Source organism: Achromobacter sp. B7 (assembly GCF_003600685.1).
GTDB lineage: Bacteria > Pseudomonadota > Gammaproteobacteria > Burkholderiales > Burkholderiaceae_B > Achromobacter > Achromobacter spanius_B.
The window spans coordinates 4847500-4903798 of record NZ_CP032084.1 but is presented as its reverse complement, the minus strand read 5'-3'; the positions used below and the strand labels follow the sequence as shown (position 1 = coordinate 4903798).

Sequence of the window (56299 nt, the reverse complement as noted above, 5' to 3'; positions counted from 1 at the left end):
GGCCTCGAGGGTGAGTTTCCCGAGCATTGTTAGTTAATTCCTGCGATCAGATTGTTCGACGTGGACGTGCACGTGGCGGAGTCCACACCGGCCATCTTGGACATCGTGCTGCCCAAGACGAAATCAAACATGGCGGGAGGCGCCGACGAATACTTGACCACCGGGTTGCGTTCGCTGCGCTTGGTCAGCTCTGCGTAGACCTCGGGGGTCAGGGCCGTGGGCGAAGCCTTGGCTTCCTTGACCCAGTTGTCGAACCCTTCTTGCGACGTGGCGATGGCCTTGAAGCGCATGCCGGAGAAACCGGCGCCGCTGTAGTTGGCCGAGATGCCGGCGTACGTACCGGCTTCGCGCGCATTCAGGTGCAACTTCGTTTCCATGCCGGCCATCGAGTAGATCTGGCTACCCAGTTGGGGAATGAAGAACGAATTCATCACCGAGGCCGACGTGATGCGGAAGTTAACCGGAACGTCCACGGGGAACGCGATCTCGTTGACCGTGGCGATGTCGTAGTCGGGGTAGATGAACAGCCACTTCCAATCCAGCGACACCACCTCGATGGTGACGGGCTTGTGTTCGGATACGAGCGGCTTGTAAGGGTCCAGCGCGTGCGTGGAGCGCCAGGTGATCACGGCAAGAATCGCCACGATGATACAAGGAACGGTCCAGACTACGACTTCAATCGCCGTGGAATGGGCCCACTTGGGCTGGTAGTCGGCTTTGGTATTGGATGCGCGGTATTTCCAGGCAAAAGCCACAATCATGAACAGTACTGGAATCACAACGATGAGCATGAGCCCGGTCGCCGTGAACAGCAAAGTCTTTTCTTGGGCGCCAATATCTCCCTTGGGGGAGAGGATTTCCATGTTGCAGCCGCCAAGCAGCATGACCGCGCCGACGCCAAAAATGCGCGTAAGGGTCGCAAGGAGGGGGTGTTTCACGTACAGCCTTGGATGGAAGGTGGGAAATGCTGCAAAGCAGCAGACTGGAATGCTGCCAAGCAGCAACGTCCATCCTATCGGCTTGATATCCATCAAGCATGCGACACATGGTCGCATTGCCTGGGAGGAATCTGTCCCGAAGGGGCCAGATTCAGGGTTTTCCTAGGGGCGCAGTCGTCCCGGAGGAGATGCAGGGGGTGCGACGATATGTCGCACCCGCACATGAGGTGTTGTAAAGATGTGTCGCACCCGCACAAATCAGTCGACGAGGACTTTGCGTTCCGGCCCCGGTTTTTTTGCCAGCTTGCGCTGGAGCGACCGGCGGTGCATGCCCAAGAGGCGCGCCGCCGCCGAAACATTACCGCCGGTTTCGTGCAGGGCCTGATGGATGTGCTCCCATTCTAGGCGGTGCAACGGTGTCATGGTCGTTTCGATCGTAACGGATTCTGGCTTCACCAAACCCAGCGTGCGCAGGATCATCGGCGCGGTGGCGGGCTTGGGCAGGTAGTCGTCCGCGCCGCGCTTGATGGCCTCGACGGCGGTGGCCACGCTGGCGTAACCGGTGACCAGCAGGATGCGCATGTCGGGCCGCAGCGCGCGCAAGGGGCGGATCAGCGTCAGGCCGGAGTCCTCGCCCAGGCGCAGGTCCACCAGCGCGAAGGCCGGGCGGATTTCCTCGGCCACGCGCAGGGCCTCGGCGATGCCGGTGGCGGTTCGGGTTTCCAGGCCGCGACGCGACAGGCTGCGCTGCAAGGTGCGCACGTACAACTCGTCGTCGTCGATCAGAAGGCCAAGGTCGGTAGGGTTCATCACTTCAAGTTCCGGGGTTGCCCAGGGGCAGGTAAAAGCGGATGCGGGTGCCTCCCCCAACGGCGGCGGTCATGGTCATTTCGCCACCCAGCTGTTCCACGGTGGCATGCGACAGGGCCAGGCCGACGCCCAACCCTCCCGGCTTGCCGCTGTTGAACAGGCTGGTTGCGGGCAGCAGGGTCTGGTCGGGGTCGAAGCCCCGGCCGTAATCCCGCACTTCGCCACGCAGGGCGCCATAGCCATATTCCAGATGCAAATCCACGCGCGGCGTGTCGGCCGCCTCGCCGGCGTCCGCCGCGTTGTTCAACAGCGCCTGCAACAGGTGCGCAATCGCCGGGTCCACCCGCAGGCTGGGGGGCAACGAGCCCGAACGGTTCAGGTCGATCGTCGGGCGGATCAGCCGCCATTGACCCACCACGCGCACCAGGTCCACGGCGGTTGGGACAGCCAGATTGCGGATGCGTTCCCGGCAAAGGGCCAGTAATTGACTCAGGGTGGACACGTCTTCGCGCAGGTCGTCGTCTTTGACCTCGGCGGCGATTTCGTCGGCCAGCAGGGTCATGGTGGCCAGCGGGGTGTTCAGTTCGTGGGCCATGGCGGCGGCGTGGGTGGCCAGGGCCACGATGCCTTCGTTGCGCGTGAAGCGTTCGCGCAGGCGGGCCAGCTCGCGCTCGCGGGCGCGCAGGTCGGAAGCCAGGCGGGTGGAAAACACCAGCACGACCACCACCGAAATCAGGAAGTTGGCGCCCAGGCCCCACAGCAGCAGGGTGTGCGTATCGACGTCGCCGCGCAGGGGCTGGCCGAAGATGGCCGCCGCCGCATAGCCTGAAATACCCGCCAGCGCCGCGGCCAATGCCCAGTTGCGCGGCAGCGCCAGGGCGGCCAGCGCGGTCAGGATCAGGAACATCATGCCGAACGGATTGCTGATGCCGCCGCTCCAGCCGATCATCCAGGACAGCGCGGCCATGTCCACCAGCAAATGGCCGAACGCCGTGGCGTGGGACAGGTCGCGGGGATGGCGCAGCCGCAGGCTGGCGTAGGCGTTAAAGCCGATCAGGACACCGACGCCGATCCACAGGGGCTCCAGCGGCAGGGCAAGGCCCAGCACGCTGCTGGCCAGCAGGATGGTGGCGGCTTGGCCGGCGATGGCGAGCCAGCGCAGGCTGCAAAGGGTACGCAGGAATGAAAAGGCGGAACTACCGGGCATATCCAGACACAGAGTTGCCGGCGGGCCCGCCGGCGGGTCAAGCGCCCGGCGGCGCGGAACGCAGGCATCCGGCGCGCGGCGTAGAAAGCCGGCTGCCGCCGGCCCTGGAGACAGGCGCCGACGGTGGATGTGCTGGCATTGTATGGCGATTCAGCGGCCGACGCTGACGGCGGGGTGACATGTGCGTCCCCAATAAAGCCGGGCGTCGTCCGTACCGCTATATATAGAGCGTCAATCGCCGTGCATCGCGCCTCAGTGGCCGTGCTTGGCGGGCGCCTCGCCGGCCTTCGCGTTCAGCGCGCGGGCTTCAACCGACACCGGCACGCGGTGTTGTTGCTGCTTGGCGTCTTCCACGATCAGGGTCACGTCGATGTGGTCGCCGGGGGTGATCTGGCGGGCCAGGTCGATGAGCATGACGTGATAGCCGCCGGGCTTCAGGTCCACCGGCTGGCCGGCGGGCAAGGCGATGGCGGGGACCTGGCGCATTTTCATGACGTCGTCCTGCATTGCCATTTCGTGCACTTCCACGTGCTTGGCGGCGTCCGACTCCACGGCGATCAGGCGGCCGGCCTCGGGCGAGGTCAGGCGCATGAAGACGCCCGTGGCGTGCTGGTTGGGCACGGTGGCGCGCACCCAGGCGTCTTCGACTTTCACGGTGGCGTTGCTTGTCGCGTTGGTGGCGTTGCTTGTCGCGTTGGTGGCATTGGTGGCGCCGGTCGCCTTGCTGGCGTCGGCGGCATGGGCGGTGGCGGCAACGCCGGCCAGCACGGACAGGGACAGGGCGGTGGCAAACGTGCGAAGCGAAAAGTTCTTCATGATGGGGTCTCTTCTTTTAAGAATTTATATAGATTTCCCGGCCTTCCAACCGGGGTCGTCTTGCAAAGCGCGGCCTTACAACACCGTGCGCAGGTCTTGCACGCATTCGGCGGCGGACTGCGCATGGCGCAGGGCGATACGCAGCTTGCCCTTGGCGTCAATCACATAGGTCAGCGCGGTGTGGTCCATGGTGTAGGACGAGCCGGTCGGCACCTTCTGATAGAACACCTTGAAGGACTGGGCGGCGGCGCGCGTCTGTTCGGCGGTGCCGCGCAGGCCCACAAAGCCGGGGTCGAAGGCGCTGGTGTATGCGCCCAGGATTTCTGGCGTGTCGCGTTCCGGGTCCACGGTGATGAACAGCACGCGCAGCTTGTCGGCGTCGGCGCCCAGCAGATCCTTGATCTCCAGGGCGCGGGTCAGCGCCGTGGGGCAGATGTCGGGGCATTGGGTAAAGCCGAAGAACAGCAGGATGGGGTGGCCGCGGTAGTCGGCCAGGGTGCGCGATTGGCCGTTGACGTCCTGCAATTGGAAGTCGCCCGTGGGCATGCCGGACAGGTCCATGCCCAGCAGCTTGGGGGCGTCCGGCCCGCAGCCGGCCAAGGTCAAGGCCGCAAGGGGCAGGCAAGACAGCAGCAGGCGACGGCGGGAGTCGGGGGCCAGGCCGAGGTGGCGAGAGGACGCGTCGGCGGCCGCGAGGCCGGATGTGCCGGGAGATGCAACGGAGAGCGCAACAGAAGGCGCCGCGCCATGGGGCGCGCGCGAGAAGGGGAAACGCATGTAAACCTCGAAGATGGTCGTGTCGGCGGGGCGCGCGGCAATTAGCCGCGCGAACCAGGCGGGATCAGACCAGCGAGGGTGGGGCGCGCGACCCTAGCGGCGGGCCGTGCGCGGCCAGCGGGGGCAGCGCCCGGTACGCAATCGCGGGCGGGGCCGGGCGGCCCGTGGGCACGACGATTGGGGATACGGTGGGCGTGGGCGCGGGCGCCACGTGCGCCAGCAGGCCGAAGGGACATTGCGCGCCGGTCTCAGTGGCGTCGTGCCGCGCCGAGCCGTCGTTGCGGGGCGATTCCAGTTTGAGGTCCAGCGTGGACAGCTCGCCTGCTGCGGAGCAGAACGTGACTTCGAAGCGGCCTTCGTGCAAGGCGCGCGTGTCCGGCATGTACCCGGTGGGCACCAACGCGCGCAGCGTCAGCGCCAAAAGCGCCAGCCACAACACAACCCGGGCGCGCGTGGCGCCCGAGAAGCGTAAGAGGCGGGACATTTCGGACATAGCGGGCATTCTAGTCGATGGCTGCGCGGACCATCGGGCGTGGCGGGGGCGTGGCCGAGCGCGCCAGGGCATGGGCATGTGCCCGCTTGCGACCACGGCGCGCCCCTGCACCATCGCGCCGCCACCGGCCGTTTAAAAATCTTGGTACCCTTGAACGCAGTTGCGCCATCCCGACCCTCAAACCCTGTTGAACCCCTACCTCAGTGCCCCAGGTTTCAGTGCTTTCCTTGTCCGCCCCGACTCTGTCCGTGCCCGTTCTTGCGACCGCCTCGCCGCCTTCTGCGCGCGCCCCGCGAACGTGGTCGCGCAATCGTATATGGATGGGCCTGTGTGTTGTGCTGCTGGCTGCGCTGTTGTCGGCCTGCGGCACCACCAAAGTCCAGCCGGGCTACTACCGCGTGCAATCGGGCGACACGCTGACGCAGATCGCGCGCAAGCAGGGCACCTCGGTCAGCAATCTGGTGCGCTGGAACAGCCTGTCCAATTCCAACAACATCGAAGTCGGACAAGTGCTGCGCGTCGAGCCTCCGGCCGGGCAGGCGCGCACGTCCACGCCCAGCAAGTCGGCATCGAAGCCGGCGTCCACGTCGCGGTCTTCCCCATCGGGCGGCAAACGCCGCACGGCGCCACCGGGGGCAATTTCGCTGGTGTGGCCGGCGCAGGGCAAGGTCACGCGCGGCTATGACGGCGGCGGCTCGAACGGCATCGTGATTTCAAATTCCTCGGGTACGCCGGTGGTGGCGGCGGCGGGTGGCACCGTTGCGTATTCGGGCAGCGGCTTGCGGGGCTACGGGCATCTGGTGATCGTCAAGCACAACGCCAGCTTCCTGAGTATCTACGCGCACAACAGCAAGCTGCTGGTCAAGGAAGGGCAAAGCGTGAAGCAGGGGCAGAAGATTGCCGAAATGGGCAATAGCGACAGCAAGCAGGTCGGGCTGTACTTTGAACTGCGCTACGACGGCCAGGCGGTGGACCCGGCGGGGAATCTGCCTCCGCGATAGTGGATCAGGGCGACGGCGAAGGGCGCGAACCGCCCGTATTTCGGGCGGCCTTGCGTCTGATCGCCGCAACTCTGCCAGCCGTGCACCTGCTAGCCGTCCGCCGCTAGCCGCGCGCCGCTGGCCGCGCATCGCTAGCCGCGCGCCGCTGGCCGCGCATCGCTAGCCGCGCGCCGCTAGCCGCGCGCCGCCTTCTACGCGCCGGCGTCCTGTGTCAGCGTGGAAATGAACGTGGCGGTGCGCGGGTCTTCGGGGCGCGAGAAGATCGTGCGGGATTCGCCTGCTTCAACCACCACGCCATCCAGCAGAAACACCACCTCGCGCGATACGCTGGCCGCCAGGCGCAGGTCGTGCGTGGCCATCAACATCGTCATGCCCTCGGCAGCCAGCTGCCGCAACACGTCCACGACTTCGGCCGCCAGGCCCGGGTCCAGCGCGGATGTGGGCTCGTCGCACAGCAACACGCGCGGCGCGGGCGCCAGGGCGCGTGCAATCGCCACGCGCTGCTGTTGCCCACCCGATAAATTGGCCGGCCACGCGTCGGCCTTTTCGGCCATGCCCACTTTTTTCAGCAATTCTTCGGCGCGGGCGCGGGCCTTGTCCAGCGGCCACTTCTGTACTGTCAGCAGACCTTCCATCACATTGCCGATCACCGTCTGGTGCGGAAACAGCTGAAAGTTCTGGAACACCATGCCGGTCTGCTTGCGCACGCGTTGCACCTGGTCGCGCGCCAGCTTCACGCCCGGCTCGAACTGCACCGTTTCCGGCCCCAGGGTGAGCGTGCCCCGGTCCGGCACTTCCAGCAGATTCACGCAGCGCAGCAGCGTGCTCTTGCCGCTGCCGGACGGGCCGATCAGCGCGGTCACGCTGCCTTCGGCGATGGACACGTCCACCGCTTTGAGCACCGGATTGCCGCCAAATGCTTTTTCGATCTTTTGCAGCCGTATCATCGCGTCTTCTCGGAAAACACCGCATGCTGGCCGAAGCGCCGCTCCAGCCGAACCTGCGCGGCAGACAACACGGAACTGAACACCAGGTAGATCAGCGCGGCTTCGGTGTACAGGATCAACGGTTCATAGGTGACCGCCGCGATGCGCTGCGCTGCCTGAAAAATCTCGGGCACGGTCAGCACCGCCGCCAGCGACGTGTCCTTGACCAGCGCAATGAACGAGTTCGACAGCGGCGGCACCGCCACGCGCGCGGCCTGTGGCAGGATCGTGCGGCGCAGCGCCTGGCCGCGCGTCATGCTTAGCGAATACGCGGCTTCCCATTGGCCCTTGGTGATGGATTCAATGGCGCCGCGTATCACTTCGGAGTTGTACGCGCCCACGTTCAGCGTGAAGCCGATCAGCGCGGCGGGCAAGGGGTCCAGCACGATGCCCACGCTGGGCAGGCCGTAGAAGATGACGAACAACTGCACCAACAGCGGCGTGCCCCGGATCAGCCAGACATAAAAGCGCACCAGCGCCACCAGCGGCGCGGGCCCGAACAGGCGGATCAACGCCACCACGAAGGCCAGCGCCAGGCCCAGCGCGAACGACATCAAGGTCAGCGGAACGGTGAACACCAGCCCGGCATGCAGCAACGGCCAGAACGAATCGGCCATCAGCTGCACCCAGGCGGGCACGGTCCAGGATCCGATCTGCGCCAGCAGCCAATCCGGCATCACCGCCTGTAGCCAGGTAGGTAGCGTCATGAGCGTGCGCGCGGCTTACTGCGCCGACAGGTCCGTGCCGAAGTATTTGACCGAAATGGTCTTGTAGGTGCCGTCGGCCTTGATGTCCGCCAGCGCCTTGTTGATGGCGGCTTGCAGCTCGGGGTTGCCCTTGCGGATCAGCACGCCTGAATTGCTGAATTCGGCGGTCTTGTCGGTGGCCGCGATCTTGACCTTGGCGTTCGGCTTTTGCTTCTTGAAGTCCAGGAACGACAGGTTGTCGTTAACGGTGGCTTCCACGCGGCCCGAGGTCAACAGGTCGATGGCTTCGTTAAAGCCTTGCACCGCCACCACTTGCGCGCCATGGCTTTGCGCCAGTTTGCCGAAATTGCTGGTCAGCGTGTTGGCGGACTTCTTGCCCTTCAGGTCGTCGAACGACTTGATGGTGGTGTTGTCGTCGCGCACGATCAGCACGGCGGCCGACGAGATGTACGGATCGGAAAAGTCGTATTTTGCTTTGCGCGCATCGGTGATGCCCACCTGGTTGATCACCGCGTCATAGCGCTTGGCGTCCAGGCCCGCGATCAGGCCGTCCCATTTGCCTTCCACAAACTGCGCCTTCACGCCCAGGCGTTCGGCGATGGCGCGCCCAATGTCCACGTCAAAACCGGTAAGCTGCCCCGATGCATCGTGGAAGGTGAACGGGGCGTAGGTGCCTTCGGTGCCAATCTTGAAGGTGCCCGCGGACTTGATCTGGTCCAGGCCGGATTGGGCGTGGGCGGGGGCCAAGGCGGCGGCCTGGATAAGGCCGGCGATGAACAGTGAGCGGAAGAGTTTCATGGCAATGCTCCGGAAGATCGGTGTCATTGGGGAGGGCACCGCAAGTTGTATGCCCTCCGTCGTAGCCGCACTCTAGCAACGCGTCTATTTTTCCACAAAGCATAAGGAATAGTAAAAATATAGCCACGAGTCATTAACAGGTGTCCGATCGCCCGTCAGCGGTCGGCATTTTTCCAGCTATCGGTATCTGAACGGAGATCGGCGTGCAACAGCGATGGAACAGGCGGGCATTCATGGCGGCGGCCGCGGGCGCGGCGGCATTTGCCGGGGGCGTGCAGGCGCAGGGCGCGAAGACTTCGGCGCGGATGCCCGGGTCGGGCAGCATCACCGACGTCACGGGCCTGCGCGTGGGTCACTACACCGACACGCGCCGCCCCACCGGCTGCACGGTCATCATTGCCGAGGCGGGCGCCACGGGCGGAGTCGATGTGCGGGGCGCCGCGCCGGGTACTCGCGAAACCGACCTGCTCAATCCCGTCAACATGGTGGAAAAAGTACATGCCATCGTGCTGTCCGGCGGCAGCGCCTTCGGCCTGGATGCGGCCTCCGGCGTGATGCGCTATCTGGAAGAAAAGAAGATCGGCTTCGACGTGGGCGTGGCCCATGTGCCGATTGTGCCGTCGGCCATTCTGTTTGACCTGGGCGTGGGCGACGCCTCGATACGGCCGGATGCGGCGGCGGGCTACCAGGCGTGCAAATCGGCGTCCACCGAGGCGACCGAAGAAGGCAATGTCGGCGCGGGCGCGGGCGCCACCGTCGGCAAGTTGTACGGGCCGCAGCGCGCCATGAAGGGCGGGCTGGGCAGCGCGTCGCTGACAGTAGCGGGCGTGACCGTGGGCGCCATCGTGGCGGTCAATGCGGTGGGCGACGTGCTGGACCCGGCCACCGGCCGCATCCTGGCGGGTGCGCGCACGGCCGACGGCAAACAGCTGCTGGATACGCGGGCGGCCATCCTGGCCGGCGAATTGCCGCGATCCATGCGCCCCGGCACGGCCACCACCATCGGCGTGGTGGCCACCGACGCCACGCTGACCAAGGCGCAGGCGCAGAAAATCGCGGGCATGGCGCACGACGGCCTGGCCCGCAGCATCAACCCGATCCACACCATGCTGGATGGCGACACGATCTTCGCACTGGGCACCGGCACGTCCGGCAAGCACGGCAACGTGATGCTGCTGGGCGTCATGGCTGCCGAGGCCATGGCCATCGCCGTGCAGCGCGCCATCCTGGCGGCGCGTGCCGTTGAAGGGTTTCCCGCCGCCGTGGACTTCGTCGCTTGATGGTTGCCCGCATGGCGCGGGCCGGCGTGGCCGGCCCGGCCGCTGTCCGCTGTTCGCTGTCCGTGGCCTGCTGCTTGCTGTCCCCTGCCCGACCCCGGTGACGTCAATCTGTCACATCGCGGGCCGATCATGGCGGGGCGCCGATGCGGCTTCGGCGTTGCGAGAGGACACCCATGTACAAAGGCGAACGATTCAATGGCGCCACGCATCTGGCGGGCCTGGCGCTGGCGGTGGCGGCATCCGGCGCGCTGATTTCGCGCGCCACCGAATTGAAGGTGGACGCGCGGCAGGTCATCAGCAGCGCGGTATTCGCGGCGTCGATGATCGCGGTCTATGCGTCGTCGGTGCTGTATCACTGCACGCGCGGCCGCTACAAGGCGCGCTGGGCCAAGGCCGATCATTGCGCCATCTATCTGTTGATTGCCGGCACTTACACGCCGCTGGCGTTCGGGCCGGTGCAGCATGCCTGGGGCGCGGCCATGGGCGTGGCGATCTGGCTGCTGGCCGCCGTGGGCATCAGCCGCGAGCTATGGTGGGCGCGCGCGGCGGCGCCGGCCTTGCCGCTATACCTGGCCATGGGCTGGCTGGGCGTGATGTTTGCCGCGCCCATCGCGGGCGCCTTGTCGTCAGCGGGCCTCGCCTGGCTGCTCGCGGGGGCGGCTGCTTACACCGTCGGTACGCTGTTCTACGTCAATGACAAGCGCTGGCGCCATGCCCACGGCATCTGGCACTTGTTCGTCATGGGCGGCTCGGCCTGCCATTTCGTTACGGTATTCGGCTTTCTGAAGTTTGGTGCGGCCTAGCGCCACGCCGCCAGCGGCAGCATGCCGCCCCGGTCTTTGACCTTGCGCATGACGATATGCGAACACAGGTCGCGCACCCCCGCGATCTTGCTCAGCTTGTCTTCCACAAACTGCGAAAACGCCGCCAGATTGCGCGTGCGCACCAACAAGATGTAGTTGGACGCGCCTGTCACGATGCTGGCTTCCGTGATCTCGTCATGCGCCGCGATGCCGGCCAGAAAGGCCTCGTGCCACCCGGGGCGCGACTGGTCCAGCGACACATGGACAATGGCTTCAAGCTCGAACCCCAGCTTGTCGGCATCCAGCACCGCGCGGTAGTTGCGGATGAAACCGCCTTCTTCTAGCGCGCGCACGCGGCGCAGGCAGGCCGACGGCGACAGCGCCACCTGCTCGGCCAGGTCCTGGTTGCTGAGCTGGCCGTTCTCTTGCAAACGGTACAGGATGCGCTGGTCAATCGCGTCTAGGTGCATGGTGCAATCCAATTCTAAAAACGGGCTATGCGTGCAATTTAATGCGGAATTCTAGGGTAAGCCACGCCCGGGTTTGCAATTTTTCGGCACCACCGCGCTGCTATCCTGTTCCCAGCATATTGCCCGAAGGAGCATCGCATGACGACTCGCGAAGACTGCGTCGCCGCAGACCGGAAAGACCCCCTGGCCCCCCTGAAAGACCGCTTCGAGCTGCCGCCCGGTGTGCTCTATATGGACGGCAACTCGCTGGGCGTCATGCCCAAGGGCGCTGCCGCCCGCGCCGCCGGCGTCATCACCCAGGAATGGGGCAAAGACCTGATCCGCAGCTGGAACACCGCCGGCTGGTTTGAACTGCCCGTGCGCCTGGGCGACAAGCTGGGCAGCCTGCTGGGCGCGCGCGAAGGCGAACTGGTCGTTACCGACACCACCTCGCTGAACATCTTCAAGGCGCTGGCCGCCGCGCTGCGCATCCAGCAGCAAAAGCAGCCGTCGCGCCGCGTCATCCTGTCCGAGCGCGACAATTTCCCCACCGACCTGTACATGATCCAGGGCATGATCGACCTGCTTGAGCAGGGCTATGAAATGCGCCTGATCGACGCCGACCTGCCGCTGGACAAGGCGCTGGACGACTCGGTTGCCGTGATGCTGCTGTCGCACGTGAACTACCGCAGCGGCCAGATGCACGACATGGCCAGCGTGACCGCGCTGGCGCACCAGCGCGGCGCGCTGACCATCTGGGACCTGGCCCATGCCGCGGGCGCGGTGCCGGTGGACCTGAACGGCGCCAATGCCGACTTTGCCGTTGGCTGCACCTATAAGTACCTGAACGGCGGCCCGGGTTCTCCGGCCTTCATCTGGGTGGCGCCGCGCCACACCCAGGACTTCTGGCAGCCGCTGTCCGGCTGGTGGGGCCACACGCGCCCGTTCGACATGGCCGTGGCCTACGAACCGGCCGGCGGCATCCGCCGCTACCTGTGCGGCACGCAGCCCATCGTGTCGCTGTCCCTGGTGGAATGCGGCCTGGACGTGGCCAAGGCGGCCGACATGGCGCAGGTGCGCGAAAAGTCGCTGGCATTGGGCGACCTGTTCATCAAGCTGGTCGAAGAACGCTGCGCCGCCCATCCGCTCAAGCTCGTCACCCCGCGCGATCACGCGCTGCGCGGCAGCCACGTCAGCTTCCTGCATCCCAATGGCTACGAAGTCATGCAGGCGCTGATCGCGCGCGGCCTGATCGGCGATTACCGCGAACCCGAGGTCCTGCGTTTCGGCCTGACGCCGCTGTACTTCGGCTATGCCGACGTGTGGGACGCGGTGGACATCCTGAAAGACGTGCTCGACACCCGCGCCTGGGACAAGCCGGAATACCAGCAACGTTCGACCGTGACCTGAACGCCATAGAGCGTGCCCGACCTTGCGGGGCCGGCCCAACGCCGGCCCCGCCGATAAAGCAAGGCGGCAACGGACAAGACAACAAGGCAGGAGACAATGAAAAAACCACAAGGATTCGGCCAGATCGCCGAACGCGAACAAGGCCTCAAGCGGCGCTTGACCTCGGGCCAGATGAGCATGATCGCCATCGGTGGGGCCGTGGGCACGGGCCTGTTTCTGGGCAGTAAATTCGCCATTGGTTTCGCCGGGCCCAGCGTCATCATCAGCTACGCCATCGGCGGGCTGATCACGTTGCTGCTGATGGGTTGCCTGGCCGAAATGACGGTGGCGCATTCCACCTCGGGGTCGTTCGGCGCCTACGCCGAGCACTACATCGGCCCGTTGGCCGGCTTCCTGGTGCGCTACGCGTACTGGTCCTGCGTCGTGCTGGCGGTGGGCACCGAGGTCACGGCGGTGGCCGAATACATGCACTTCTGGTTTCCCGATGTGCCCGGGTGGCTGTGGGTGTGCGTGTTTTCCGGGGCGCTGATCCTGGTCAACGCCATGAGCGTCAAGGCGTTCGGCACCATTGAATATTGGTTTTCCACCATCAAGATCACGGCCATCGTGGCCTTCATCATCCTGGGCGCGTACGTGGTGTGGGGCAACCCGCAGTACGGCGTGGCGCAATACACGGCGCACGGCGGCTTCTTTCCCAACGGGCTGTGGGGCATGTGGGTCGCGGTGGTGATTTCGATCTTCAGCTACCTGAGCGTCGAAATGATCGCCGTGGCGGCCGGCGAGGCCGAAGACCCCGAGCGCGCCGTGAAGAAGGCGTTTCGCGCCACTATCGTGCGGCTGGTGGTGTTCTACCTGCTGACGCTGGCGCTGATCCTGGCCATCGTGCCCTGGAACGAAGCCGGCAAGGCAGGCAGCCCGTTTGTGAAGGTGATGCTGGCGCTGGACATCCCCGGCGCCGCGGGCGTCATCAACTTCATCGTGCTGGTGGCGGCGTTATCGGCCATGAACAGCCAGCTGTACATCACCACGCGCATGATGTTCAGCCTGTCGCGCGCCGGTCACGCGCCGTCGTTGTTCGGCCGGCTTACGCGTAGCGGCACGCCGCTGAACGCGCTGCTGCTGTCCACCAGCGGCATCGCCATTGCCGTGGTGCTCAAGGTCATGGTGCCCGACACGGCCTTTACCTTGATGATGGCCATTTCGATGTTCGGCGCGCTGTTCACCTGGATGATGATCTTCATCACGCACTACTTCTTTCGCCGCCGCTGGGCAAGGGAAGGGGGTGGCGCGCTGTCGTTCCGCATGCCCGGCTTTCCAGTGCTGACGTTGTTGGGCGCGGTGGCGATGCTGGCCATCCTGGTCACCACCTACTACACCAACGTCTTCAAGATGACGCTGGTGTTCGGCGTGCCGTTCCTGGTGATCCTGGCGGTGTTGTACGGGGTGCTGTTCAAGAAGCGCGCCGAATCGGTCGCGCTTCAAGCTGGCGAGCAGCGCGGCTGAACCCGGGCCGGCCCGGCAGCCGGCCTTGCGGGTTCAGCCGCCGGTGGGGGCCTCGGCCACCTGCGCGGCTTCCGCCGGGGCCGCCGTTTGCGCCAAGGGTGAAAACACGCGCAGGCGGTGGCCGTCGGGGTCCAGCGCCACGAAGGTGCGGCCAAAATCCATGTCGGTGGGCGCTTGCAGAATGGGCAGGCCGCGCAGGCTCCATTCACGATGGCGCTGGTTAAGCGCGTCGGCGTCGGCCACGCAAAAAGCCAGTTCAGACGCGCCGCCGCGTCCGGCGGCGGCGGGCTCGACGGTGTAGCGCGACCACAGGCCCAGCTTCAAGCCGGAGTCCAGCACGAACAGGGCAAAGGTGGGCGAATTTTCGACGGGCTGGCGTTGCAGCAGCGCGCTGTAGAACGCGGCGCTGGCCTGGGGTTTTTCGACGTAGAAAAGGACGTAGTTGCTGTCGGTCATGAGGCGCTCCTTGGGGTTGATGCGCTCATGGTAGGCAGGGGTACTGTCAGATTTTGGCAGTAGTGTGCATCAGCAGTCTTGTGACCCGTGCGCAATTGCGCGCCACTCTTTCAACAGGACGTGGCGACGACGCGGATAGCGTTCGCCCGGGGTCAGCGTGGCGATGCGGTCGGTGCGGAAATGGCGGAAGTCCTGGCGCAGTTCGCACCAGGCCATGACGATGCGCACGCTATCGAAAAACCCCAGCGCGAATGGCCAGATCACCCGCGCGGAATCCAGGCCCTTGTCGTCGCGATAGGTGATGTGCAGCCGGTGTTCGGCGCGTATCGCCTGACGGATCAGCGCCACGTCGACCCGGTCGACCACCGTAGCGGCGCTGGGGCCGACCAAGAGCGGAATGGCATCGAGTTCGTCACGCAGTTCCTGCGGCAGCACGGCGCCGATCTTGGCCAGCGCGTTGCGCGCCGCCAAGACCAGCCGTTCGTCGGATCGGCCCGCCACCCAGCGCGTGCCCAGCACCAGTGCTTCGATTTCTTCGGTGCTGAACATCAGCGGCGGCAGCATGAAGCCGGGCCGCAGCACATAGCCCACGCCGGGCTCGCCTTCAATTTCCGCGCCCTGGCATTGCAGCGTGGCAATGTCGCGATACAGCGTGCGCAGGCTGATGCCCATTTCGCTGGCCAGGCGTTGGCCGCTGACCGGCAGGCGGTGGCGGCGCAGGGTCTGAAGCAGGTCCAGAAGGCGTTCGGTGCGGGACATGAAAAGGGCGCGTGGCGGTAACGGCGTAATGCTGCCATGAAATGGCAGCGGCGGGCGCATGTTGCCCGCGCCGCCCGCACCGGTCGGCGCCGGTCCGCGCCCGCCCGCGCGGGATCAGCCGGCGATCAGTTGCCGATCTTCTTGCCGGTGGCTACGTCGATGACCGAACCGTCTTCCAGGCTGACGCGATAGATCTCGCGCACCACGTTGCCGGCGAAGCCGATTTCCACGATCGACACGTCCTTGAACGTGGTGGCGATGCCGTCGGGCAGCACGGCGTTGAACTTGTCCGATTCCTGCTTCATGGCGTCTTGCAGACGGGTGTCGTAGCGCGCCATGCTGTAGACCAGCGTGGTGTGCGGGTTGTGAGCGCGCACTTCCTTGCCGTCCTGCATGCTGTTGACGCCGCTGACGCCCAGCGTCTTGACCAGCTCGCGGCCGGCCTCGCTCATCTTGGCGTAGACGGGGCCGGTCACGCGCGGCAGCGGGCCGTCGCGCAGCGGGGCCAGGGCGGCGGTGGCCACGGTGTTGTAGCGCATCATGTCTTCAAAACCCTGGCCGCTTTTGACCACGCCCAGGTCCAGCCACCACGGATGCCCGGCGCCTTTGGCGGCTTCGGTCGGGTAGAACGTTTTCAACGTCACGGCCAGCGGCGCGGGCGGCTTGGGCAAGGCTTTGAGCATGCGGGCCGGGGTGGCCGGGTCGGCACTATGGATGTGCACAACCGTCACGTGCGGCAGGTTGGGCGTGTCGGCCTCGGTCTTCAGGCCCAGCGCCAGCAGATCTTGCTTGAGCACGCCATTGACCTTGGCGTCCAGCACGGCGTTGACCGCTTGCGGCAGGCGGTAGACCACGCCGTAGGTGGCCTTGTGGTCGCGAAATTCCGGCTTGTCCAGCGCGCTGTTGTCGATGGTGTCGGCGGCATGCGCGGAAAAGGCGGCGGCCAGCGAGGTGGCGAACAGGCCGGCGGCGGCCAGGTGCAATGCACGTTTGATCATGGGGTTTCCCTATCGTTGTTGACGTGACCCGCGAGAGTCTTCCGGCAGTGTGGCCCTCGGTGATGTACGGGGTATTGCACCAAGCGAAAGAATCCCGATAGCGGGCGCGGTCGTTTCGATAGGTTCGAGTTGCCCGCTTATCAAGCCAGGAAAGCGGTGCCCACCACAACGATGCCCAGCACCAGGTTCACGCCCACCCAGCGGCGGATGGCGGCCATGGCCTGGCCGCCGCGCGGCCAGTCGGACGCGGCCACGGCGCCGGCCAGCCGCTTGTACAGCACAAAGCGGATGTGGCCGAAGATGGCCATCATCACCAGGCCACCGGTTGCCATCAGCGTCCAGTTCAGCGGCATGAAGAACTTGCCGCCGGTCTGGGCGGCCTGGCTGGCCGCCTGCCCGATCATCGACATCCCGGTCAGCAAGATCAACACGATGGCCACCAGCACGGTATTCAGGAACGGTCCCAGCACCGAGGCCATCAGCGGCAGGCGCGCGTTGGGTTCCCACTTCGCGGCCGCCGGCCGCAGAAAACAGTGTGCGAACAACATGCCGCCTACCCACAGGATCACGGCCATCACGTGGATGAATGTCAAGACGCTATAGAACATGGAGTCAGCCCGAGTCGTTATGCGGCCGCGGGGCGCGGCAGATGTGTGCCGATGATATCTCCCCGCCCGCGTTTCACCCTACTTGACGGAAACGCAGTCTTTGCAATTAGAATGAGATTGATTTGTATTTGTAATTTAGCTTTCTGGGAGCCCCTCGTGCCTAACCCCGTGCTCGCCTCTGGCGACACCGTCCAATGCTTGTACCGCAGCCACCATGGGTGGCTGCAAAATTGGCTGCGCGCGAAGCTGGGCAACGCCTTCGACGCGGCCGACCTGGCGCAGGACACGTTTGTCCGCGTGCTGCGCCACCGCCACGAACTGGACGCGCTGCGTGAACCGCGTGCGTATCTGACGACCATCGCCAAGCGCCTGATGCTGAATCACCATCGGCGCCGTTGCATCGAAGCCGCCTACCTGGAAGCGCTGGCGTTGATGCCCGAACGGCTGGCGCCGCCGGCCGAACAGCGCCTGATCATCCTGGAAACCCTGCAAGACATCGACGAAATGCTGGCCGGCCTGCCGCTGCGCGCGCGGCAGGCTTTTCTGATGGCGCAGCTGGAAGAACTTAGCCATGCCGACATCGCGCAGCGCCTGAATGTGTCGCTGCGATCGGTGCACCGCTATATCGCCCGGGGGTTCGAGCAATGCATCATGGCGGTCAGTTGAACAGCGCGGGCGGCGAGCTGCCCGCCGTCGAACGCCAGGTGGCGCGCGAGGCCGCGCGCTGGCTGCTGCGCCTGGGCTCGGGCCGCGCCACCGACGCCGACGTGCGCGCCTGCGATCAATGGCGCGCCAGCAAGGCGGAACACGAACACGCCTGGCAGCGCGCACAGCGCGTCAACGAACGTTTTGGCCTGATCCCGTCCGCGTTGGGCATGGCCACCCTGAATCGACCCGAGCTCAAGCCGCGCCGCGCGGCACTGAAAACGCTGGTGGCGTTGATCGTGGCTGGCCCGGTGGGTTGGGCCGCATGGCGCGCCGACCCGCTGGACTGGACGGCCGACTACCGCAGCGGCGCGGGGCAGCGGCGCGACATCACGCTGGCCGATGGGTCCACGCTGCAACTGAATACGGCCAGCGCGGTGGACGTGGCTTTCGATGCCTCCACCCGCTTGGTGAGATTGCGAGCGGGTGAAATGGCCGTGCACGCGGTGGCCGATGCGCAGCCCGGCGCGCGCCCGTTCGTCGTGCGCACGGCGCTGGGCGATATCGAAGCGCAGCCGTCGCGCTTTTGCGTCCGCCAGGATGGCGTGCAATGCCAGATCAGCGTGCAGGAAGGCCGGGTACGTGTGGGCCGGGCCGGCCGCATGGTCGATATCGCAGCGGGCCAGCAGGGCACCCTGACCCCGACCGGCGCGCTTGGCCCCGCGCCCGCCGATCCGCATGCCGGCGACTGGACCCGCGGCGTGCTGCATGCCGGCCAGATGCGCCTGGACGCCTTCGCGCGCGAGCTGGGCCGCTATCGGCAGGGCGTGTTGCGCTGCGACCCGGACGTGGCCCATTTGCGCATCTCCGGCGCGTTCCAACTGGCCGATACCGACGCCGTGCTGGCCGCCTTGCCCGCTACCTTGCCGGTGCAAGTGCGCTACCGCACGCCCTATTGGGTGACCATCGGGCCGCGCGATTCGGCGGCATGATCGCCGCCGTTACAAATTACCCGCGGATGCGCTGTCCGGTTCGCCGATCACGCGGGTCATGGTCTGTATAGGCAAACGAATGCCGATACCCGTTGGATCGAAAGGACGACCATGGCTTATCTTCCCGCCGGCCGCGCAAGCGGCTCCCGAACCTTAGCGGCCGCGCCGCCGCGCCAGATGCGACAGACGCGCCTGCGCCACGCCGTGCGCGCCGCGCTGGCGCTGGCCGCCGCTGCCGCCGCGCTGCCGCCCCAGGCCGCCGCGCAGGGTCTTGCCGCGTCGGCCAGCGCGCCCACGGCCGCCGCCGCACGCGATGCACGCGCCTATCGCATCGCCGCCGGCACGCTGGCCGACGCGCTGCCGCGCTTTGCCGACAGCGCGGGTGTGACGGTGCTGTTCGATGCCGCGCTGGTGGGACAACGCCGCACGCCCGGGCTGACGGGGACCTACACCGTGGCGGACGGCTTTGCGCGCCTGCTGGACGGCAGCGGCCTGGCCGTACAGGAACGCAGCCGCAACGTGTTCGTGCTGCAAGCGGCCATGCCCGGCATCACACAGCTGGCGCCCGTCAAGGTAGAAGGCGAGGGCGCGGTCGCCACGCCCGCCTGGGAAACCAGCACCGACCGCAAGCGCATGGACGAGCTGCAAATCAAAAACTGGAGCGACCTGGGCAAACGCGCCGAACCGGGCGTGAGCTTTAACCGGTCCAACAACAGCATCAACATTCGCGGCCTGGATCAAGACCGCGTGCTGACCCGCGTGGACGGCATCCGGCTGCCCTGGCTGGACGACGGTGCGCGCGGCGTGAAGGGCGGGCTGGAAGCGGTGGACTTCAACAGCCTGTCGCGCCTGGACATCGTGCGCGGCGCGGACGCCAGCGCGGGCGGCTCCGGCGCCATCTCGGGCATTGCCGACCTGCGCACGCTGGACCCCTCCGACCTGTTGACGGACGGCAAGACCTTTGGCGCACTGGCCAAGACCGACTACGACTCCGCCGATTCCAGCTGGGGCGCCAACGCCGCGCTGGCCGGCCAGATCCACAGCAACACGTTCTGGCTGGTGCAGGCCGGCGTGCGCAACGGCCATGCCTTGGACAACCGGGGCGACGTGGGCGGCTACGGCCCCAAGCGCAGCGAACCGAGCCCTGAAGACTACGACCAGCGCAGCTTCCTTTTGAAGCTGCAACAACGCGTCGAAGGCGGCCACCGCTTCGGCCTGACCGGCGAAACCTTCAAGCGCAAGGCCGACATCGACAACATGTTCGAACAGGGGGCGGGCACCAGCTATCTGTACGGCGAGAACAGCACAAAGAAAGAGACCGAGCGCGAGCGCGTGTCGTTCGACTATTCGTACCAGGCGCCCGGCGCCGGTGGCCTGATCGATTCGGCCACCGCCGTCGTCTACTGGCAGCGCGTGCGGCTGGACAATTCGCTGGACGGCATGCGCAGCGTGGATTCCCGCGCGCGCATCATCCCGGGCGACCCGTTCCGTTACGGCTTTCCCAGCGGCCCATACGGGCGCAGCAATTCCATCCAGCAGACGCTCTTTGGCGTGAACGGCGAATTGACCAAGCGGCTGGCCGGCACGTCCGTGTCGCAGCTATGGACCCTGGGCGGCGAGTGGTACGGCAACAAGACCGAGCAGAATTCCAGCGGCTACGACAATTGCCCGGCCATACGCCCCGGGCTGCCCGCGCCGTTCGGCCCGCGTTCGTGCGACATGCTGCACACCAACCAGGCCGACGTGCCGCAGTCCAAGGGCAACCAATGGGCGCTGTGGGTGCAGGACGAATTCAGCTTTGCCGACGGCCGCTACACCGTCATGCCGGCCCTGCGCTACGACCACTACGAACAAAAGCCGCAATCCACCGACAGCTACGCCAGCAACCCGAACGCGGCCGCGCTGCCGCCGTCCAACAGCGGCAGCCGCTTCTCGCCCAAGCTGCTGGGCACATGGAAGGCCGGGGACGACCTGAGCCTGTACGCGCAGTACGCCTACGGCTTCAAGGCGCCCAGCGCCAGCCAGCTCTATACCAACTACGGCGGCCCCGGCACCTACTTGCGCGTGGGCAATCCGTACCTGAAACCCGAAACCAGCAAGGGCTGGGAACTGGGCGCCAAGATCGGTTCCGACGACCTGGGCGGTGCGGTATCGTTCTTTGATAATCGTTATCAGAACTTCATCGATACCAATCAGCCGCTGGACGCCAGCTCGCCGCAATGGCAAACCGGTTGGGCAGGGCAGTATCCGCTGGGCGTGACCGGCAACGTCAACCGGGGCAAGGTGCGCATCTATGGCGCCGAAGCCAGCGCGCACTGGAAGTTTTCGCCGGGCTGGCGCACCTGGGGCTCGCTGGCCTGGGCCGTGGGCAAGGACGAAGGCACGGGCCAGTACCTGAACTCCGTCGCGCCGTTAAAGGCCATTCTGGGTGTGGGCTACGGAGGCGACGTATGGGGCGTGGACGCCATGCTGACTACCGCGCTCAAGCGCGACAAGGTCGAATACCCCGAGGCATCGGCCACCACCCCCAACGCCGACTTCCAGGCGCCGGGCTATGGTGTGGTGGACTTGATGGGTTACTGGCGGCCCACCGCCGTGAAGGGATTGCAGGTGCAGGCTGGCGTGTTCAACCTGTTCGACAAGAAGTACTGGGAAGCCATCAACGTGCCGACCGCCGGGTCGCTGGCCTTGCCGCGCACGGTGGACTGGTACACCGAACCCGGACGCAGCGTGCGCGTGTCCCTGACGTACCAGTATTGATATTGATCACGCGTCGCCACCGGGCATCCGCCGGGCGGCGGCGCTAAACGGAACCCTTGGGCTGGAGGCCTACGATGACGAATCAAGATTTCACGACCCGCGCCAACGAACTGCGCGCCCGCAACGAAGCCCTGTCCGCCACGCAACCGAAGCTGCGCGCGCGCAATCTGGCACAGGCGCTGAATGTGTCCGAGGCCGAATGGATTGCCGCCGGCTGTGGCGGCGTTCAATCCGCCGCGCTGCATGGTTCGCCGCAAGAGATCTTTCGCGAACTGGGCACGCTGGGCGAAGTGATGGCATTGACGCGCAACGACTGGTGCGTGCACGAACGCCACGGCGAATATCGGGACATTCAGGCCGACGGCCCGGTGGGTCTGGTGTTGGGGCCCGACATCGACTTGCGCGTGTTCTTTACCGCCTGGAAATCGGCCTGGGCCGTTCAGCAGGATGGCCGCCACAGCCTGCAATTCTTCGACGGCGCTGGCGTGGCGGTGCACAAGGTGTATCGCACCGACGCCACCAACGTCGCCGCCTATGACGCGCTGGTCGCCAAGTTCGCGGGCCAGGCGCAATGGCCCGACACGCAAGCCTATGCGCCCGCCACCGACGCCGCTCAGGTCGACGACCCGGCCGCCTTCCGGCAAGCCTGGCTGGCCATGCAGGACACGCACGAATTCTTCCCCTTGCTGCGCAAGTACAAGGTGACGCGGCTGGCGGCGTTGGCGGCGGTGGGTGAAGACCTGGCGCAGCCCGTGCCGGCCGAATCCGTGGAACGCATGTTGCAGTCGGCGGCGGAGTCGGCGCTGCCCATCATGTGCTTTGTGGGCAACCGCGGCATGATCCAGATCCATACCGGCCCGGTGCGGGAATTGCGCCGCACGGGCCCTTGGTACAACGTGCTGGACCCGAAGTTCAACCTGCACCTGGACACCACCGCCATCGCCTCGGCATGGGTGGTGAACAAGCCGACCTCCGATGGGTGGGTCACGTCGCTGGAGGTCTATGCCGACACGGGCGACCTGATCGTGCAGTTCTTCGGTGAACGCAAGCCCGGCAAGCCGGAGCTGGCCGGCTGGCGCGAGTTGCTGGTTGGCCTGTGCGATGCGCCGCTGGCAGTCTGAGGACGTGCGATGAAAAAATGGTCGGCAATCGCCATGCCAAAGGCAATGGCAAGGGCATTGGCAAAAGCAAAGGCATTGGCAAAAGCAAAGGCATTGGCAAAGGCGGTGGCGGTGGCGATGGCATTGGGCTGCGGCGCAGCGGCCGGCGTGCACGCCGCTGAACCCAGCCGCGTGATAAGCCTGGGCGGCAGCGTCACCGAAATCGTCTATGGCCTGGGCGAGGGCGACCGGCTGGTGGGGGACGACCTGTCCAGCCTGTACCCCGAAGCCGCCACGCGCCTGCCGCGCGTGGGCTATTACCGCGCCGTGCCGGTGGAAGGCGTGCTGTCGCTCAAACCCGACCTGGTGCTGGCCTCGGAACAGGCCGGGCCGCCCGACGCGCTCAAGCGTCTGGCGGGCGTGGGGGTGCGCGTCGTTACGGTGCCGGATGCGCCCTCGGTGGATTCACTGAAGGCGCGCATCCGCGCCGTGGCCGACGCGCTGGGCGTGGCGCCGGCCGGCGAACGCATGGTGGACAAGGTCACGCAGGAACTCGCGCGTGCCCAGGCCATTGCCCCCACGCGGGCGCGCGCGCTGTTGCTGATGAACCGCACGGGCACGCCGCAGGGCGCGGGCCGCGACACCGCTGCCAATGAAGTCATGCAGCTGGCCGGCCTGACCAATGTGCTGCATGACCAGCAGGGCTACAAGCCCCTGTCGGCCGAGGCCATCGGCGCGTTGGCGCCTGACCTCATCGTGGTGACGCAAGCGTCGCTGGAGGCCACCGGCGGCATGGACAAGTTCCTGGCGCAGCCGGGCGTTGCCGGCTCGCCGGCGGCCGCCAAGCGTCGCGTGGTGGTCATGGACGACCTGCTGATCCTGGGCATGGGGCCACGCCTGCCGCTGGCGCTGACCCAGCTTAAACAAGAGGTGGCCGATGTCATGGCGCGTTAGCGCGCCGACGGCCTTGGCGCTGCTGGCCCTGGCCTTGCTGCTGGCCGTGCTGGGCGCGACGGCGCACGGGGCCGTGACGATCCCGCTACGCGAATTGCCCGCGCTGCTGTGGGGCACGCCCACGCCCGAGAATGCCCTGTGGCGCAATGTGCTGATCGACATCCGCTTGCCGCGCGTGCTGTTCGCGGTGGTGACGGGGGCGGGGCTGGCGATAGCGGGTGCGGCCATGCAGGCCTTGTTTCGCAACCCCTTGGCGGAACCGGGCCTGATCGGTATTTCGGCGGGCGGCGCGCTAGGCGCCGTTGCCGCCATCGTGCTGACCTCGGGCGGGTTCTGGGTCACCGCGCCGTCCGCCTTCGTGGGCAGCCTGCTGGCGACGATGTGCGCGTATGCCGTTGGCCGGCGCGTGCCCGGCGTGGCGGGCCTGCTGCTGGCCGGCGTGGCCATCACGGCGATGTCGTTCAGTGTGATCGGCCTGTTCACCTTTGTGGCCACCGACGCGCAGCTGCGCGACTTGACCTTCTGGAACATGGGCAGCCTGGGCGGCGCCAACTGGCACGTGCTGGCCTTCCTGGCGCCGTGGGTGCTGCTGATGAGCGCGTGGTTGATTTGCCAGTGGCGCGTGATGAACGCCTTGCTGCTGGGCGAGCGCGAGGCCCAGCATCTGGGCTACGCGCTCAAGCGGGTGCGCGCGCAACTGGTGCTGGCCAGCGCGCTGATCGTCGGTCCGCTGGTGGCGGCTACCGGCACCATCGTCTTCGTCGGGCTGGTGGTGCCGCATCTGGTGCGCATGACGCTGGGCGCCAATCACCGCTGGCTGCTGCCGGCCACCGTGCTGGCCGGTGGCCTGGCCCTGGTGCTGGCCGACTGGATGGCGCGCACCGTCGTCGTGCCGGCCGAACTGCCGATCGGCCTGGTCACGGGCCTGGTCGGCGGCCCGTTCTTCCTGTGGCTGCTGGCGCGCGGCCGGAGGCTGGCATGACATCGCGCACGCAGGTTCTGGTCGGACAGGCGCAGGCCACGCCGACGCCACTCGCCCAGGCGCCGCTCGCACAGGCGCAGGCTGCACAGACGCCGCTCGCACAGACGCAGGCGGAACCGATGCAGACCACACAGGCGCAGGCTGCAAAGGCGCGGGCTGCAAAGGCGCAGGCTGCACAGACGCAGGCTGCACAGACGAAGGCTGCACAGACGCAACCCGTCCCCCGCACGGCCGGGCACGCCGCGGGCGGACAAGCCCTGGCCGCCCACACGCTGAGCTTGTCTCGCGGCGGTGCGCGCATCCTGACCGACGTGTCACTGGAGGTGCGCCCCGGCGAGGTCGTGGGCTTGCTGGGTGCCAACGGCGCGGGCAAATCCACCTTGCTGGGTGCGCTGGCGGCCGAGCTATCGGCCGATGTCGGCCAGATAACGCTGGACGGCGCGCCGCTTGCCGGCATGGCGCTGCGCCAGCAGTCGCGACGCCGCGCGGTGCTGCCGCAAAAGCCCGGCCTGACCTTCGACCTGGGCGTGCGTGAGGTGGTGGCAATGGGCGCCTACCCGTTCGCTGAACTGGCGCCTGCACAGGTCGATGCGCTGGTGGCCCACGCGCTGGGCCTTGCCGATGTGGCGCATCTGGCCGGCCGCCGCTATCCGGAACTGTCGGGCGGTGAACAGCAGCGCGTGCAATTCGCGCGTGTGCTGGTGCAGTGCCACGCCGCCCGCGCACCCGGCGAATCGCGTTACCTGTTGCTGGACGAACCCACCGCCAGCCTGGACCCGAAGCACCAGGGCGACCTGCTGCGCCGCGCCTGGGAACTGGCGCATGAGGGCAATACAGGCGTCCTGGTGATTCTGCACGACATGAATCTGGCCGCGCGCTGGTGCGACCGCCTGTTGCTGCTTAACGCCGGCCGTGCCATCGCGCAAGGCACCCCCGCCCAGGTGTTGACGGCGGCCAACCTGCACCTGGCCTACGGCATCGACGCCCAGGTGATCGCCCACCCGTTGCAGCCTGACCGACTGCTGGTCCTGACGAGGTAGCGGGCAGGGCGGCGCGCGCCGTTCGGTGCGGTGGCGCGCGGCGGCGCGGGGCCGGTAAAATGGCGGCCGAGGTACACCGCGTCATACACTGCGGGCGTAGACAGCAGTGATAAGCGGCCGTCGTACGCGGCAGTGGTAAGCGGCAGTGGTAAGCGGCCGTCGCACGCGGCAGTCGCACGCGGCAGTCGTGCGCGGCAGTCATACCCAGCGTTAACCAAAGCGCCGCCTGACGCAGGCGGCTCTGACGTTCATCCCTATTTTTCATCATCCAACAGGACCCGTGTCATGCCTACTTTTGACGTCGTCTCCGAAGTCGACAAACACGAACTCACCAACGCCATCGATCAGGCCAACCGCGAACTGTCCACCCGCTTCGACTTCAAGGGTAGCGACGCCAAGTTCGAACTGGAAGGCTTTGTCGTCACCCAGGTGGCCTCCAGCGCGTTCCAGCTCAAGCAAATGCTCGACATCTTGCGCGGCCGCCTGTCGGCGCGTGGCATCGACGTGCGCTGCCTGGACGTGGCCGACCCGCTGGAAAACCTGGGCGGCGCCCGCCAGAAGGTCACCATCAAGCAGGGTATCGAACAGCCCGTGGCCAAGAAGCTGATCGCCGCCATCAAGAACGCCAAGCTCAAGGTGGAATCGCAGATCAACGGGGACAAGCTGCGTATCACCGGTAAAAAGCGCGACGACCTGCAATCGGCCATCGCACTGTTGAAAAAGACCGACGTCGACCTGCCCTTGCAGTTCGAAAACTTCCGCGACTAAGCGCCCCGGCCCGCCGCCATGGGGCATTCCAGCGAACTGCAATTGGTGGTTGAGCTGGCCCGTGCCGGCGGCATGTCGGCGGCTGCCCGCCAACTGGATGTGACGCCGGCTGCTGTCAGCAAACGGCTGGCGCAGATCGAAGCGCGGCTGGGCGTGCGCCTGTTCAACCGCAGCACGCGGCGCCTGAGCCTGACCGCCGAAGGCGAGGTCTACCTGGAAAGCGCCCGCCGCATCCTGGGCGACATCGAAGACCTGGACGCGCTGATCGCCAGCCGCCAGGACACCCCGCGCGGCCGTTTGAAAGTCAACGCGCCGCTGGGTTTTGGCCGCAGCTACATCGCGCCGGCCATCGCGGAATTTTCCAGGCAGTATCCCGACGTGATGTTGCAATTGCAGCTGACCGACAGCCCCGCCGACTTCGTGCAGGATGCGTTCGACGTGGCGGTGCGCTTTGGCGACCTGCCCGACACGCGCTTGATCGCCCGCAAGATCGCGCCCAACCGCCGGCTGGTGTGCGCATCGCCGGCTTACCTGAAAGCGCATGGCGTGCCGCTGACCCCGCACGACCTGACGCGGCACCAGTGCATCGTGCTGCGCCAGAACGAAGACGCCTACAGCCTGTGGCGCTTCACCAAGGGCCGGCGCAGCGAAACCGTGAAGGTGCGGGGCACGTTAAGCAGCAACGATGGGGAAGTCACGCTGACCTGGGGGCTTGCCGGCCTGGGCATCTTGCAGCGCGCCGAATGGGATCTGGCGCGCTACCTGCGCAGCGGCCGGCTGGTGCACGTGCTGGAAGACTACGCGCTGCCGCAAGCCGACATCTACGCCGTGTTCCCCGAACGCCACCACCTGTCCGCCAAGGTCCGCGTCTTCGTGGATTTTTTGGTGGGCTATTTTCAGCGCGATAAACAGGCAGCCTGGTAGGGAAGGATGCGCGGCCCTGCGCAGAAGCCGCCAGGTGAGTGGCAAGCGGCAGACTGGACCGACAGCACGCAGCACGCAGCAGACAGCACGCAGCACGCAGCAGACAGCCGGCAGCAGACAGCAGACAGCAGACACCAGACAGCAGGCCGCCCCGTCCTCAATCCGCCGCGCTCAACCCGCCGACCACAGATGCTGCGCGGCATACGCGCGCCATGGCCGCCATGAGTCGGACCGCGCCAGCAACTGCGCGGGCGTGTAGGGCCGCGCTTCCAATTTCTCCAACGCACGGATCAAGCCGATGTCCGCGCTGGGAAACGCATCCGGTTCGCGCAACTGGCGCAACGCAATGTACTGCGCCGTCCACTCTCCGATGCCGCGTATTGCGCGCAGCCGCTTGACCGCGTCTTCCAGACTGCTGCCCGGATCGAACAAACGTGGGTCCGCCACCGCCGCAGCCGCCACCGCCGACAGCGTGGCCGCGCGGCTGCGCGGCATGCCCAGACCGGCAAGCTCCGCGTGGGCCAACGCAGGCGGCTCGGGAAAACAGTGGGTCAGGCCGTCCTCGGGCTGCGTCAGCCATGCGCCATGCGCGGCCACCAGCTTGCCCGCCAGCCGGATAGCCGCCGACACGGTGATCTGCTGGCCCAGCACCGCGCGCATCGCCAATTCAAAACCGTCCCAGGCGCCCGGCACGCGCAAGCCAGGGCGCGCCGCGATCAACGCCGCCATCACCGGGTCATGCGCGAACTGCGCCGCCAGCGCAACGGGGTCGCTGCCCAGGTCGAACAGCCGCCGGATCCGCGCAATGATCGTCGGCAAGGCATTCACGCGCGCCACGCGCACCGTGGCCTGCAACGCGTTGCCCGTGCCCGGCCGCACGCTGATCGTGCCCTGCATGCCATCCACGCTGACCGTGCGCGCATAGCCATCGCCATCCACGCGCTCCATGCCGGGTATGGCCCGCATCCGCAGAAAATCCAGCATGGCCGCCCAGTCGTAAGGCGGCCGGTAGCGCAGCAACAGCTTGATTTCGCCTTGCGCGGCGTAGGGCACATCGGGCCGGGCCGAACGCCGCAGCGCGCCGGGCGCGCGCCCGAACAGCGCCAGGAAGGTTTCGTTAAAGCGGCGAATGCTGCCAAAGCCGGAAGCGAAGGCAATGTCGGCCATGGGCAGCTGGGTTTCGTGGATCAGTTGCTTGGCCAGCAGCACACGCCGGGTTTGCGCCACGGCCACCGCCGACGCACCCAGATGCTGGCGAAACAGCCGGCGTAGTTGCCGGTCGCCCACGCCCAGCCTGGCGGCCATCGCGTCCACGCCGGCATCGTCCAAGGCGCCCGCCTCGATCAGCGCCAGCGCGCGCGCCACGCTGTCCGGTAGTTCACGCGGGGGGCCAAGGTCGGGCGCGGTTTCCGGGCGGCAGCGCAGGCAAGGGTGAAACCCCGCTTCTTGCGCGGCGGCGGCACTGCCAAAAAACGTGACGTTGCGAGATAGCGGCGTGCGCGCCGGGCACACCGGGCGGCAATAAATGCGCGTGGTCTTCACCGCTGTGAAGAAGCGCCCGTCGTAACGGGCGTCGCGCACGCTGATGGCGCGGTAGCAGGCGTCGTGATCCAGGTTCATGCCGCCATGCTAGCGCCGCCGGCAGGCGGGCATCTAGCGGTTTTCGGACAGTGTTGTGCCGATGATATTGCTGTCCGAAAACCGCCGGCACATCCACCGCGCGGCACGCCTGCGCTTGGCCAAAAGCGCGGGCATGAGCGCGCATGTAAAGAAGTCGTCGCGCTTTGCAAACCCTTGTGACAGCTCTGAATGACTTTGTAGCGTGTTAAGCAACACGGCGGCATATGATGCGTTCCCTTTTTCGGAGAACAGATTTTTATGTCGCGCCCCTTGTGCATGTCCGCTATTTTGGCCGCCACGTTGATGCTCGCCGCGTGCGGTGACGACAACGCCAAGCCGCAAGCAAAAGCCGCTGAAGCCAGCACCGCCCAGGCCGAGATCGTCAAGTACAACCAGTACGTTGACGCGGCCAACAGCATCAGCCAGTCGTTTGATGAAACGCTGGACCAGTACAACAAGTACATGGTGCCCAAGATGGCCGACAAGAAGCCCGTGAAGGACTACGTCATCGGCAACGACATCATGGTGCTGCGCACCAAGGAAAAGCTGGAAAAGGCCCTGGCCATGAAGCCGGCCATCCCCGAGATCGACGCGCCCGCCAAGAACTTTGCCGACGCGCTGGGCAAGCTGGCCCCGCTGTCCACCGAGCTGCAAAACTACGCTGCCGCCAAGACCTTCCTGTCGGACAACGGCGCGCTGGCACGCGAGAAAAGCCCGGCCTACGTGGCCGCGCTGACCGAAGTGGCCAAGGCCGAAAGCGCCTTCTACCATGGCATTTCCGTGAAGGACACGGCCAACACCAAGGAAGCGTTCGAGAAGGCCAAGAAGGACACCGTGGCCTACTACCGCGCGGGCATGGTCTATTACGGCAAGTCCACGCTGGACCAGGCCACCGGCATTTTCGAAGGTACCGGCCTGGGCGACAAGAAGGACGCGTTCAAGCAGCAGCTGGACAAGCTGAACGAGATGACGCTGGGCTTTGACAAGAAGACCCGCGAGGCCGATCCCAAGGGCTGCGCCAGCACGATGATGCAGGCCAACGCCTTCCTGGCCGCCGGCCGCAAGGTGCTGGAAAACACGGACAGCGGCCGCTACAAGCAGGACGCCGAACGCACCGGCGCCTTCAAGATGATGCGCCCCACCATCGTGGACGACGCCTACAGCCTGCGCCAGACGTTCAACAACCTGATCAACAACCTGAACGTCAACCGCTGCTGATCATCGCTGCGGATCACCGCCGCGCCATCTTCAACTTCAGGTTGAAGATGTTGTGAACGGCGCTGCGCGCACGGCGCGCAGCGCTCGGTACATTGCCGACAGACCCTTACCCGCAAGGAGCCTGTCGGCTTATGAAGACCTACCGCATCGCAACCATCCCCGGCGACGGCATCGGCAAGGAAGTGATTCCGGCCGGCCAGCGCGTCATGCAGGCCATTGCCGGCGAAGGCGGCCTGCAATTCGAATTTCAGAACTTCGATTGGGGCGGCGACTATTACCGCCAGCACGGCGTGATGATGCCCGCCGATGGCCTGGACGCCTTGCGCGACAAGGACGCCATCCTGTTCGGCTCGGCCGGTGACCCCGACATTGCCGACCACATCACCCTGTGGGGCCTGCGCCTGAAGATCTGCCAGGGCTTTGACCAGTACGCCAACGTGCGTCCCACGCGCATCCTGCCCGGCATCGACGCGCCGCTAAAGCGCTGCACGCCCGAGCAACTGAACTGGGTCATCGTGCGCGAAAATTCCGAAGGCGAATATTCCGGCGTGGGGGGCCGCGTGCATCAGGGCCATCCGATCGAGGCCGCTACCGACGTGTCCATCATGACGCGGGCCGGCGTTGAACGCATCCTGCGCTTTGCCTTCAAGCTGGCGCAATCGCGCCCGCGCAAGCTGTTGACCGTCATCACCAAATCCAACGCGCAGCGCCACGCCATGGTCATGTGGGACGAGATCGCGCTGCAAGTCAGCCGCGAATTTCCCGACGTCACGTGGGACAAGGAACTGGTCGACGCCGCCACCGCGCGCATGGTCAACCGGCCCGCGTCGCTGGACACCATCGTGGCCACCAACCTGCACGCCGACATCCTCAGCGACCTGGCCGCCGCGCTGGCCGGCAGCCTGGGCATCGCGCCCACCGGCAACATCGACCCGGAACGCCGCTACCCCTCCATGTTCGAACCCATCCACGGTTCGGCCTTCGACATCATGGGGCAAGGCCTGGCCAACCCGGTGGGCACGTTCTGGTCGGTGGTCATGCTGCTGGAACACCTGGGCGAGACGGACGCGGCGGCGCGTTTGATGCAAGCCATCGAACGCGTCACGGCCACCCCGGCGCTGCATACTCGCGACCTGGGCGGGCAGGCGCGTACCGATGACGTTACCGAGGCCGTCTGCGCGCAGCTGGCGCAGGGCAGGCAGGTCAAGGCGGCGTAGCGGCACGCGCCGCCCGCGGCGATACCCGGACACCGCGACAGGGCGCAAGACCCCGAGGCAGCAAGCTTCACGCGGTGGCCGGCAATACAACAAGAAGCGAAGTCCATTCGTATTCCAAGGAGACAAGCATGTTCAAGCAACGATTCCGCGTGCGCGCGTTGGCGCTCGCCTGCGCGATGGGCCAGCCCTTGATGGGCGGGGCCGCCATGGCGCAGACGTATCCGGCCCGGCCGATCAGCCTGGTGGTGCCGTTTCCGGCGGGCGGCACCACCGACGTGTTGGCGCGGGCCTTGGGGCAGGAACTGTCCAAGAGCCTGGGCCAGCCGGTGGTGGTGGAAAACAAGCCGGGCGCGGGCTCGACGCTGGGCGCCGACTACGTGGCCAAGGCAGCGCCCGACGGCTACACGCTGCTGATGGGCGCGGTGCATCACACCATCGCCACCAGCGTCTACAAGAGCCTGCACTACGACTTTCAGAAGGACTTCGCGCCGGTGACGACGGTGGCGCTGGTGCCCAACGTGCTGGTCGTCAACCCCAAGCTGGACGCCACCACCGTGCAAGGCCTGCTCAAGCTGGCGCAGGCTGCGCCGGGCAAGCTGACGTATGGGTCCAACGGCATGGGCACGGGGCAACACCTGATCGGTGCGCAGTTCGAGCAGCAGGGCCACGTCAAGCTGCTGCACGTGCCGTACAAGGGCAGCGGGCCGTTGACCACCGATTTGCTGGGCGGCCAGATCGATATGTCGTTCGACACCATCACGCCCGTGCTGGCGCACATCCAAAGCGGCAAGCTGCGCGCGCTGGCCGTCACCACCGATCAGCGTTCGGCCGCGTTGCCCAATGTGCCGACGATGCAAGAGGCGGGCATCAAGCCCTTCAACATGGGGACGTGGTTTGGCGTGTTGGCGCCGGCCGCCGCGCCCGCCGAGGTGGTGACGCGGCTGAACGCCGAGATGGTGAAGATCATCCATTCGCCCGACTTCTCGCGCCGGATGGCCGAGATCGGGGCGGTGCCGATCGGCGATACGCCCGAGCAGATGCGCGCCCGTATCGGCGCGGACACCACCAACTACGCCAAGCTGGTCAAAGACGCGAACGTTGCGATCAACTGAGCGATCCGCCTTGCGCGGGCGCCAGGGGAAGCGGACCCCGCAAGCGCGCTGCGCCGGGTTGATCCGCCGACCGTCTACGCGCGGAACCAGCCGCGTGCAATCGGCAAGGCCAGCAGTTTGCGGTAAATGCCTTGCGTGGCCAGCGTCAGCGGTGCGCCGACGCGATTCCACACCGCCGCGGTAATCGCCGCGGCGATGGGCGCCAGCACCAGGCCGCCCGCGATGTCCAAGGGGAAATGCACGCCCAGATAGACGCGCGCCGTACCGACGACGGCGGCGCCCAGCAACGCAAGCCAGCCCCAGGCCGTCCAGCGCCGGTCCAGGATCAGCGCGAACGCAAAGGTGGCAATGATGATGGTGTGGTTGCTGGGGAAGGAAGAGGTCGCCTTGTGCGGAAAGAACGCATGGCCCAGCCCCAGCACGAACGGACGCGGCTGCGGCCACAGCGCCCCGCACAGATAGCTGATGAACAGCGCGGCGCCGATGCTGGCCAGCACCTTCAGCGCCAGGCTGCGTTGCGGCTGCCCGCCCCACAACCACAGCGCGGCCAGCGCGCCGGGCACCAGCAGGATCAGCCGGTTGGCGATCAGCATGGCGGCGTGGATGCGCCAGGCGGGCGAAGCCGGGTCGGCGTTGATCGAAAGAAACAGGGAATGGTTCAGGCTGTCCAGGAAATCCATGACACGTCATCGCAGCGTAATAAACAATAGCCGCGATGGTAATGGGGTTTCCCGTCAGTCCGCTTACAAAGTGCGGCGCCGTGCTGGGTTTTACTTCTGGACACGCGAGGCCGGCCGCAGCCTGATTCGGCCAAACCTCATCCTTTCAGCTTCTTGCCCAAGCGCCGCCAACCGATTACCACGCCGGTCAGGCTCAACGCCGCGCCGCCCAGGCTCAACACAATCAGCAGCACGTCCCACACCGGCCGGCGCGACAACAGGCCGGTCCAGTCCCAGCTATGCAAGAAGGCGAACAGCCAGCGGCTGACGCGATTGCTGCGGTCTTGCCGGCCCACGATCTGGCTGGTGGCCGGGTCCAGATACACCCAGGTCGCCTGCGGGTTGTCGTAGACGACGCGCCACATCGGCAGCGGCTTTTCGACGTGGCCCAGCATCGCGTGCGCGTCTCGCGCGTAGTAGTAGAAATCGTAGTCGTGCAGAACCTGAACCTCGCGTATCGCCGCGTCGGGCAGCAGGCGCGCGGCCGACTCGCGCAAGTCTGCTTCGGCAAACGCGGTGGGCGTGGCGGCCGTGGCCGACAGCACGCGCGGCGCGCCGACGCTGCTGCGGGCCAACGCCACGTCCTGGCCGGCGGCGCGCGTCCAGGTCAGTTCGCGCGGGGCGGCAGGCAGCGCGGCAATCAGTTCACGCGGCGAGGCCAGCGGCGTCTCGGCGGCGGGGCCGGCGTACGCGCTGTGCGCCAGCGGCGCGGCCGTGCTGGTAAACAACTTCCACGGGTTCATCGACATCAGGCCGCTGAAGATCCATGTGATGGTGATGGCGGCAAACAGCAGCCCGCTGATGTGATGCCATCGCATCATGCGTTCGCGGTAGGGCGAACGGCTGCCCGTGGCGTACGGGCGCGAAAAGCGCCAGCGCAGGATGCCCACCACCGTGCCCGTCAGCGCCACCAGCACACCCGCCACCGACAGCCACACCACCACGTCATGCCACCAGCGGTCCAGCACGTTGCCGCGCAGCGGATACAGCCAGTGGATCCACGCGCCCGCGTAGTTCCAGGCGCGCTCGTTGCGCGTGGCGTCCAGCACCACCGCGCCCGTGGCCGACGACACGTACAAGCGCGTGCGCGCCGGGTCGTCCATGTCCACCCGATGCAGCGGACGGTGCACGTCCAGCGAACCCGAATGCGTGTAGACGTCTTCGTCCACGGTTTCCTGATGGCGCGCGGCGTACTGCCCGCCGAACCATGCCTGCGCCGATGCCTTCGCCACCGACGCATCGGCGGGCGGCAGCAGGGCGCCGGTGGCCGCATCCACCACCTTGGGCGGCTTGCGCGGCGCGCCGGGCACCAGATAGACCGGCGCGCCGGCGCGCGTGGCGGCCAGGCTCAGGCCGATGGAATCGCTTGCCCCGGCCGCCGCCAGCGCCTGGGCGGGCGTGACGGCAAGCGTGGCCGCGTCCAGCGGCGCCAGATGCGTCAGCCGCTCGTGCGGCGTCAGCTTGGGGTAGCCCACGTACATCATCACCACGCCGGAAATAAACCACATGGCGAAGAACAGGCACAGCACAATGCCGGCCCAGCGATGGATCAGGTACAGCCAACGCTTGGCGCGCGTGGACAGTGGCGGCCCGGCGTGGCGCGCGGGCGCGCGGCTGGATGTGGTGCTCATGGCATCCCCCTTGGTCGCGCGTTCGTCAGAACCGCATTTGCAGCGTCAGTTCCACCGAACGCGGCGCGCCCAGGTAGAACATGGTCGGGCTGGCGTTGGCGGCGTAGACCTTGTCGGTCAGGTTACGCACGCGCACGGTGGCGTTCACGTTGCGGTTGATCCGGTGCGACAGGGCCGCATCGAACACGGTGTAGGACGGCGCCCACACGGTGTTGGCCGCGTCCGCGTAGGAACGGCCCACGTAGCGCGCGGCGACGCTGGCATTCCAGTCGGGCACGAAGGCGTAATCGATCCATACGTTGGCCAACCGGCGTGGCGTGTTGGTCGGCACGTTGCCATTGCGCGATACCGGCACGCCACCCACGGATTGCGAGAAGTCGTCGTAACGCGGGTCGACAAAGGCCACGTTGCCTTGCAGGGACAGCTTGGGCGTCAGTTGCAGGCCGCCCGCCAGTTCCACGCCGCGCGCGGACTGCGCGCCCACCGGCACGCTGACGCCGGGGTTGTCGGGGTCGGACGTGGCCATGTTCTTGCGCTTGATCTCGTAGACCGCCACGGTGGCCGCGCCGCGCCCGTCCCAGAAGTTGAACTTGCCGCCCACTTCGGCCTGCGTGCCGGTGGTGAGCTTGTCGTTGTTCAGCACGTCGGCGAAGGATGCGGTGGCCAGCAAGCCGGAAGGGGGGTCCGCCGCCGTCGCGTACTGCGCGTACAACGCGGCTTCGGGGCTGACTTCCCAGTTCACGCCCAAGCGCCCGGTCAAGGGCGAATAGCTGCGCTGCGCGCTGGCGGGCGACGTGGCGGTCACCGCGCGGCGGTTGGTCAGGTCCAGGTCGATAAAGTCCTTGCGCAGCGCCGACACAATGGCCACGCCGGGCAGCACCTGCGTGCGGTTTTCCACCGTCAGGGCAAAGGTGCGGATGCGGTTCTCGCGATCGGGCTTGTGGCCGCGCGTCATGCCGGGAATATCGTAGAAGTCGCCAGGCGAAAAGTCGTACGGGTCCACGGCGTCGACCTGGCCGTTGATGCTGGTTGGAAAGCGCGTGACCTTGTTCTGGCTGATGTCGGCGCCAAACGACCAGTCGCTGGGCAGCCCGGCAAGCGTCGAGCGGTACAGCCCTTCGATGCGGTTGCCGGTCAGCGTCTGCTCGTGCCGTTGCAGCAACGCGCCCGAGCGCAGCACCAGGCTGTTGCCGGCATTGAAGCGATAGCTTTCCAGGTTACGAAAATCGCGTTCAGCACGATAGTGGTACAGCGTGTTCTTCAGCGTCAGGTTCGAGCCCGCGCGCCATTCGGTGATCGACCGCGCCCACAGAATGGATTGCTCGTACAGGCCGTCGTTGACGTTGTAGTTCTTGAAACGCGTGCCATCCATGATCTGGCCTTCGCCTTGCACCACGCCGTTGGCGTTGGTTTTTAGCGGCGTGCCCCAGTAGGGGCGGTCGACCTGTTCGCGCTGGTATTCAAAGGCGAAGGTCTGGGTCAGGTCCGCGCCCAGGTCCGACAGCAGCGATGCCGCCACTTGCGTGGCGCGGCTATGGTTGCCGTCCACCCAACCGTGGCTGGAGCCGGTGTTGGCGTCGATACGCAGGTAGTGGCCCTGGCCGCCGGCGTCACCCGCCAATTGCTGGTTCAGGCCGATGGAATATTGGCGGCTGTCGAACGAGCCCAGGCGGAATTGGCTGTCGTAGAAGGTGTCGCGTTCGGGCAGCTTGGTGACAACGTTGATGGCGCCGCCGACCGCGCCCGCGCCGAACAGAAACGTGGACGGGCCGCCGATGGCTTCGACGCGATCGTAGATCCAGCTGTCCACCGGGCGCCCGGCAATGGCGTCGTACTGCACCGAGATGCCGTTGAACAATTGCGATACCTGGCCACCGGCGAAGCCGCGATAGCTGACCGCGCCGGCATTGCCGGGGGGCGAGGCGTTGTCCACGCCCGGAATGCCGCGCGCGATGTCCTGCGTGTTGAGCGAGCCACGCGCTTCGATCTGCTCGCGCGTGATGACGGTGACGCTGGCCGGCGTTTCGCGCAGGGTCAGCCCCAGGCGGCTGCCGGTGCTGTCCTTGATGTCCAGGTCGATGGGGCCGTTGGGCGCCGGCTCAACATGGCCGGCGCCGTAAATGGTGGTGGGCGCCAGGGTCGTGACGGCGGGTTCGGCGGCCAGGGACAGGGCGGGAGCGCTGGCCATGACGCCCAGCAGCAAGGTGTACAGAGAAGTGTGTTTCATGAAGCATGCCTGCAAACGGGCGAGCGCGTCCGGCACGCCGCCGGAATGCAGGCGGTGCGCGGGGAAGGCTCAAGGTCTGGATGACGACGTCGCCATGCCTCGCGCATCAAGGCGCGAAGACGGTGGGTCGGCTAAAGACGGCAAGCTGGGCGATAGGTCGTGCTGCGCACACAGCGGGCCACGAGGGGCCACGACGGGACACCAAGGGGCCAAGAAGGGACCACCAAGGAAGCCGCGAACGTGTGGGCGGTTGACTCAGCGCCAGCTTAGTTGGCGGGCGGTGCGCGCGGCTGAACCGCGCTCCAGGCATGAAGGGGGTTTGCCGCCAGGAAGAACAGCGGCGGGTAGGTCGTGGCGCGGCGCACGGGAACGGGCAGCACCGGCACGGGCGTGGGCAGGATGCCGACGTCGGCATGGGGGTTACGGCACAGCGGACAATGGTGGTTGTCACCATGGCCGTCGCCGGCATGACCGTCTTGCGAGGCGTCGTGCGGGCCATCGTGCACGACGTCCAGCGTCATCGTGGCGCTGTCATCCGCGCCAGCGGCGCAGACATCGACCTGGATGCGATGGATGTGATGGCCGTCGGGAGACAGGCTCAGGGCATGGGCTAGCGACGGCGCCAACGACGCCCACAGGATCGCGGCAAGCGCGATCCACACGGTGGGGCGGGTCAGGAAAGTAGCGAAGCACATGGAGCCGGATTATATCGGAGCAGTTTTCCGATGCGCGCGCAAAATCAAAAGAATCTCAACGCGCTTTGCTCCGGCGCTTTGCCTGCGGCGCGGCCAGGTGCATGGCCCGGAGGATGGCCCGCTGCATGGCCCGGCGCGGGGCCGGTTCAAACCGACAGATGCCGCCGCACGTCCTCGCCGTCGATGGCGCTACGGTCGCCGCTGGCCACCACTTCGCCGCGCGACAGCACCACGAACTGATCCGCCAGCTCGCGCGCGAAATCGAAGTACTGCTCGCATAGCAGGATGGCGATGTCGCCGCGCTGGCGCAGCATGTGGATCACCCGCGCGATGTCCTTGATGATGGACGGCTGGATGCCTTCGGTGGGCTCGTCCAGAATGATGAGCTTGGGCTCGGCCACCAGCGCGCGCGCAATGGCCAGCTGTTGCTGCTGGCCGCCCGACAGGTCGCCTCCGCGCCGCGACAGCATGCTTTTGAGCACGGGAAAAAGTTCAAACACCTCTTCCTTGATGCGACGCGCGCGCGCGGCGGGCTTGGTGGCCATGCCCATCAGGATGTTCTCTTCCACCGTCAGCCGCGCAAAGATGTCGCGGCCCTGCGGCACATAGGCCATGCCGCGCGCGGCGCGCTGGTGCGGCGCCAGCCGTGTGATGTCCGCACCGTCGAAAGCGATGTTGCCGCTGGCCACGGGCAACACGCCCATCACGCATTTCAGCAAGGTGGTCTTGCCCACGCCGTTGCGGCCCAGCAGGGCCAGGCATTCGCCCTGGCGCACCGACATCGATACGCCGCGCAGCGTGTGGCTGCCGCCGTAGTATTGGTTGATCGTGCTTACGTCCAGCATCTTTAGCGCCCCAGGTAGACTTCGATCACGCGCGGGTCGGCCTGCACCTTGCTCATCGGCCCTTCGGCCAGCACCGAGCCTTCGTGCAGCACCGTCACCTTGCCCGTGCCCGCGATCTGGTTGACGAAGTCCATGTCGTGTTCCACCACCATCAATGAATGGCGGCCCCGCAGCTCGTTCAGCAGTTCGCCGGTGCGTTCGGTTTCGGCATCGGTCATGCCCGCCACGGGTTCATCCAGCAACAGCAGCTGCGGCTCTTGCATCAGCAGCATGCCGATTTCCAGCCACTGCTTCTGCCCGTGCGACAGCAGGCCGGCCGGGCGCCGCACTTCCGTGCGCAGGCGGATCAGGTCCAGCGTTTCGCCGATCTTGTCGGCCTGCTCGCTGCTCAGGCGCGAGAACAGCGTGGGCCGCACGCGCTTGTCCGTCTTCATCGCCAGCTCCAGGTTTTCAAACACGCTGTGCTGCTCGAAGACCGTGGGGCGCTGGAACTTGCGGCCGATGCCCGCGTGCGCAATCTGCGCTTCGTTCAAGGTTGTCAGGTCTATGCTCTGGCCAAAAAACGCGGTGCCCGCCGTGGGCCGCGTCTTGCCGGTGATGACGTCCATCATCGTGGTCTTGCCCGCGCCGTTGGGGCCGATGATGCAGCGCAGTTCGCCCACGCCGATGTCCAGCGTCAGGTCGTTCAGCGCCTTGAAACCGTCGAAACTGACGGTGATGCCTTCCAGGTACAGGATGGCGCCGTGGCTGGTGTCCAGGCCCTTGGGGCTGACGCGGCCGTAGCCGGCATCGCCGCTGGGGCCGCCGTCCAGCATGGCCTGTTCGGTGTGCGTGCTGGTCATGCCTTCTTCTCCTGCAAGCGTGCCATGATGCGGCGGGCCAGGCCCACGATGCCGGTGGGCAGGAACAGCGTCACCAGCACGAAGATCAGGCCCAGCGCATACAGCCAGAATTCCGGCAGCACGCTGGTGAACCAGGTCTTCAAGCCATTGACCGCACCCGCGCCGATGATGGGGCCGATCAAGGTGCCGCGCCCGCCGGTGGCCACCCAGATCACCATTTCAATCGAGGTCTCGGTCGACATTTCGCTGGGGTTGATGATGCCCACCTGCGGCACGTACAGCGCGCCGGCTATGCCGCACAACACGGCCGACAAGGTCCACACGAACAGCTTGAATCCCAAGGGGTCGTAGCCGATAAAACGCAGCCGGCTTTCGGCATCGCGCACGGCGGTCAGCACGCGGCCCAGCTTGGATTGCGTGACCACGCGCGCCAGGATCAACGCGCCCGCCAACGCGGCCAGCGTGATCCAGTACAGCGCGGCGCGCGTGCCCGGCGCGGTGATGTCAAAACCCAGGATGCGCTTGAAATCGGTAAAGCCGTTATTGCCGCCAAAGCCCGTGTCGTTGCGAAAGAACAGCAGCATGGCGGCGAACGTCAGCGCCTGCGTGATGATGGAAAAGTACACGCCCTTGATGCGTGAGCGGAAGGCGAAGTAGCCGAACACAAAGGCCAGCACGCCGGGCACCAGCACCACCAGCAGCATCGCGTACCAGAAGTGCTCGGTGAAGGACCAGTACCAGGGGTAGCTCTTCCAATCCAGGAACACCATGAAGTCGGGCAGGTTGCTTTGGTAGACGCCGTCGCGGCCGATGGCGCGCATCAAATACATGCCGTGCGCGTAGCCGCCCAGTGCAAAGAACAGGCCGTGGCCCAGCGACAGGATGCCGGCGTAGCCCCACACCAGGTCCAGCGCCAGCGCCGCCATCGCGTAGCACATGAACTTGCCCAGCAGCGCCACGGCATACGCGGACACGTGCAGCGCATGGCCGGGCGGAAACACCAGGTTCAGCAGCGGCAGCAGCGCCAGCAGTGCGGCCGCCACGGCCAGGGCCGTCCACGCGCGGCCCGAGAACAGGGGGCGGCGGGTCAGCAGGGTCAGATCGGTCAGCGCGGTCTGTTTCATTCAACGCTCCGGCCGCGAGGGGCGAACAGGCCTTGCGGCCGCTTTTGGACAAACAGCACGATGAGCACCAGGATGGTGATCTTGGCCATGACGGCGCCCGCATAGGGCTCCAGGAATTTGTTGACGCCGCCCAGCCCCATGGCCGCGATGACGGTGCCGGCCAACTGGCCCACGCCGCCCAGCACCACCACCATGAAAGAGTCGACGATGTAGCCGCGCCCCAGGTCGGGCCCCACGTTGCCCAGCTGCGACAAGGCTACGCCGGCAAGGCCCGCAATGCCCGAGCCCAGGCCGAAGGCCAGCATGTCCACGCGTCCGGTCGGCACGCCCACGCAATCGGCCATGCGCCGGTTCTGCGTGATGGCGCGCACGAACAGCCCCAGGCGCGTGTGGTTCAGCAGCACCCACACCAGGAACACCACAAAGAAGGCAAAGCCGATGATGACCAGCCGGTTGTAGGTCAGCACCAGGCCGCCCAGCACCGTGATGCCGCCGGACATCCAGCTGGGGTTGCCCACTTCCACGTTCTGCGCGCCGAACAACGTGCGCACGCCTTGCATCAGCATCAGGCTGATGCCCCACGTGGCCAGCAGCGTTTCCAGCGGCCGGCCGTACAGCCAGCGGATCACGGTGCGTTCCAGCGCCATCCCGACCAGCGCCGTCACGACGAAAGCCAGCGGCAGCGCCGCCACCACGTACCAGTCCAGCCAGCCTGGCAACCAGGCGCGAAACAGCGACTGCACCACGTAGGTCACATACGCGCCGATCATCAGCAATTCGCCGTGCGCCATGTTGATGACGCCCATCAAACCGAAGGTGATGGCAAGCCCCAGCGCCGCCAGCAGCAACACGCTGCCCAGGCTGATGCCGTAGAACAGGTTGCCGGCCCATTCAATCGTGGCCAGGTGGCGGTCGATCTGTTTAAGCGCGGTGGCTGCGGCCTCGCGCACGCCGGCATCCGGTTCGGTGTATGCGCCGTCGCGCTCTTGCGTCAGCGCGGCAAGCGTCGGGCGGAACGCGGCGTTGCGCGTGTTGCCCAGCAGTTCCACGGCATGGCGGCGCTTGGCCGGGTCGGCGCTTTTTAATTCCAGGTTGGCCTGCGCGATCAGCAGCGCGTCGCGCACGGCGTCGTTCTTTTCGGAGGCCAGCGCCTTTTCAAGCATGGGCAGGCGGGCGGGGTCGCCGGTCTGCTGCAAGCGGCGCGCGGCGTCCAGCCGTTCATCGGGCTTGTCCGAAAACAAGCGGGAACCCGCCAGCGCGGCCTCGATGGCGCGGCGCAGGCGGTTGTTGATGCTGACGGTGCCGGAACCCGAAGGCAGGTCCACGGCCGCGCCGGTTGTCGGATCGGTGGCGCGCGCGCTGTCGATGCCGATCAGCACGCGTCCATCCGGCGTGGCATAAAGCTGGTCATTGCCCAGCGCCTGCAAGACGGCCGCGGCGCCGGGTTCGGGCAGCTGGCCCAGCGCGGCAATCGCTTGCAGCTTGGCGTCCGTGTCGTCGCCGGCCAGCGGCGCAAGCAGGGCCGGGTCCACGCCCGCTGCCGCCGCGGGGGCGGCCAGCAGCGGCATGGCAAGCAGCCACGCAAGAAGAAGACGACGCAAAACGTGTGCGATTGCCGCGATGTGCATGGCTGCTGTTTCCCTTAGAGGCCTTGCCTGCCTTCGTTACCCGGGATGTACGGGCTCCAGGGTTGAGCGCGGATCGGACCCTTGCTCTTCCACACCACGTTGAACTGGCCGTCCGCCTTGATCTCGCCGATGTAGACGGGCTTGTGCAGGTGGTGGTTGGTCTTGTCCATTTCGATGGTGTAGCCGTCGGGCGCGTTGAACTTCTGGCCGCCCATTGCCGCAATCACCTTGTCCACATCGGTGGTCTTGGCCTGTTCCACGGCCTGCTTCCACATGTGGATGCCGACGTAGGTGGCTTCCATCGGGTCATTGGTCACGACCGTGCTGGCGTTGGGCAGGTTCTTGGCCTTGGCGTAGGCCTTCCACTTCTTGATGAACTCTTCGTTGACCGGGTTCTTCACCGATTGGAAGTAGTTCCACGCGGCCAGGTGGCCGACCAGCGGCTTGGTGTCCACGCCGCGCAGTTCTTCTTCACCCACCGAGAACGCCACGACCGGCACGTCGGTAGCCTTCAGGCCGGCGTTGCCAAGCTCCTTGTAGAAGGGCACGTTGGAATCGCCGTTGATGGTCGAGATGACGGCCGTCTTGCCGCCGGTGGCGAACTTCTTGATGTTGGCCACGATGGTCTGGTAGTCGGAATGGCCGAACGGCGTGTAGACCTCGTCGATGTCGCTGTCCTTGACGCCCTTGGAATGCAGGAAGGCGCGCAGGATTTTGTTGGTGGTGCGCGGATAGACGTAGTCGGTGCCCAGCAGCACGAAGCGCTTGGCGCCGCCGCCGTCTTCGCTCATCAGGTATTCCACGGCCGGAATCGCTTGCTGGTTGGGCGCGGCGCCGGTGTAGAACACGTTCTTCTCAAGCTCTTCGCCTTCGTACTGCACCGGGTAGAACAACAGGCCGTTCAATTCCTTGAAGACCGGCAGCACCGACTTGCGCGACACCGACGTCCAGCAGCCAAACACCACTGCCACCTTGTCCTGCGACAGCAGTTGGCGCGACTTCTCGGCGAACAGCGGCCAGTTCGACGCGGGGTCCACCACCACGGCTTCCAGCTTCTTTCCCATCACGCCGCCGTTGGCATTGATTTCGTCGATGGTCATCAGCGCGACGTCTTTGAGCGACGTCTCCGAGATGGCCATGGTGCCCGACAGGGAATGCAAGATGCCGACCTTGATGGTGTCTTCGGCGGCGAATACCTGCGGCATCCAACCGGACATGGCCAACAGGCTCATGGCGGTCAGTTGCTTCAAGGCTAGTCTGCGTTTCATGGTGACTCCTGGATGGAATGTGCCGGACGCACCGGCAGGAACGATCTCTAACAACACCTGACAACAAGAACCTCAAAGCAAAAGGCATGCCAAGTGCGTGGCGCGCGTCGGGCCGCTGTATGAAGAGGGGGTGTTTACGCGAACGCCGGCGTGCGTGGCTCGGCGGTCGTGGCCGGATCAAAACAGTGCCGCGTGCACAAAACAGGTGCGTGTCCTGCCCGCTTGCGGTGCGCGTGATGCGAGCGCGGTGGGCGCGCGACGGCCATTGCATGGGGCCATGCGCCGCGCGCCAGAGGGAAACGCCGCCAGTCCGCCAACATGGCACGGCTATTGCTTGGGAATCCGTACTTGTATACAAGAAAGGATTCCAGCATGAATGCCGCAGCAACCCAGACGAGCCCCATTGGTTGGACCATCGCGCAATGGCAGGCCGCCTACCGCGACACCGGCGCGCAGCCCGACGTGCTGCTGGCCGATTACGCCGCGCCGCAAGACGGGCCTGTGGACAATGCCTGGATCTGCCGCGTGGACCGCGCCACGCTGGATGAGCAGCTGGATGGCCTGCGCCTGATGCTGGCCGCCGTGGGCGGCGACATGACGCGCCTGCCGCTGTACGGTGTGCCATTCGCCATCAAGGACAACATCGATGCGGCGGGTTGGCCCACGACGGCGGCCTGCCCGGAGTTCGCCTACACCGCACAGGAAGACGCGACCGTGGTGCAGCGCCTGCGCGCGGCCGGCGCCATCCTGATCGGCAAGACCAACCTGGATCAGTTCGCCACCGGCCTGGTGGGCACGCGCTCGCCGCATGGCGCGGTGGCCAACACGTTCAACCCCGACTATGTCAGCGGCGGTTCCAGCTCGGGGTCCGCCTCGGTGGTGGCGCGCGGCATTGCCGCGTTTTCGCTGGGCACCGACACCGCCGGCTCGGGCCGCGTGCCGGCCGGGTTCAACAACATCGTGGGCCTCAAGCCCACCAAGGGCTGGCTCAGCACGGCGGGCGTGGTGCCGGCGTGCCGCACGCTGGATTGCGTGTCGATCTTTGCACTGACCGTGGCCGACGCCGAACTTGTTGCTGAGGTTGCGGGCGGCTACGACGAACGGGATCCGTATTCGCGCCAGATGCCGGCCGGCGCCTCGCTGCCGTGGCCGCGCGCGCCCAAGCTGGCGGTGCCCGCCACCTTGGAGTTCTTTGGCGATGCGCAGGCCGCCGCCGTGTTCGAGGACGCCGTACGCGCCTTGAAGGACACGGGCGCGCAAGTGCAGGCCATTGACTTTGCCCCCTTCAATGAGCTGGCCGCGCTGCTGTATCAAGGGCCGTGGGTGGCGGAACGTTTCGCGGCCGTGGAAGACTTGTGGCAAACGCAGCCCGACGCGATCAACCCCGTCGTGCGCGGCATTGTCGAGCAGGCCGCGAACTACACCGCGCTGGATGCGTTCAAGGCGGAATACCGCCGCGCGGAATTGACGCGGCAGATTCATCAGGCACTGGCCGGGTTCGACGCGCTGGTCGTGCCGACCTCGCCGTCGATCTACACCATTGCCCAGTTGCAGGCCGACCCCGTCACGCTGAATTCGCGTCTGGGCGTGTACACCAACTTTGCCAACCTGGCCGACCTGTCGGCGCTGGCCTTGCCCGCCGGCATGCGCGCCGACGGCTTGCCGTCGGGCATTACCGTGATCGGCCTGGCCTGGCAGGACCGCGCGCTGGCGCAGTTTGGCCGCTTGTGGCAAGCGCAACGCGGGCTGCCCCTGGGCGCTACCGGTGCACCGCTGCCCGCCGGCATCGACGCCGCGCGCGCGCCCGCCGATACGGTGCGCGTGGCGGTCGTGGGCGCACACCTGACCGGCATGCCGCTGAACCATCAACTGACCTCGCGCCACGCGGTGCTGGTGGAAAAGACGCGCACCGCAAGCGACTACCGCTTGTATGCACTGGCCAACACCACGCCGCCCAAGCCCGGGTTGGTGAAGTCCGAGTCCGGTGCCCCCATCGAGGTGGAACTGTGGGACGTGCCGGTGACGGCGTTCGGCGCCTTCGTGGCCGAGATCCCCGCGCCCCTGGGCATCGGCACGCTGGAGCTGGAAGACGGCCGGCTGGTCAAGGGCTTTATCTGCGAACCGCGCGGCCTGGACGGCGCGCGTGACATCACCGCGTTTGGCGGTTGGCGCGCGTATCTGGCCAGCCTGTCCGCCAACGCCGCCACCCCCCGCTAACCCCATCAAGCCACTGGGAGCCGAACCGTGTTCGATACCGTTCTGATTGCCAACCGAGGCGAAATCGCCGTCCGCGCCATCCGCACCCTGAAGCGCCTGGGCATCCGCAGCGTGGCCGTGTATTCCGACCCTGACCGCAACGCCGCGCACGTGCGCGAAGCCGACGTGGCCGTGGCCCTGGGTGGGGAGAAAGCCGCCGACAGCTACCTGCGCATGGACCTGCTGCTGGCCGCCGCGCGCGAGCACGGCGCACAAGCCATCTACCCCGGCTATGGCTTCTTGTCGGAAAGCGCTGAATTCGCTGAGGCGTGCGAGGCGGCCGGCATCGCGTTCGTGGGCCCCACGCCCTTGCAGATTCGCGAGTTCGGCTTGAAGCACCGCTCGCGCGAACTGGCCGCCGAAGCGGGCGTGCCGATGACGCCGGGCACGGGCTTGCTGGCCAGCTTGGGCGAAGCCTTGTCGCAGGCCGAGCGCATCGGCTACCCCGTCATGCTCAAGAGCACGGCGGGCGGTGGCGGCATTGGCTTGTCGCGCTGCGAGAACGAAGCGGAACTGACCGTGGCGTTCGACAGCGTGCAGCGCATGGGCGAACATTTTTTCCGCGATGGCGGCGCGTTCATCGAACGCTATGTGGATAACGCGCGGCACGTGGAAGTGCAGATCTTCGGCGACGGCGCGGGCCGCGTGCTGGCGCTGGGCGAACGCGATTGCTCGGTGCAGCGGCGCAATCAGAAAGTGATCGAAGAAACGCCCGCGCCGCTGCTGCCGGCCGCAACGCGCGCGGCGCTGCTGGCCGCCGCCGTACAGCTGGGCGAGTCGGTGAACTACCGGTCCGCCGGCACGGTTGAATTCATCTACGACCCGGCGCGCGACAGTTTTTATTTCCTGGAAGTGAACACGCGTCTGCAAGTCGAACACCCCGTCACGGAAGCCGTCACGGGGCTGGACCTGGTGGAATGCATGCTGCGCGTGGCGGCAGGCGAAGCGCTGGACATCGCCGCGATGTCGCGCGCGCCGCAAGGGGCGTCCATCGAGGTGCGCCTGTATGCCGAAGACCCGTTGCGCCAATTCCAACCGTCGCCGGGCGTATTGACCGAAGTGTTCTTTCCCGAGGGCGTGCGCGTCGATGGCTGGGTGGCGACCGGCACCGAGGTGCCCGCGTTCTACGATCCGATGCTGGCCAAGCTAATTGTGCATGCGGACACGCGCGAAGCGGCCTTGGACAAGCTGGCCGACGCGCTGGGGCGCACGCGTCTGCACGGCATCGCCACCAACCTGGACTACCTGCGCCAGATCGTGGCCGACGAACGTTTCCGCGCGGGCAAGCTGTCTACGCGTTTCCTGGAGAGCTTTGCGTATCGGCCCGCCGCCATCGAAGTGCTGGAAGCGGGCACTTACACCAGCGTGCAGGATTATCCGGGCCGCACGGGCTACTGGGACATCGGCGTGCCGCCGTCCGGCCCGATGGACGACTACGCGTTCCGGCTGGCCAACCGCATCGTCGGCAACGCGCCGGACGCGGCGGGCATCGAGGCCACGCTGGTCGGCCCGACGCTGCGCTTTCATGGCGACACCATCGTGGCGTTGACGGGCGCCGAGTGCGCGGCCACGCTGGACGGCGAACCGGTGCCAATGTGGCAACCCATTGCCGTGCGTTCGGGCCAGGTGCTGGCCACCGGCCGCGCGCTGTCCGGTTGCCGCAGCTATCTGGCCGTGCGCAACGGCCTGGACGTGCCCGTCTACCTGGGCAGCCGCTCGACCTTTGCGCTGGGTCAGTTCGGCGGCCACGCTGGCCGCACGCTGCGTGTGGGCGACATGCTGGCCATCGTGCGTCCCGAGCTGGATGCGACGGCCACTGCGCCGCTGGCCGACCCCATGGCCGCGCCGGCCGACTTGATCCCCGCGTATGGCAATACCTGGGAAATCGGCGTGTTGTACGGCCCGCATGGCGCGCCGGATTTCTTCCAGCCCGAAGCGATGGACACGTTCTTCGCGGCGGATTGGGAAGTGCACTACAACTCGAACCGCCTGGGCGTGCGCCTGATCGGCCCCAAGCCCACCTGGGCGCGCGAGAACGGCGGCGAGGCGGGCTTGCACCCGTCCAACATCCACGATTGCGAATACGCCATCGGCAGCATCAACTTCACGGGCGACAGCCCCGTCATCCTGACGCGCGACGGCCCCAGCCTGGGCGGCTTCGTGTGCCCCGTGACCATCGCCAGCGCCGAGCTGTGGAAGGTGGGGCAGGTCAAGCCCGGCGACCGCATCCGCTTCGTGCGCATGGACTATCCGCGTGCGGTGGCGCTGCAAGCGGCGCAGGACCAAAGCGTGGCTGCGCTGTCGGGCGTGGCGCCCGCCGCGACCCAGCCCAGCCCCGTGCCGGCCACCGTGTCCGAGACCATCGTGGCGGCGCTGCCCGCCGAGAGCGCGCGCCCGTCAGTGTCGTACCGCCAGGCGGGCGACGGCTATCTGCTGCTGGAATACGGCGAGAACGTGCTGGACCTGGCGCTGCGCATGCGCATCCACCTGTTGATGGAAGCGCTGAACGCCGATCCGATTCACGGGGTGGAAGAGCTGTCGCCGGGCGTGCGCTCGTTGCAGATCCGTTATGACAGCCGTCAGATTTTGCAGGGCGCGCTGATCGAGCGACTGCTGAAGATCGAAGCGGGGCTGGCCGACGTGGCCACGCTGAAAGTGCCCACGCGCGTGGTCTACCTGCCGATGGCGTTCGAGGATACGGCCACGCTGGGCGCCGTGCAGCGCTACCAGGAAACCGTGCGCGCCAACGCGCCGTGGCTGCCGAACAATGTGGACTTCATCCAGCGCATCAACGGGCTGGCCAGCCGCAACGATGTGCGCGACATCGTGTTCGACGCCAGCTACCTCATCATGGGCTTGGGCGACGTGTACCTGGGCGCGCCGTGCGCCGTGCCGATCGACCCGCGACACCGCCTGCTGACGTCCAAGTACAACCCCGCGCGCACCCATACGGCCGAGGGCACGGTGGGCATCGGCGGCGTCTACATGTGCATCTACGGCATGGATTCGCCGGGCGGCTATCAGCTGGTTGGCCGCACCTTGCCGATCTGGAACAAGTTCCTGAAAAACCCCGTGTTCCAGGACGGCAAGCCGTGGCTGCTGCGCTTTTTCGATCAGGTGCGTTTCTACCCGGTGACCGAGGCAGAGCTGGACGTGTTGCGCGAAGACTTCCGCGAAGGGCGCGCCACGGTGCGCATCGAAGAGGAAGTCTTTGACTTCGCCGCGCACCAGCGCTTCCTGGCCGAGCAGGCCGACAGCATCGCCTTGTTCCAGACGCGTCAGAAAAGTGCGTTCGATGCCGAAGTGGCCTTGTGGAAAACGGAAGACGTGGCGGCCGAGCAACCTGCCGCGGCGCCCGAGCCCGAGGCCGACACCGCGCTGCGGGAGGGCGAACGCCTGGTCAGCGCCGACATGTGCGGCAACATCTGGAAGATACCCGTTCAGGTAGGGCAGAGCGTATCGGCCGGCGACACGCTGGTGGTCGTCGAAGCCATGAAGATGGAGCTGTCGGTCATCGCGCCCGCAGCGGGCACGGTCACGGCGATACGCTGCGTGCCGGGCAAGCCCGTCAACGCGGGCGACCCGCTGGTGGTGCTGGCCGAAGACGCCACTTGCACCGTGGCGGGATGATGCGGCTGGAATCCGTTCAGGTCAGCCCGGCGATCCGGCCCGCGCCGGCGCTGGCCGGATCGCTGGCCGACCAGGTGTACCAGCGCATCAAGGACGACCTGTTCGACTTTCGCATGCTGCCGGGCGAACGCTTTACCGAGGCCGATCTGGTGACGCGGCTGGGCGTCAGCCGCACGCCGGTGCGGCTGGGTCTGGCGCGCCTGGAGCGCGAAGGCTTCGTGCTGGCGCGCCCGCGCAGCGGCTGGCAGGTGCGGCCGTTTGATTTCGAACGCTTCGAGGCGCTGTACGACGTGCGCGTGGTGCTGGAGCAGGCAGCGGTGGACAAGCTATGCACGCGCGAGCCGATGGACGACTCCGGCATCCTGGGCGCGCTGAAAGACGTGTGGCTGGTGCCGCCGCCGCAGCGCATTCTGGATGGCCGCTTGGTGGCGCAGCTGGACGAGGCGTTTCATTGCTCGCTGGTAGCCGCCGCCGGCAACCCCGAGATGGCGCAGATACACCGCGACGTCACCGAGAAGATCCGCATCGTGCGGCGGCTGGATTTCACCAAGGATTTTCGGGTGGATGCCACCTACGACGAACACGCGGCGATCCTGCGCGCGGTGCTGGCAAGGCGCGGCGACGAGGCCGCGCGCATGCTGCGTTCGCATATCGAAATGAGCAAGGCGGAAGTGCGCAAGATCACGCTGCACATGCTGCATGAAGCGCGCCAGGGCGGGGGCTAGCCCTGCAACTGCCGGTAGACCTCTTGCGATACGCGTTGCAGTTCGTCGCGGCTGACCGCGCCGGACAGCGCATAGCCAAACTGGCCTTCCACCCAATAAAACACCCGGACCGGCCCTTCCTGCGTGAACTGGAAGGCGGTCTGCCCGCCCGCGGCTTCGCGCGTAACGTACAGCGTCAGGCGTTGCCCATCGGCCGCGCCGTACATGAATTGCGCCACGGGGCCTGAGCCGCCGGGCAGCAAGCGGCCGCCCACCAGTTCATAACCCGCCTGCGATAAGGACGGCGCGCGCACCGGCGCGCCCATGCGCTTGGTCAACCACGTGACCAGGCCTTTTTCGTTGTCGGCGCCCACTTCAACCGGGCGGCCCATGTCCGGCGCGTACACCGCGTGCGCGATGGCGGCGCGTTGGGCATAGCCGCCCGCCGCGCGTTCCGGGCTGGCGGTGGCCAATACCGTTTGCATGCGCTGCGCGTCCATCGCGCCGCGCGCCGTCCAGGCCGCGCCGGCGCTCACGGTGGCGATCAACACGCTGGCGGCCAGCGCGCGCCATGGGAACTGCCGCGCAGGCGCTTTCAAGGGCAGCCGCAAGGGCAGGGGTTCATCCAGCACCGGGTCCAGCAGCGCGTGCAGCGCGCGGCGCTGCGCCTGCCAGTCGGACACGCGGGTCTGGTCTTGCGGATGCGTGGCCAGGAAAGCGTCCACTTCGGCATGCCGCGCGGGCGGCAGCTGGCCATCCGCATAGGCATGCAGATCGGCTTCGGTGATGGGGCTGCCGGTGTTCGGAACCGGATGAAGGGATTTGTCGTTCATGTCATTTCACGCGATGCAGCCGGTTGACCGTGTCGCGACCCTGCATCAACGCGCCCAGCTTTTCACGGGCGCGTGACAGGCGCGACATGACGGTGCCCAGGGGCACGTCCAGCACCTGGGCCGTGTCCTGGTAGGACAGGTCTTCCACGCAAATCAGCAACAGCACTTCGCGCTGCTCGGGGGGCAAGGCTTGCAGGCAGCGGTCCAGATCACGTACCTCCAGATGGTCGGTCTGCGTGGCGCGCACCGGCGCGTCGGGCAAGTCGCCCGGCGCGGTCTGGTCGGCCCGCCGGTTGGTGGCGCGCACGCCGTCGATGAAGTGGTTGTGCATGATGCCGAACATCCAGGCGCGTAGCTCGCCGCGTTTTTGCCAGCGGGAAAAGCGGCTCCATGCGCGCTCCAACGTGTCCTGCACCAGGTCATCGGCCCGGTGCGGGTCGCCCGTCAGCCCGCGGGCGTAACGCCGCAGGCTGGGGATGCAGGCCAGGATCAGGGCCTCGTCGTCGGCGCGCATGGTCAAGCTGGGGCGGCGTCAGGCGCGGGTCAGGGCTTGATGACGTGCCAGACGTCCTTGAAGTTGTCGCCGGTCTTGTCGCCCGGCTTGGTGTCCTTGGCGTACAGGTAGACGGGCTTGCCCTTGTACGCCCATTGCTTGGAGCCGTCGTCGCGGGTGATGACGGTCAGATCGCCCATGGGCTTGGCGTCGGCGGGCGCGGCGACGGGCGGCCAGATCTTGGCGCACTGGTCGTTGCAGGCGCTTTTGCCCCCGCTGTCTTTGTCGAAGGTGTAGAGCGTCATGCCCGCGCTGTTGACCAGCATGCCGTCTTGCGTCTTGACGGCTTGGGCGTGGGCGCCGGCCGTGAACAGGGCGGCGGATCCAAGAACCAGGGCGGCGGCGATATGTTTACGCATGTTGAGCCTCGTACGATGTGGGGGAAGGGGTGACTGCCCACTACAGACGCCTGCCGTCGGGGCTTTATTCCAGGCGGGCAAAAAGAAATTGCATCGGTCGTTGCTGCAAGGGTCAGCCGGCCGGCCGGACCGCGCCGGGTTCGTAACGCATTTCATATTCCAGGTCGGTCTCCTTGACGCGGGTGAAGCCCAAAGCGGCGTACAGCCGCTGGGCGGGGTTGCTTTTGAGTACGTTCAGCGTCACGGGCGCGCCTTGCGCATCGGCCTGATCCAGGATGCTTTCCAGCAGGCGCCGGCCCAGGCCACGGCCCTGGAAGTCCGGCGCGATCTGGATCTGCACGATGTGCCAGCCGTCAGGGTCGCGGTAGTGCTTGAACAGGCCGGCGGGGCGGCCGTCCACCCAGACGATGTGCGCGTCGTCGAAGTGGTACTGGATGCGGGCCAGGTGGTCGGCGTCGGCCGTCGGCGCGCCGGCGCGTTCCAGGTGTTCCTGCATGGTGGCCTTGCGCAACGCCAGCAGAAAAGGCACGTCTTCTTCGGTGGCGGGCTGCAAGGCCAGGGAATGATCGGGGGCGCGGGGCGCTTGGGACGACTTCATGGGGCTTCGGGGTGATTTCAGGGCGGGGTGGGGGTTTTGCGTTTGGCCAGCTTGCCGGTCTGATGAATCAGGTTATAGAGCTGTTGGGCCGCCGGCGCCAGCGGCCGGCCGCGCCGCGCGATCAGGCCCAGCGTGCGCGTGACGCGTGGATGCTCCAGCTTGACGCTGGTCAGCGTGGCGTGGCCGGCCAGCGGCATCGCCAGCTCCGGCACCGCCGCCACGCCCAGCCCGGCTTCCACCAGGCCCAGCAGGGTCATCACGTGACTGACTTCGAACGCGCTGACGGTGCGCTTGCCGCTTTTGGCCAGCGCATCGTCGATCAGCAGGCGGTTGCCGCTTTCCTTGGCGACGGTCATGAAGCGTTCTTGCGACAGGTCTTCCCACGACACGCTGCGGCGAGTCGCCAGCGGATGGTCGCGCCGCACCGCCAGCACGAAGTCTTCGCGCAGCACCGCCTTGAAATCCACATCGGGTTCCTGCGTGCCGAAAAAGCTGATGCCGAAATCGGCGCGGCCCGTCACCACGCTGTTGAGCACGGTGTTGGCGGTTTCGTCGATGATGCGCACGCGGATGCGCGGGAAGCGTTCGGTGTAGTCGCGAATGACCGAGGGCAGGAAGTAATACGCCACGGAAGGCACGCAGGCCACGGTGACCAGGCCGCCGCGCTGCGCGGCCAGGTCGCCGATGCTGAGCACGGCGCTTTCCAGTTCATCGATGGCGCTGCGGGCGCGCTCCAGGAAGATGCGGCCCACCTGGGTCAGCGATACGCGGCGCGTGGTGCGTTCCAGCAGGCGCGCGCCCAGGATGCTTTCCAGCTTGTCGATGCGGCGGCTAAGCGCCGGCTGCGACAGGTGCAGGTCATCGGCCGCCGCGCGGAAGCTGGCGCGCTCGGCCACGGCCACGAACGCCTGTAATTCCTGTAAATCGAAATTGATGCGTGCCATGCATTAATCCATCCGTAAGTTGCAATTCACATCATAGCCAGGCCCGCGCAGAATGGCTTGCATGGAAACCATCATCCCTTGCGTCCTGATGCGCGGCGGCACGTCGCGCGGCCCCTTCTTCCTGAGCGACTGGTTGCCGGCTGACCCCGTGCAACGCGACCGCCTGCTGTTGATGGCCATGGGCTCGCCCCACGCGCTACAGATCGACGGCCTGGGCGGCGGCAACTCGCTGACCAGCAAGGTGGCCATCGTGTCGCGTTCGACCCGGCCCGACTGCGATATCGACTACCTGTTCGCGCAGGTGTCGGTGGAGAAGGCCAGCGTGGACACCCGCCCCAATTGCGGCAACATGCTGTCGGGCGCGGCGCCGTTCGCCATCGAGGAAGGCCTGGTCCAGGCGCAGGACGGCGTCACCTCGGTGCGGGTGCACAACGTCAATACCGGCGCCGTCATCGAAGCCGTGGTGCAAACCCCGGGCGGCCACCTGACTTACGAAGGCGATGCGCGCATTGACGGCGTGGCCGGGTCGGCGGCGCCCGTGCGGCTGAACTTCCTGGACGCCTGGGGCGCGGTCACCGGCCGCTTGTTTCCCACGGGCCGGCGGCAGGACACCGTGGATGGCGTGGCGGTCACCTTGATCGATGCGGCCATGCCGATGGTGCTGATGCAGGCCGCCGACTTTGGCCTGTCGGGCAGTGAAAGCGCCGCGCAGCTGGACGGCAACGCCGACCTGCTCCCGCGCATCGAGCGCATCCGGCTGCAAGCCGGCCTGCTCATGGGCCTGGGGGACGTCTCGAACAGCGTCATTCCGAAACCGGTGCTGGTGGCGCCGTCCGCAACCCAAGATGGGCTGGCATTGCAATCGCGTTATTTCACGCCGCGCGCCTGTCATCGGGCGCATGCCGCCACGGGCGCGGTGGGCGTCGCCAGCGCCTTCCTCATGCCCGGCACGGTGGCCCACGATTGTGGCGGGCCGCCGATACAGGCGGGGTATCGCAGCGTGCGTATCGAACACCCATCGGGCGCGATGAGCATCGATGTCGACCTGGACCCGGTCAGCGGCGTGGTGCGCAGGGCGGGCCTGGTGCGCACCGCGCGCAAGATCATGAAAGGGCAGTTGTACGTGCCCGGCCAGTACACCGATGCCCCCGTCTGCGTGGAGGAATCCCACGCAATGGCTTAGCCCGTTGATACCAGTCAACGGGTAATCCGGTCCGACAAAAAGGGCAAAACCGCCCCGGACCCTTGATCTTTCCCTACCGTCGAAGCGACCCGTGGCTATGACACAGAAGTGCCGCGCGACGACCCCTGAATCAGGAGACAACCATGAAGCACCCTCACGTCAAGACCGCCTGCGCGGCCGCCATGCTGTTTGCGTTCAGTGCGTATGCGCACGCCGAATTTCCCGAGCGTGCCATCACGCTGGTCGTCCCCACCGCGGCGGGGGGCGGCAACGACGTGCTGGCGCGCGTGGTGGGGCAGAAGATCGGCGAGCTGCTGGGCCAGACCGTCATCGTGGTGAACAAGCCCGGCGCGCAAGGGGCCATTGCGTCCGACTACGTGGCGCGTCAGCCGGCTGACGGCTACACGCTGATGCTGGGCTACATCGGCACGCACGGCATCAATCCCGCCATGCAGAAACTGAACTACGACCCCGTCAAGGACTTCACGCCAATCGGCATGGTGGCCGATTCGCCCACCATCATGGTCGTGTCCACGCGCATCCCGGTCAAAGACGTGGCGGCGCTGGTGAAGTACGGCCATGAGCATCCGGATGGCTTGAACTATGCATCGGCAGGCCCGGGCACCGCGCCGTCGGTGGCCGGCGAACTGTTCAATCAAGCTACCGGCACCACCATGCTGGACGTGCCGTACAAAGGCTCGGCGCCGGCGCTGACCGACACCTTGGGGGGCGTCACGCAGGTCATGTTTCCCAGCCTGTTCAGCGTGTACCCGCACCTGAAGTCGGGCATGATCCAGGCCCTGGCGGTGGCCGGGTCGACGCGCTCGGCGGCGTTGCCGGACTTGCCCACGCTGGCCGAAGCGGGCGTCAAGGGCGTGGACGTGCCGCAGTGGTACGCCATCTTTGCGCCCGCCAAGGCGGCGCCGTCGGTGGTGGTGACGCTGAACAAGGCGCTGAACCAGGCCTTGGCGGACCCGGCGGTGGCGCAGAAAATCGCGGAGCAAGGCGCCGAGGTGCGCCAGAGTACGCCGGCCGAATTGGGGGCGTTCGTGGAGAGCGAGGCACTGCGTTGGAAGCAGTTGCTGGGCAAGCGCAAGCTGGCTTCGGGCTGACGGCCGTTACGCCTGCATCAGCATCAGCCGGTCCGCGTCGAAGTTCTTCAAGTTCGGGAACACCAGACCCAGGTCGTCGCGGCCGGCGCCAAACCATGCGCCCAGCGAGGCGCCCAGTTGGTCCACCGCCAACGTGGGCAGCAAGCGGCCGTTGTCCACAAAGCCGGGGCCGTCCAGGGCGATCTCGGGGTGCGTACCGTAAAAGCGCCCGCCATTGACCGCCCCGCCCATGACCAGATGATGCGCGCCCCAGCCGTGGTCGGAACCATTGCCGTTGGACCCCAGTGTGCGGCCAAACTCCGACGCCGTGAAAGTGGTGACGCTTTCGGCCACGCCCATCGACGCCAAGGCCTGCTGGAACGTGGCCATGGCCTGGCCCAGCTCGCGCAACAGCGCGGGGTGGGTGTCATTCAAGCCGGTGTGATTGTCATAGCCGTTCTGCGACACAAAGAACACCTGGCGCCGCGCGCCCAGCGCCTGCCTCGCGCCGATGATGCGCGCCACGATCTTCAATTGCTGCGCCAGCGGCGACGCGAAATCACCCGGCACCGCGACGTCGGCCAACGCCGCGCGCAGCTGCGTGTCGGCATCGATGGACTGCGCGGCGATGCGCGATAGCTCGCGTTCCATCAGATGCTCGCGCGGCTGCGTGATCAGTTGGCGCAGCAGCGCCGTGCACGCGCTGGACCCGTACATATCGCGGTGCAGCAGATCAATGGACGTGGACCCGTTGATGCCGACCCGATAGCCCGCGACCTTGCGCCCGGCCAACAGCACCGTGCTGCCGCCCGCCGTGATGCCGGTGAACGTGCGCTGGGCGTTGGCGCTAGCAAACAGGTCGGTCAGCCGGCCGCCCCAGCCCGACGATGCCCCCTCGGGCGCGAGGGCCTGCCAGTAGGCCTGCTGGTCGTTATGCGAAAACAGCTTGGGCGGCAAGGGCACGCGCGCGCTGATGTATTCGGCCTTGGTCGTGGGCGCCACCAGCGGCCCCACGTTCAGTAACACGGCCAGGCGTCC

General features: G+C 66.6%; 53 protein-coding genes (2 of these 53 running past the window's edge). 22 read left to right on the top strand and 31 right to left on the bottom strand.

Annotation, left to right across the window (positions count from 1 at the left end):
* From cyoB to DVB37_RS22230, 7 genes are all read right to left on the bottom strand, one after another.
* A protein-coding gene (gene cyoB / locus DVB37_RS22260; RefSeq protein WP_046805163.1) for a cytochrome o ubiquinol oxidase subunit I crosses the window boundary here: on the bottom strand, positions 1-27 show its 5' portion. The gene continues 1950 nt to the left of window position 1, outside the view; 27 of the gene's 1977 nt are visible here — the first part of the coding sequence; its start codon is at positions 25-27; its stop codon lies off the left edge, out of view.
* 2 nt (positions 28-29) lie between these two features.
* The gene (gene cyoA / locus DVB37_RS22255) at positions 30-938 is read right to left on the bottom strand and encodes a ubiquinol oxidase subunit II (RefSeq protein WP_046805243.1); all 909 of its coding nucleotides are present in this window, start codon (positions 936-938) and stop codon (positions 30-32) included.
* A gap of 258 nt (positions 939-1196) precedes the next feature.
* The gene (locus DVB37_RS22250; protein ID WP_120156792.1) at positions 1197-1748 is read right to left on the bottom strand and encodes a response regulator transcription factor; all 552 of its coding nucleotides are present in this window, start codon (positions 1746-1748) and stop codon (positions 1197-1199) included.
* Between the two features lie 4 nt (positions 1749-1752).
* Positions 1753-2955 (bottom strand): ATP-binding protein, encoded by a 1203-nt coding sequence (locus tag DVB37_RS22245; protein WP_104145612.1) that lies wholly within the window; start codon positions 2953-2955, stop codon positions 1753-1755.
* A 252-nt stretch (positions 2956-3207) separates the two neighbouring features.
* Positions 3208-3771 (bottom strand): copper chaperone PCu(A)C, encoded by a 564-nt coding sequence (locus DVB37_RS22240; RefSeq protein WP_104145611.1) that lies wholly within the window; start codon positions 3769-3771, stop codon positions 3208-3210.
* 75 nt (positions 3772-3846) lie between these two features.
* Positions 3847-4548 (bottom strand): SCO family protein, encoded by a 702-nt coding sequence (locus tag DVB37_RS22235; RefSeq protein WP_104145610.1) that lies wholly within the window; start codon positions 4546-4548, stop codon positions 3847-3849.
* Between the two features lie 64 nt (positions 4549-4612).
* Positions 4613-5041, bottom strand: a complete 429-nt coding sequence (locus tag DVB37_RS22230; protein ID WP_104145609.1) for a DUF2946 family protein — start codon at positions 5039-5041, stop codon at positions 4613-4615.
* 320 nt (positions 5042-5361) lie between these two features.
* Here DVB37_RS22230 and DVB37_RS22225 point away from each other — a divergent pair, with 320 nt between their 5' ends.
* Positions 5362-6042: a peptidoglycan DD-metalloendopeptidase family protein gene (locus DVB37_RS22225; RefSeq protein WP_046805167.1), complete on the top strand. Its 681-nt coding sequence runs from the start codon at positions 5362-5364 to the stop codon at positions 6040-6042.
* 191 nt (positions 6043-6233) lie between these two features.
* On the opposite strand, the gene DVB37_RS22220 is transcribed toward DVB37_RS22225, so the two are convergent.
* From DVB37_RS22220 to DVB37_RS22210, 3 genes are all read right to left on the bottom strand, one after another.
* Positions 6234-6989 carry an amino acid ABC transporter ATP-binding protein gene (locus DVB37_RS22220; RefSeq protein WP_046805168.1) on the bottom strand — a complete coding sequence of 252 codons (756 nt, stop codon included), beginning with the start codon at positions 6987-6989 and terminating at the stop codon, positions 6234-6236.
* A complete protein-coding gene (locus DVB37_RS22215; protein ID WP_039884473.1) occupies positions 6986-7666 on the bottom strand; it encodes an ABC transporter permease subunit in 681 nt (226 codons plus the stop codon). Before DVB37_RS22215 ends, DVB37_RS22220 begins: the two co-directional genes overlap by 4 nt.
* Positions 7667-7750: 84 nt before the next feature.
* A complete protein-coding gene (locus DVB37_RS22210) occupies positions 7751-8533 on the bottom strand; it encodes an amino acid ABC transporter substrate-binding protein (RefSeq protein ID WP_046805169.1) in 783 nt (260 codons plus the stop codon).
* 233 nt (positions 8534-8766) lie between these two features.
* On the opposite strand from DVB37_RS22210, the gene DVB37_RS22205 reads away from it, so the two are divergent.
* Both DVB37_RS22205 and DVB37_RS22200 read left to right on the top strand, forming a co-directional pair.
* Positions 8767-9813, top strand: coding sequence for a P1 family peptidase (locus DVB37_RS22205; protein ID WP_120156791.1), 1047 nt, complete (start codon positions 8767-8769; stop codon positions 9811-9813).
* 173 nt (positions 9814-9986) lie between these two features.
* Positions 9987-10616, top strand: a complete 630-nt coding sequence (locus DVB37_RS22200) for a hemolysin III family protein (protein WP_120156790.1) — start codon at positions 9987-9989, stop codon at positions 10614-10616.
* On the opposite strand, the gene DVB37_RS22195 is transcribed toward DVB37_RS22200, so the two are convergent.
* Positions 10613-11086, bottom strand: coding sequence for an Lrp/AsnC family transcriptional regulator (locus DVB37_RS22195; RefSeq protein ID WP_120156789.1), 474 nt, complete (start codon positions 11084-11086; stop codon positions 10613-10615). The genes DVB37_RS22200 and DVB37_RS22195 overlap by 4 nt on opposite strands.
* 138 nt (positions 11087-11224) lie before the next feature.
* On the opposite strand from DVB37_RS22195, the gene kynU reads away from it, so the two are divergent.
* Together kynU and DVB37_RS22185 are read left to right on the top strand one after the other, a co-directional pair.
* The gene (gene kynU / locus DVB37_RS22190; RefSeq protein ID WP_104145605.1) at positions 11225-12475 is read left to right on the top strand and encodes a kynureninase; all 1251 of its coding nucleotides are present in this window, start codon (positions 11225-11227) and stop codon (positions 12473-12475) included.
* Positions 12476-12571: 96 nt separating this feature from the next.
* The gene (locus tag DVB37_RS22185) at positions 12572-13978 is read left to right on the top strand and encodes an amino acid permease (protein ID WP_046805174.1); all 1407 of its coding nucleotides are present in this window, start codon (positions 12572-12574) and stop codon (positions 13976-13978) included.
* A 33-nt stretch (positions 13979-14011) separates the two neighbouring features.
* Here the strand turns inward: DVB37_RS22185 and DVB37_RS22180 are convergent, their stop codons facing one another.
* The 4 genes from DVB37_RS22180 to DVB37_RS22165 form a co-directional block, all read right to left on the bottom strand.
* Positions 14012-14434 (bottom strand): VOC family protein, encoded by a 423-nt coding sequence (locus tag DVB37_RS22180; protein ID WP_104145603.1) that lies wholly within the window; start codon positions 14432-14434, stop codon positions 14012-14014.
* A 69-nt stretch (positions 14435-14503) separates the two neighbouring features.
* Positions 14504-15193, bottom strand: a complete 690-nt coding sequence (locus tag DVB37_RS22175) for a YafY family protein (protein ID WP_046805246.1) — start codon at positions 15191-15193, stop codon at positions 14504-14506.
* A gap of 125 nt (positions 15194-15318) precedes the next feature.
* A complete protein-coding gene (locus DVB37_RS22170; RefSeq protein ID WP_120156788.1) occupies positions 15319-16191 on the bottom strand; it encodes a hypothetical protein in 873 nt (290 codons plus the stop codon).
* A gap of 140 nt (positions 16192-16331) precedes the next feature.
* On the bottom strand, positions 16332-16799 hold the full coding sequence (locus tag DVB37_RS22165; RefSeq protein WP_046805177.1) for a CopD family protein: 468 nt from the start codon (positions 16797-16799) through the stop codon (positions 16332-16334).
* 156 nt (positions 16800-16955) lie between these two features.
* Here DVB37_RS22165 and DVB37_RS22160 point away from each other — a divergent pair, with 156 nt between their 5' ends.
* The 9 genes from DVB37_RS22160 (at position 16956) to DVB37_RS22120 (ending at position 26964) form a co-directional block, all read left to right on the top strand.
* Positions 16956-17465, top strand: a complete 510-nt coding sequence (locus tag DVB37_RS22160; RefSeq protein ID WP_046805178.1) for a sigma-70 family RNA polymerase sigma factor — start codon at positions 16956-16958, stop codon at positions 17463-17465.
* Positions 17444-18436, top strand: coding sequence for a FecR domain-containing protein (locus DVB37_RS22155; protein WP_120156787.1), 993 nt, complete (start codon positions 17444-17446; stop codon positions 18434-18436). The genes DVB37_RS22160 and DVB37_RS22155 overlap by 22 nt, the downstream gene beginning before the upstream one ends.
* A gap of 111 nt (positions 18437-18547) precedes the next feature.
* Positions 18548-21196, top strand: coding sequence for a TonB-dependent hemoglobin/transferrin/lactoferrin family receptor (locus DVB37_RS22150; protein ID WP_120156786.1), 2649 nt, complete (start codon positions 18548-18550; stop codon positions 21194-21196).
* Positions 21197-21270: 74 nt separating this feature from the next.
* Complete coding sequence (locus DVB37_RS22145) at positions 21271-22317, top strand: hemin-degrading factor (RefSeq protein WP_120156785.1); 1047 nt, start codon at positions 21271-21273, stop codon at positions 22315-22317.
* 117 nt (positions 22318-22434) lie between these two features.
* Positions 22435-23250 carry a hemin ABC transporter substrate-binding protein gene (locus DVB37_RS22140; protein ID WP_120156784.1) on the top strand — a complete coding sequence of 272 codons (816 nt, stop codon included), beginning with the start codon at positions 22435-22437 and terminating at the stop codon, positions 23248-23250.
* Positions 23234-24232: an iron ABC transporter permease gene (locus DVB37_RS22135; protein ID WP_162941268.1), complete on the top strand. Its 999-nt coding sequence runs from the start codon at positions 23234-23236 to the stop codon at positions 24230-24232. Before DVB37_RS22140 ends, DVB37_RS22135 begins: the two co-directional genes overlap by 17 nt.
* 257 nt (positions 24233-24489) lie before the next feature.
* The gene (locus tag DVB37_RS22130) at positions 24490-25272 is read left to right on the top strand and encodes a heme ABC transporter ATP-binding protein (RefSeq protein WP_240434172.1); all 783 of its coding nucleotides are present in this window, start codon (positions 24490-24492) and stop codon (positions 25270-25272) included.
* A gap of 285 nt (positions 25273-25557) precedes the next feature.
* Entirely contained in the window at positions 25558-26040 is a 483-nt protein-coding gene (locus DVB37_RS22125; RefSeq protein WP_046805184.1) for a YajQ family cyclic di-GMP-binding protein, read from the top strand.
* 18 nt (positions 26041-26058) lie between these two features.
* Positions 26059-26964, top strand: coding sequence for a LysR family transcriptional regulator (locus DVB37_RS22120; protein ID WP_046805185.1), 906 nt, complete (start codon positions 26059-26061; stop codon positions 26962-26964).
* A gap of 171 nt (positions 26965-27135) precedes the next feature.
* Here DVB37_RS22120 and DVB37_RS22110 read toward each other — a convergent pair whose 3' ends face one another.
* Positions 27136-28584, bottom strand: coding sequence for an AlkA N-terminal domain-containing protein (locus DVB37_RS22110; RefSeq protein ID WP_120156782.1), 1449 nt, complete (start codon positions 28582-28584; stop codon positions 27136-27138).
* Positions 28585-28860: 276 nt separating this feature from the next.
* On the opposite strand from DVB37_RS22110, the gene DVB37_RS22105 reads away from it, so the two are divergent.
* The 3 genes from DVB37_RS22105 to DVB37_RS22095 all read left to right on the top strand — a co-directional run bounded on the left by DVB37_RS22105 (position 28861) and on the right by DVB37_RS22095 (position 32131).
* Positions 28861-29802 carry a DUF3829 domain-containing protein gene (locus DVB37_RS22105; RefSeq protein WP_240433956.1) on the top strand — a complete coding sequence of 314 codons (942 nt, stop codon included), beginning with the start codon at positions 28861-28863 and terminating at the stop codon, positions 29800-29802.
* Positions 29803-29933: 131 nt separating this feature from the next.
* Positions 29934-31019, top strand: a complete 1086-nt coding sequence (locus tag DVB37_RS22100) for a tartrate dehydrogenase (protein ID WP_046805188.1) — start codon at positions 29934-29936, stop codon at positions 31017-31019.
* A 128-nt stretch (positions 31020-31147) separates the two neighbouring features.
* Positions 31148-32131 (top strand): tripartite tricarboxylate transporter substrate binding protein, encoded by a 984-nt coding sequence (locus DVB37_RS22095; RefSeq protein WP_120156780.1) that lies wholly within the window; start codon positions 31148-31150, stop codon positions 32129-32131.
* 74 nt (positions 32132-32205) lie between these two features.
* Here DVB37_RS22095 and DVB37_RS22090 read toward each other — a convergent pair whose 3' ends face one another.
* From DVB37_RS22090 to urtA, 9 genes are all read right to left on the bottom strand, one after another.
* Positions 32206-32811: a phosphatase PAP2 family protein gene (locus tag DVB37_RS22090; protein ID WP_120156779.1), complete on the bottom strand. Its 606-nt coding sequence runs from the start codon at positions 32809-32811 to the stop codon at positions 32206-32208.
* 137 nt (positions 32812-32948) lie between these two features.
* Positions 32949-34481: a PepSY-associated TM helix domain-containing protein gene (locus DVB37_RS22085; RefSeq protein WP_120156778.1), complete on the bottom strand. Its 1533-nt coding sequence runs from the start codon at positions 34479-34481 to the stop codon at positions 32949-32951.
* 25 nt (positions 34482-34506) lie between these two features.
* Positions 34507-36708 carry a TonB-dependent siderophore receptor gene (locus DVB37_RS22080; RefSeq protein ID WP_120156777.1) on the bottom strand — a complete coding sequence of 734 codons (2202 nt, stop codon included), beginning with the start codon at positions 36706-36708 and terminating at the stop codon, positions 34507-34509.
* A gap of 266 nt (positions 36709-36974) precedes the next feature.
* The gene (locus DVB37_RS22075) at positions 36975-37403 is read right to left on the bottom strand and encodes a DUF2946 family protein (protein WP_120156776.1); all 429 of its coding nucleotides are present in this window, start codon (positions 37401-37403) and stop codon (positions 36975-36977) included.
* A 146-nt stretch (positions 37404-37549) separates the two neighbouring features.
* Positions 37550-38248: an urea ABC transporter ATP-binding subunit UrtE gene (urtE, locus tag DVB37_RS22070; RefSeq protein ID WP_046805194.1), complete on the bottom strand. Its 699-nt coding sequence runs from the start codon at positions 38246-38248 to the stop codon at positions 37550-37552.
* A gap of 2 nt (positions 38249-38250) precedes the next feature.
* Positions 38251-39090 carry an urea ABC transporter ATP-binding protein UrtD gene (gene urtD / locus DVB37_RS22065; protein ID WP_046805195.1) on the bottom strand — a complete coding sequence of 280 codons (840 nt, stop codon included), beginning with the start codon at positions 39088-39090 and terminating at the stop codon, positions 38251-38253.
* Complete coding sequence (urtC, locus tag DVB37_RS22060) at positions 39087-40214, bottom strand: urea ABC transporter permease subunit UrtC (RefSeq protein WP_046805196.1); 1128 nt, start codon at positions 40212-40214, stop codon at positions 39087-39089. Before urtC ends, urtD begins: the two co-directional genes overlap by 4 nt.
* Entirely contained in the window at positions 40211-41842 is a 1632-nt protein-coding gene (gene urtB / locus DVB37_RS22055) for an urea ABC transporter permease subunit UrtB (RefSeq protein ID WP_120156775.1), read from the bottom strand. The genes urtC and urtB overlap by 4 nt, the downstream gene beginning before the upstream one ends.
* A 14-nt stretch (positions 41843-41856) precedes the next feature.
* Positions 41857-43110 (bottom strand): urea ABC transporter substrate-binding protein, encoded by a 1254-nt coding sequence (gene urtA, locus DVB37_RS22050; RefSeq protein ID WP_120156774.1) that lies wholly within the window; start codon positions 43108-43110, stop codon positions 41857-41859.
* A 372-nt stretch (positions 43111-43482) separates the two neighbouring features.
* Here urtA and atzF point away from each other — a divergent pair, with 372 nt between their 5' ends.
* Genes atzF through DVB37_RS22035 form a run of 3 tightly spaced genes read left to right on the top strand, consistent with a single transcriptional unit; the run spans position 43483 to position 49721 of the window.
* Complete coding sequence (atzF, locus tag DVB37_RS22045; protein WP_120156773.1) at positions 43483-45327, top strand: allophanate hydrolase; 1845 nt, start codon at positions 43483-43485, stop codon at positions 45325-45327.
* Between the two features lie 27 nt (positions 45328-45354).
* Positions 45355-48996 (top strand): urea carboxylase, encoded by a 3642-nt coding sequence (gene uca / locus DVB37_RS22040; protein WP_120156772.1) that lies wholly within the window; start codon positions 45355-45357, stop codon positions 48994-48996.
* Complete coding sequence (locus DVB37_RS22035) at positions 48993-49721, top strand: GntR family transcriptional regulator (RefSeq protein WP_046805201.1); 729 nt, start codon at positions 48993-48995, stop codon at positions 49719-49721. Before uca ends, DVB37_RS22035 begins: the two co-directional genes overlap by 4 nt.
* On the opposite strand, the gene DVB37_RS22030 is transcribed toward DVB37_RS22035, so the two are convergent.
* The 5 genes from DVB37_RS22030 to DVB37_RS22010 form a co-directional block, all read right to left on the bottom strand.
* A complete protein-coding gene (locus tag DVB37_RS22030) occupies positions 49718-50533 on the bottom strand; it encodes an anti-sigma factor (protein WP_120156771.1) in 816 nt (271 codons plus the stop codon). The two genes, DVB37_RS22035 and DVB37_RS22030, sit on opposite strands and share 4 nt — an antisense overlap.
* Position 50534: 1 nt before the next feature.
* Positions 50535-51047: an RNA polymerase sigma factor gene (locus tag DVB37_RS22025; RefSeq protein WP_046805248.1), complete on the bottom strand. Its 513-nt coding sequence runs from the start codon at positions 51045-51047 to the stop codon at positions 50535-50537.
* 29 nt (positions 51048-51076) lie between these two features.
* Positions 51077-51445 (bottom strand): lipoprotein, encoded by a 369-nt coding sequence (locus tag DVB37_RS22020; protein ID WP_046805203.1) that lies wholly within the window; start codon positions 51443-51445, stop codon positions 51077-51079.
* Between the two features lie 112 nt (positions 51446-51557).
* Positions 51558-52043, bottom strand: a complete 486-nt coding sequence (locus tag DVB37_RS22015) for a GNAT family N-acetyltransferase (RefSeq protein ID WP_104145584.1) — start codon at positions 52041-52043, stop codon at positions 51558-51560.
* Positions 52044-52060: 17 nt separating this feature from the next.
* Positions 52061-52987 carry a LysR family transcriptional regulator gene (locus tag DVB37_RS22010; protein WP_120156770.1) on the bottom strand — a complete coding sequence of 309 codons (927 nt, stop codon included), beginning with the start codon at positions 52985-52987 and terminating at the stop codon, positions 52061-52063.
* A gap of 61 nt (positions 52988-53048) precedes the next feature.
* Here DVB37_RS22010 and DVB37_RS22005 point away from each other — a divergent pair, with 61 nt between their 5' ends.
* Together DVB37_RS22005 and DVB37_RS22000 are read left to right on the top strand one after the other, a co-directional pair.
* Positions 53049-54170, top strand: coding sequence for a 4-oxalomesaconate tautomerase (locus DVB37_RS22005; RefSeq protein ID WP_120156769.1), 1122 nt, complete (start codon positions 53049-53051; stop codon positions 54168-54170).
* A 143-nt stretch (positions 54171-54313) separates the two neighbouring features.
* Positions 54314-55282 carry a tripartite tricarboxylate transporter substrate binding protein gene (locus DVB37_RS22000; protein ID WP_120156768.1) on the top strand — a complete coding sequence of 323 codons (969 nt, stop codon included), beginning with the start codon at positions 54314-54316 and terminating at the stop codon, positions 55280-55282.
* Between the two features lie 6 nt (positions 55283-55288).
* On the opposite strand, the gene DVB37_RS21995 is transcribed toward DVB37_RS22000, so the two are convergent.
* Positions 55289-56299 carry the 3' portion of a DUF1501 domain-containing protein gene (locus DVB37_RS21995; RefSeq protein ID WP_120156767.1) on the bottom strand. Its footprint extends 396 nt past the window's final position, so only the last 1011 of its 1407 coding nucleotides appear in the window; the start codon falls outside the window, past its right edge — the gene reads right to left on this strand; it ends in the stop codon at positions 55289-55291.

What these genes read in the sequence shown, in the direction of transcription:
- DVB37_RS22250 (WP_120156792.1), bottom strand. Translation starts at nt 1,748, where the DNA reads ATGAACCCTACCGACCTTGGCCTTCTGATCGACGACGACGAGTTGTAC.
- DVB37_RS22245 (WP_104145612.1), bottom strand. Translation starts at nt 2,955, where the DNA reads ATGCCCGGTAGTTCCGCCTTTTCATTCCTGCGTACCCTTTGCAGCCTG.
- DVB37_RS22240 (WP_104145611.1), bottom strand. Translation starts at nt 3,771, where the DNA reads ATGAAGAACTTTTCGCTTCGCACGTTTGCCACCGCCCTGTCCCTGTCC.
- DVB37_RS22235 (WP_104145610.1), bottom strand. Translation starts at nt 4,548, where the DNA reads ATGCGTTTCCCCTTCTCGCGCGCGCCCCATGGCGCGGCGCCTTCTGTT.
- DVB37_RS22230 (WP_104145609.1), bottom strand. Translation starts at nt 5,041, where the DNA reads ATGTCCGAAATGTCCCGCCTCTTACGCTTCTCGGGCGCCACGCGCGCC.
- DVB37_RS22225 (WP_046805167.1), top strand. Translation starts at nt 5,362, where the DNA reads ATGGGCCTGTGTGTTGTGCTGCTGGCTGCGCTGTTGTCGGCCTGCGGC.
- DVB37_RS22220 (WP_046805168.1), bottom strand. Translation starts at nt 6,989, where the DNA reads ATGATACGGCTGCAAAAGATCGAAAAAGCATTTGGCGGCAATCCGGTG.
- DVB37_RS22210 (WP_046805169.1), bottom strand. Translation starts at nt 8,533, where the DNA reads ATGAAACTCTTCCGCTCACTGTTCATCGCCGGCCTTATCCAGGCCGCC.
- DVB37_RS22205 (WP_120156791.1), top strand. Translation starts at nt 8,767, where the DNA reads ATGGCGGCGGCCGCGGGCGCGGCGGCATTTGCCGGGGGCGTGCAGGCG.
- DVB37_RS22200 (WP_120156790.1), top strand. Translation starts at nt 9,987, where the DNA reads ATGTACAAAGGCGAACGATTCAATGGCGCCACGCATCTGGCGGGCCTG.
- DVB37_RS22195 (WP_120156789.1), bottom strand. Translation starts at nt 11,086, where the DNA reads ATGCACCTAGACGCGATTGACCAGCGCATCCTGTACCGTTTGCAAGAG.
- kynU (WP_104145605.1), top strand. Translation starts at nt 11,225, where the DNA reads ATGACGACTCGCGAAGACTGCGTCGCCGCAGACCGGAAAGACCCCCTG.
- DVB37_RS22185 (WP_046805174.1), top strand. Translation starts at nt 12,572, where the DNA reads ATGAAAAAACCACAAGGATTCGGCCAGATCGCCGAACGCGAACAAGGC.
- DVB37_RS22180 (WP_104145603.1), bottom strand. Translation starts at nt 14,434, where the DNA reads ATGACCGACAGCAACTACGTCCTTTTCTACGTCGAAAAACCCCAGGCC.
- DVB37_RS22175 (WP_046805246.1), bottom strand. Translation starts at nt 15,193, where the DNA reads ATGTCCCGCACCGAACGCCTTCTGGACCTGCTTCAGACCCTGCGCCGC.
- DVB37_RS22170 (WP_120156788.1), bottom strand. Translation starts at nt 16,191, where the DNA reads ATGATCAAACGTGCATTGCACCTGGCCGCCGCCGGCCTGTTCGCCACC.
- DVB37_RS22165 (WP_046805177.1), bottom strand. Translation starts at nt 16,799, where the DNA reads ATGTTCTATAGCGTCTTGACATTCATCCACGTGATGGCCGTGATCCTG.
- DVB37_RS22155 (WP_120156787.1), top strand. Translation starts at nt 17,444, where the DNA reads ATGCATCATGGCGGTCAGTTGAACAGCGCGGGCGGCGAGCTGCCCGCC.
- DVB37_RS22150 (WP_120156786.1), top strand. Translation starts at nt 18,548, where the DNA reads ATGGCTTATCTTCCCGCCGGCCGCGCAAGCGGCTCCCGAACCTTAGCG.
- DVB37_RS22145 (WP_120156785.1), top strand. Translation starts at nt 21,271, where the DNA reads ATGACGAATCAAGATTTCACGACCCGCGCCAACGAACTGCGCGCCCGC.
- DVB37_RS22140 (WP_120156784.1), top strand. Translation starts at nt 22,435, where the DNA reads ATGGCATTGGGCTGCGGCGCAGCGGCCGGCGTGCACGCCGCTGAACCC.
- DVB37_RS22135 (WP_162941268.1), top strand. Translation starts at nt 23,234, where the DNA reads ATGTCATGGCGCGTTAGCGCGCCGACGGCCTTGGCGCTGCTGGCCCTG.
- DVB37_RS22125 (WP_046805184.1), top strand. Translation starts at nt 25,558, where the DNA reads ATGCCTACTTTTGACGTCGTCTCCGAAGTCGACAAACACGAACTCACC.
- DVB37_RS22120 (WP_046805185.1), top strand. Translation starts at nt 26,059, where the DNA reads ATGGGGCATTCCAGCGAACTGCAATTGGTGGTTGAGCTGGCCCGTGCC.
- DVB37_RS22110 (WP_120156782.1), bottom strand. Translation starts at nt 28,584, where the DNA reads ATGAACCTGGATCACGACGCCTGCTACCGCGCCATCAGCGTGCGCGAC.
- DVB37_RS22105 (WP_240433956.1), top strand. Translation starts at nt 28,861, where the DNA reads ATGTCCGCTATTTTGGCCGCCACGTTGATGCTCGCCGCGTGCGGTGAC.
- DVB37_RS22100 (WP_046805188.1), top strand. Translation starts at nt 29,934, where the DNA reads ATGAAGACCTACCGCATCGCAACCATCCCCGGCGACGGCATCGGCAAG.
- DVB37_RS22095 (WP_120156780.1), top strand. Translation starts at nt 31,148, where the DNA reads ATGTTCAAGCAACGATTCCGCGTGCGCGCGTTGGCGCTCGCCTGCGCG.
- DVB37_RS22090 (WP_120156779.1), bottom strand. Translation starts at nt 32,811, where the DNA reads ATGGATTTCCTGGACAGCCTGAACCATTCCCTGTTTCTTTCGATCAAC.
- DVB37_RS22085 (WP_120156778.1), bottom strand. Translation starts at nt 34,481, where the DNA reads ATGAGCACCACATCCAGCCGCGCGCCCGCGCGCCACGCCGGGCCGCCA.
- DVB37_RS22080 (WP_120156777.1), bottom strand. Translation starts at nt 36,708, where the DNA reads ATGAAACACACTTCTCTGTACACCTTGCTGCTGGGCGTCATGGCCAGC.
- DVB37_RS22075 (WP_120156776.1), bottom strand. Translation starts at nt 37,403, where the DNA reads ATGTGCTTCGCTACTTTCCTGACCCGCCCCACCGTGTGGATCGCGCTT.
- urtE (WP_046805194.1), bottom strand. Translation starts at nt 38,248, where the DNA reads ATGCTGGACGTAAGCACGATCAACCAATACTACGGCGGCAGCCACACG.
- urtD (WP_046805195.1), bottom strand. Translation starts at nt 39,090, where the DNA reads ATGACCAGCACGCACACCGAACAGGCCATGCTGGACGGCGGCCCCAGC.
- urtC (WP_046805196.1), bottom strand. Translation starts at nt 40,214, where the DNA reads ATGAAACAGACCGCGCTGACCGATCTGACCCTGCTGACCCGCCGCCCC.
- urtB (WP_120156775.1), bottom strand. Translation starts at nt 41,842, where the DNA reads ATGCACATCGCGGCAATCGCACACGTTTTGCGTCGTCTTCTTCTTGCG.
- urtA (WP_120156774.1), bottom strand. Translation starts at nt 43,110, where the DNA reads ATGAAACGCAGACTAGCCTTGAAGCAACTGACCGCCATGAGCCTGTTG.
- atzF (WP_120156773.1), top strand. Translation starts at nt 43,483, where the DNA reads ATGAATGCCGCAGCAACCCAGACGAGCCCCATTGGTTGGACCATCGCG.
- DVB37_RS22035 (WP_046805201.1), top strand. Translation starts at nt 48,993, where the DNA reads ATGATGCGGCTGGAATCCGTTCAGGTCAGCCCGGCGATCCGGCCCGCG.
- DVB37_RS22030 (WP_120156771.1), bottom strand. Translation starts at nt 50,533, where the DNA reads ATGAACGACAAATCCCTTCATCCGGTTCCGAACACCGGCAGCCCCATC.
- DVB37_RS22025 (WP_046805248.1), bottom strand. Translation starts at nt 51,047, where the DNA reads ATGCGCGCCGACGACGAGGCCCTGATCCTGGCCTGCATCCCCAGCCTG.
- DVB37_RS22020 (WP_046805203.1), bottom strand. Translation starts at nt 51,445, where the DNA reads ATGCGTAAACATATCGCCGCCGCCCTGGTTCTTGGATCCGCCGCCCTG.
- DVB37_RS22015 (WP_104145584.1), bottom strand. Translation starts at nt 52,043, where the DNA reads ATGAAGTCGTCCCAAGCGCCCCGCGCCCCCGATCATTCCCTGGCCTTG.
- DVB37_RS22010 (WP_120156770.1), bottom strand. Translation starts at nt 52,987, where the DNA reads ATGGCACGCATCAATTTCGATTTACAGGAATTACAGGCGTTCGTGGCC.
- DVB37_RS22005 (WP_120156769.1), top strand. Translation starts at nt 53,049, where the DNA reads ATGGAAACCATCATCCCTTGCGTCCTGATGCGCGGCGGCACGTCGCGC.
- DVB37_RS22000 (WP_120156768.1), top strand. Translation starts at nt 54,314, where the DNA reads ATGAAGCACCCTCACGTCAAGACCGCCTGCGCGGCCGCCATGCTGTTT.